Raw genomic sequence first — 57671 nt, 5'->3', positions numbered from 1 at the left:
TCCGATGCGGGAGGCGCCGAGGATGCCGACCGTGAGGCCGTCGGCGCCGGACCGGGCGTCGAAATCGGGCCAGCCGTCTTGATAGCGCGCTGCCATGGACAGAGTCCTCCGGGCGGCGAGCGCGATCAGTGCAACGGCGTAGGAAACGACGGGTCCAGCGTTGGCGTCGGCAGCCGAAGACACGGCGATGCCACGCTCCCAGACGACATCGCTGACCAGGGACTTGACCGTGCCTGCTGCATGCATCACGGCTCGCAGCCGGGGGGCTCGCGCCAGCACCTCGGCGGTAAGGGCGGGGCACCCCCAGCCGCTGATCAAGATGTCCGCGTCGGCCAGTGCCGCTGGGAAGTCGGCCTCGCGGTCGAGGACGACGGGGTCGGCGGCGAGCCGGACCGACGCGGACAGTCGGTCCCGCAGCTCCTGAGGAAGGATCCGCGAGGCGACGGCGGGATCCATCACGCACACGGCGTTCGGGCGCGTGACGCGCCCCTCACGGGCTGTCATGAACAGAAACCTCTCTCGGTGCGGGCGGGATGGGACGTACGGGTCGGTCAGGAACGTGTCACGCGGAGCGTCACGATCTCGAACGGGCGGAGGTCGAGCACGAAGCCGTCCTCGGTGCGGACGGGCAGTTCGGCGTCGGCGAGGGGGCGCTCCAGCAGGTCCGCGGGGACTACCCCGCCGGTGGTGGCACCCTCCACCCGCAAGGTGACGTGCGCCCGGCCGCCGTGCGCCTCGTACAGGCGGACCACCAGGTCGCCACTGCGGTCGTCGGCCAGCTTGACCGCGCTGACCACGACACCCTCGTGGTCGACGGCGACCAGCGGGACGACCTCGGTGACGGCGCCGGCGACCCGCCGCTCGGGCAGGTTGACACGGTAGCCCTCACGGACGGCATCGCCGATGCTGGCGCCGGGCACGAGCGCGTGCCGGAAGCGGTGCACGCCCTGGTCGGTCTCCGGGTCGGGGTAACGGGGGGCGCGCAGCAGGGAGGCGCGGACCGTGGTCGTCGTACCGGAATCGTTGCGGACGCTGCGGGTCACGTCGTGGCCGTACGTGGAGTCGTTGACGACCGCGGCGCCCCAGCCTGGCTCGTCGACGTGCACGAACCGGTGGTTGCACGCCTCGAACTTCGCCCACTCCCAGCTGGTGTTCTGGTGGGTGGGCCGGTAGACGTGGCCGAACTGGGTCTCCGAGGCGTACCGGTCGGCCTTGACGTCGAGCGGGAAGGCCAGCTTCAGCAGGCGCTCGGTCTCGTGCCAGTCGACCTCGGTGCGGATGTCGAGCCGCTTGGCGTCGGTCGGCACCGAGAGCAGCTGGGTGACCCGCGAGGAGCCGAAGGCGCGTTCGACGCGGACGGCGGTCCCCTGGGCGGTGAGGCCGGTGACGTCGGTGAGGTCACTGCCGGTGTTGCGGTAGAAGGCGTCGACGTCCCAAGCGTCCCACTCGTTGGGCAGGTCAGGGTGGAGCTGGAGCAGGTTGGCGGCCTGTCCCGGCGCGATGGACTCGCGGCCCGCGGCGATGTCGTATGCGGAGACCACCAGGCCGCGTGCGTCGATGACCACCCGCAGCTGGCCGTTGTCCAGGACGTAACCGCCCTTCTCACGTGGCTCGGGAACGACCGCCTGGTCCGCCGTGGACTGCGCGCAGGCGCCACCAGCCGGTACGCCGGCACGGCTGTGCGGGGCCGGGTTGAAAACCAGTTCGGTGCCGCCGGAGGCGTCCCCCGCCAGAGCGCGCTGCGCGGCGCCGATGATGTCGTTCAGTTCTGCGGCCAGCCGCGCGTAGGTCTCCCGGGCCTCGCGGTGCACCCAGGCGATCGAGGAGCCGGGCAGGATGTCGTGGAACTGGTGCAGCAGCACCGTCTTCCAGATCCGGTCCAGGTCCTCGTACGGGTAGGGGTGGCCGGTACGCAGCGCGGCGGTCGCGGCCCACAGCTCGGCCTCGGTGAGCAGGGACTCGCTGTGGCGGTTGCCTCGCTTGGTCTGCGCCTGGGTGGTGAGGGTGGCGCGGTGCAGCTCGAGGTACAGCTCGCCGACCCAGACCGCCGGGTCGGGGTACTCGGCCTGGGCCTTGGCGAAGAACGCCGCCGGGGTCTCCCACTCGACGGTGGGCGAGCCGTTGAGGTCACGCAGCCGGGCGGCCTTGGCGACCATCTCGCGGGTGGTGCCGCCGCCGCCGTCGCCGAAGCCGGTGGGCGCGAGGGAGCGGGTGGCGACGCCCTTCTCCTTGAAGTTGCGGGCGGCGTGCTGGACCTGCTGTCCGAGCATCTCGCAGTTGTACGTGTCGACGGGCGGAAAGTGGGTGAAGATCCGGGAGCCGTCGATGCCCTCCCACCAGAAGGTGTGGTGGGGAAAGCTGTTGGTGCGGCTCCAGGAAATCTTCTGGGTGAGCAGCCGGGAAGCGCCCGCGGCCTTGATGATCTGGGGCAGACCGGCCGCGAAGCCGAAGGTGTCGGGCAGCCAGACCTCGTCGTCCTCAATGCCGAATTCGTCCAGGAAGAACCGCTTGCCGTGGACGAACTGACGAGCCATGGCCTCGGAGCCGGGCATGTTGGTGTCGGACTCGACCCACATGCCGCCCACTGGCACGAACCTGCCGTCGGCGACGGCCTTGCGGACCCGGGCGTAGACCTCGGGGCGGTGCTCCTTGATCCACGCGAACTGCTGGGCCTGCGACATGGCGAACACGAAGTCGGGGTCGTCGTCGAGCAGGGCGGTCATATTCGACGCGGTGCGGGCGACCTTGCGGACCGTCTCGCGCAGCGGCCACAGCCAGGCGGAGTCGATGTGCGCGTGGCCGACGGCGCTGATGTGGTGTGCGGCGGGGTCGGCGGGCGCAGCGAGCATGCCGGTCAATTCGTCGCGAGCGGCCTGGGCGGTGCCGGCGATGTCCTGGAGGTCGAGCGCGTCGAGGGCGCGGCTGACGGAGCGCAGGACCTCCCAGCGGCGGGCGCCCTCCAGGGGGAGTTCGGCCATCAGCTCGCCGAGCACCTCGAAGTCCAGGACGAGATTCCACACGGTCTCGTCGAGGATGGCGAGCCGCATCTCGCCGAGGAGGTACTGGGGTGCTTCGCCCGCCGTCGCCAAGTCGCCCTTGGTGGTGGGCTGAAAGGGAGCGTCGCCAGAGTGGATGTCGGGGTTGGAGGCGGCCTCTATGTGCCAGTGGACCTGCTCGCCGCCGGCCGCAGGCGAGCCGACGCGGACGTAGGTGTTGCGCGGGTGGACGCCCTTGACCGGGGTGCCGTCGGGCCGGTAGACGAGGCCCTCGCACTGGAAGCCGGGGGTGCGCGGGGTGAAGCCGAGGTCGAGGACGGCCTCGACGGTGCGGCCCGCCCACTCGGCTGGCACAGCGCCGGTGACCTTGAACCAGCTGGTGCCCCAAGGGGCGCCCCAGGGGGTGCCGGGGGTGATCGGCTGGGTGGGGGCGGCCAGGCCTTCGGCCACGGGCACGGGTTCGCCGGGGGCGGACCAGATCTCCACGGTCAGGGGTGTGCTGACGGGGTGGACAGCCGGCCGGAGGCGTTCCCTCAGGACGCGTTCCAGGCGGGCTTCGACCAGGTTCCGGTCGTCGTGCATGAAGGGGTCTCCTGTTGGTGCGAGGGGGTGTGGGCGGGGGCAGCGCGTGCCGCGGCGATATCTCTGCGAGTGGTGCGGAGGGGCCATGCCGCGTTGCAGGTCGAGCAGGTCGCGGGCGGCGCCGAGATCGGTGCCGAAGGCCAGCCGGAGCGATCCGAGGTCCCCGTCGAATTCGCTGTCCTCGCCCGAACCGGGCCGGTCGAGGCCGACGATGCCGGCCGTCACGGAGCGCGGCGCGGAGTCGGACACGTCGATGTTCTGGCTGCGGCTGTTGGTGACGGTGACGCCCCAGTGGACGGTGCGGGCCCCGTAGCGCGGTCCGGCGTCGGCTGCGCCCCCGGCGTGTCCGGTGTTGTCGAGGGTGATGTCGGTCCGCAGGTTCTCGAAAGGCATCTGGCGGTGTGAGTCGAAGGTCCCGGCACGCAGGGTGCCCCGGCGGTAGACGTTGCCGCTGGAGAGACCTTCGAGGTTGATCCCATGGACCACGGTGTCGGGAGCCGGGGCGACGGTGAACTCTTCCAGCAGGAAGTCCTCGACGAGGTTGTCGTGGGACTGTGCCCGGCAGGCTACGAAGTGGTGCAGGGCTCGTCCCCGGTGGGATATGGCGGTCAGAGTGCACGACTTCGCCGAGGTCAGCACGTATGCACAGTCCGCGTTGACCACACGGACGTTGCGGGCCCAGCAGTCCTGGACGGCCTGGAAGCACACCCCGTTGGAGCCGGGGTGCCGGTTGTGGCGAGTCTGCGGCAGCAACCTGTTCTCGATGGTCAGGTGCTCGACGCCGCTGTCGTGGACGGTCGGGCCGAGGGCGCGCAATCGTGCTGGGGTGCCGGGCCTGATGGTCAGCCGGAGCGGTTGTTCTGTGCGCACGGTGCGGGAGTTGAGGATCTCGGTGACGACGACGGGCCACCGCCAGGTGCGGTAGTCGGCGAGTTCCACCGGGGCGGCGATGCGCGCCGCGCGGCGGCCCCATTCGTAGGTGCCGGCGCCTGGGACGCCGCCCGCGATCTCCCGGAGCAGGACGCGGTCGGGGAGGTTGTCGAGCTCAAGCAGGGCCATGGCACCGGGAGTGAGGGACGCGGTGGAGTCCACGAGGAGTATCTGGGTGCCCCGGCTGGCGGGTGAGACGTGTGCCTGGAGGGGGCCCGGCAGCCAGCCCTCTGGGGTGCGGGTGATGTCCCAGCACGCCTGCCGTGACGTGGCGAGGCGCTCGCGGGAGATGAGGAAGATCTGCCCGCCGGTCCAGGACCAGGCGCTCTGGCCGCTGTCCTCTTCGATGACCGGCCCCAGGGTCTCGGCGAGCGGTCGGGGGAAGAAGAGGGTGGTCTCGTCGGTTCCGGCGCCGCGCAGAACGGTGTGGGAGTCGTGGATGAAGAGCGGGTGGTCGAGAACGTAGCGGCCCGCGCCGAGCAACAGCACCCCGCCGCCACGGGCGCCGAGGTCGTCCAGCTCCCGTTGCAACGCGGCGCTGGTGTCCTGACCGGTGTCAGGCAGGATCCCGTGGTCGGACGCCGCGATGACGGGGCCCGCGGGGTCGGTCGGCAAGTCGGCGCCGCGTCGGTATCCGGCCCGGCGCCAGTCCCCCAGCAGGGGGTGTGCGCCGGGGAGTCGGGCCCACTCGTGCACCAGTTCGACGATGGCGGGGAGGGGTTCTCCGCCGAGTACGGGTTCAACCATGTGCTGTGGTCGGGCAGTGGGGGGCATGCCTCTCCTGTCTTCCTTGTGCGGGCGCAACGGTGCCGCGCGATGTGCTCAGGCGTGTCGCGTATGTCCCGCCCGGTCTGCGGCTCGCGGCGACGCCGGACCATGCCACCGGGAGCCGCTTGGGCAGATCCCGTGCGTGGTCTCCCCCTGGCCGCAACGTGCCGAACCGGGCGCCGGATCCGCCAGCGGGGATGACGGGGCGCGGTGCGCGGCACTGCTCAGGCCGACACCTGGGGGCGATGCAGCCTCAACGTACGGACCTGGAAGGGGCGCATGGCGAAGGACGCGGCCACGCCCTCGGTCAGCGGAAGTTCCTGCTCAGGGTTCTCCAGTAGGTCACAGTCGCTGACTGCTGTGACCGGGAAGTCGGCGGTGAGGGTGGCCTTGGCCCCGCCGCCGCAGGCCTCGTAGAGCCGGACCACGACGTCGCCGCTGCGGTCGTCGGCCAGTTTCACCGCCTCCACGACGACGTCCGTGGTGTCCAGGGCGACGAGCGGGCGGGCCACCGCGGCGGTCGGCCGCAGGGGCAGGTTGAGGGCGTAGCCGCCCGACACCGCCTCCTCGATCCCGGCGCCGACGACCAGCGCGTAGGTGAAGGTGTGCCGGCCGCGATCGGCTTGTGGGTCCGGGCTGTGCGGGGAACGCAGCAGGGACAGCCGCAGGGTCGTGGTGGTGCCGCCGTCCTCGCGGGTGTCACGGGCGATGTCGTGGCCGTAGGTCGAGTCATTGAGTACGGCGGCTCCCCAATGCCGTTCGCCGACGTGCACCCAGCGGTGCGCCCAGAGTTCGAAGCGGGCCGCGTCCCAACTGGTGTTCTGGTGCGTGGGGCGCCGCACATGCCCGAACTGGATCTCCGCGCTCTCGTGCTCGGCGTGCACGTCCAGCGGCCACGCCGCCTTCAGTACGGTGTCGCGTTCCTGCCAGTCGATGTCCGTGCGCACAGTGAGCTGCTTGCTCTCGGCGGCCAGTTCGAGGTGCTGCACGAGGATCGACGAGCCGAACCGGCGCTCGACACGGACCGATGCGAGCAGCGGACCTTCCTCGACGAGGGTGACCGAGTGAGCCTCACGCAGATCGCGCACGGTGTCACGGTAATAGGGGTCGATGTTCCAGGCCGACCAGACGTTCGGGTCATCGGGGTGCAGTTGGAGGAGGTTGCCGACAGTTCCGGGGGCGATGGCATCGCGTCCGGCGTCGTGGTCGTAGGCTCGGCTGACCAGGCCATCGGCGTCGATCGTGATGGTCAGGGTCCCGTTGTCGAGGACGAAGCCGGCGTGCTCGGCTCGCACGGTGACGGGCGTAGTGGGGGCGTCCACGACGCCGCCGGTGCCGAGCGCGGCGACATCGGCCAGGACGGCGGTCCGGCCGTCGGAGAGCCGCTGGCCGTGCGGGGCAGAGGCGGTGCCGTCGGTCCGTGCGGGCAGGACGGAAACCTCGCGGCGGTCGTAGGGGCCGGCGTTCAGGAAGCCCGTGGTGTGGTCGCCGCCGAGCCGGCCTGCGGCCGTGTCGATGACCGCTTCTAGATCCTGGCGCAGTTCGCCGTAGACCTGCTCTGCCTGCTCGTGTACCCAGGCGATGGAGGTGCCTGGCAGGATGTCGTGGAACTGGTTGAGCAACACTCGGCGCCAGATGGCCTCCAACTCCTCGTACGGGTACGGGGCGTCGGCGCGTACGGCGGCGGTGGCAGCCCACAACTCCGCCTCCCGAAGCAGAGCCTCGGAGCGGCGGTTTCCTCGCTTGGTACGGGCCTGGCTGGTGTACGTGCCGCGGTGGTTCTCCAGGTACAACTCACCTCGCCACACGGGGAGTTGCTTGTACTCGGCACGAGCTGTGTCGAAGAAGGCGTTCGGATGGTCAACCTCGACACGGGGCGATCCCTCCAGGTCGCGGAGGCGGCGAGCACGCTCCAGCATGGACCGGGTGGGGCCGCCGCCGCCGTCGCCGTAGCCGAACGGGGCGAGCGAACGGGTGGCCGGGCCCTTGTCCGCGAAGTTCCGCTCGGCGTGGGCGAGTTCGGCGGCCGAGAGTTCGGCGCTGTAGGTGTCCACGGGCGGGAAGTGGGTGAAGATGCGGGTGCCGTCGATGCCCTCCCAGTCGAAGGTGTGGTGCGGCAGCCGGTTGGTCTCGTTCCAGGAGAGCTTCTGGGTGAGGAACCAGCGGGCTCCGGCGAGCTTGGCGAGCTGTGGGTAGGCGGCGGTGTAGCCGAACGAGTCGGGCAGCCAGACGCCCTGCTGCTCGATGCCGAACTCCTCGGCGAAGAAGCGGCGGCCGTAGACGAGTTGGCGGGCCAGGGCCTCGCCGCCGGGAAGGTTGCCGTCGGCCTCGACCCACATACCCCCCACCGGGACCCAGTTGCCCGCGGTGACGCCCTTCTTGATCCGCTCGAAGACCTCGGGCTGGCGCTCCTTGATCCAGGCGTACTGCTGCGCGGAGGAGCAGGCGAAGACGAGCTCGGGGTATTCGGCAGCAAGGGTGGTCATGTTGGTGAAGGTGCGCGCGCACTTGCGCATGGTCTCGCGGACCGGCCACAGCCAGGCGGAGTCGATGTGCGCGTGGCCGACCACCGTCACCGTGTGCGCGGAGCCGTGGGCAGGGCGGGCAAGTACGTCGACAAGCTGGGCGCGCGCGGCGGGTGCGGTGCCACTGACATCATGCGCGACCAGTGCGTCGGCGCAGCGGCGCAGCGCGTACAGGATCTCGTGGCGACGCGAGGCGCCCTCGGGCAGCTCGTGCATGAGCTGATCGAGGACCTCGATGTCGTGGATGAGGTGCCACACCTCCTCGTCGCGGACGGCGAGTTCGGCCTGCTTGAGCTGGTAGAGGTGCTTGTCGCCGGCGGTGCGCAGGGATCCGTAGTGGGTTCCCTTGGCCTGGCTGCCGGAGATGTCGGGGTTGGCGGCGAGTTCCACCATGAGGTCGATGTCCTCGCCGCCGGCGGCGTCGGCCGTGAGCAGGACGCTGCGGCTGTAGGGGTGCAGGCCCTGGACGGGGGAACCGGACTGGTACACCAGCCCCTCCGCCTGGCCTCCAGGGCCGCGACTGAGGTCGAAGCCCAGGTCGAAGACTGCCTCCACTCGGCAGCCTTGCCATTCGGCCGGGATCTCCCCGGTCGCCTTGAGCCAGGTCGTGGCCCAGGGCCTGCCCCAGGTGTCCCCCAGTGCCATCGGCTCGTAGGACGCGCGCCGGGCGTCGGCGAAGGGCACCGGTTCGCCCTCGACGTGCCAGGCTTCGAGAGCGAGCGGACGGGCGGCACTGTACAGCGCGGGGCGGATGACCCTCTCCAGTAGTTTCCGTACGCGTGCCTCGGTGATCCGTCGTTCGTCGTGCACAGTGCGAGATCCTTTGCGTGGTGGTTCAGATGTGGCTGGGCGGACGACCGCCTATTTGTGCAGACCGGCCCAGGACTGCTCGAATTCGGCACGCATCTTGTCGCCCGCGTCCTTGCGCCAGCCCTTCACCGCGTCGGCGATGTCGTTCCAGCTCGAGGTTCCGCGCATGTACCCCTTGAGAGGGCCCTCGATGATGTTCTGCTGGATAGTGGTGCCGGCCGTGGTGCTGGTCTCCGAGTAGAGGCCATAGGACGGGTCGGTCACGAGGATGTCGACTGCGCGCTCCTGGAAGGCATGCTGTCGCCTTACCGGCTCGGTGCTCTGCGGGTAGTAGATGCTCTGCGGCGCGTCCGTGACGAACCCGGTCGGCAGGCCGGTGTCCGTGACGCCGATGGGGTTCTGGATCGGGTCCGACTTCTTGAAGGTGAAGTCGTGGCCCTTGGCCCCGTACTTGCGCAGCAGGTAGTTGTCTGTGCCGAACGGCGCGGCGAGCAAGTTGTACGCGCGCAGTTGCTGCTCGATCCGCTCGCGCGGCGCCTTCTTGAGGCTGAGCATGGCGAAGGACGTGTGACCGGCCCAGTGGGTTCCCTTACCGCCGTCGTAGCCCGGCGCGACCATCGCGTCGACGTCGAACTTCGGGTCGGTGGCCCCGTAGGTGAGGAGGTACTGGTTCCAGGCGGAGAGGCCGTCGTAGTTCATGGCGATCTGGCCGTTGCCGAACCAGTCCTTGAACTTTCCCACGGTGGTGAAGCCGTCGGGGTGGATGGTCTGCGCCTTGACCAGCTGGCGCATGCCGTCGAGGGCCTCGCGCAGGATGTCGGTCTGCTCGAGCCACCAGGTGAACTCGCCGTTCTGCTGGGTCCAGGTGTTGGCGCCACCCAGCATCTCCAGGAGGAAGTAGAGCGTCACTGTGGGGTCGCCATTGGCGTACTTGGCGTTCTTGGGCTCGGCGACGTCCTTGCAGAGCTGGAGGTAGTCCTTGAAGGACTTCGGTGCGGGGTCGACGCCCTTTTTCTTGAAGATGTCCGCCCGGTAGAACATGGCCGAACCGCTGTTGGCGCGGGGTTGCGGGAGGCCGTAGAGGCCGCCCGCGATGACCATGGGGCTCCAGGACGCGGTGGGCAGGTTGGCGAGGAACGGGTACTTGCGTACGCCGCTGCCGGACAGATACGGCGACAGATCCTCGAACAATGCGTTGAGCATGGCGGGCTGGCGCGGGGTTGCGGGCAGGATCAGCATGGCGTCGGGCAGGTCGCCGCCGGCCACGGTCAGGGCGGTCTTGACCGGGTAGTTGGCGACCGGCACGTTCTCGAAGTTCAGCGAAGTGCCGAGCGCCTTGTTGAGCTGCTGCCACATCGGGTTTCTGCCCACCGGCGGTGGAACTGCGCTGTACGTCAGCGTCATGACGTTGATGGACGGACCCGTGGCCGGCGGACCGTCGGGGGCGGCGGTGACCGGGTGTTCTGGGTAGTGGTAATAGCCGTTGAGGACACCGGCTTTGGTTCCGAGCAGGTCCGGTCGAATTTCCTGATAGGGGATGTAGTCCGGAAGCCGTACGTCGGCGTTGTCCGCGACCGACGGCGTGGGGCCGCCGTCGCCGCAGGCGGCCAGCGCGGGAGCGGCCGCAGCGGCGAGTCCTGTCAGCAGGACGTTTCTCCGGGTGAGGTGCGCACCCATGGGTGGGTCATCCCTTCTTCCGTGCAGTCGATGCGGGGGGTCGCCCCGAGGACGACGACTTGACGGCCGTCCGCGTGCATGTCGCTCAGCCCTTGACCGCGCCGATCATCACGCCCTTGGTCAGATGCCTCTGCAGGAAGGGATAGATGATGATGATGGGAACGATCGACAGGATGAGGATGGCCGCCTGGAGCGCGACCGTGGGCGGCAGCGCGGCAGCGGGATCCGACGTCTGGCCCTGCCCGATGGCGGCGTTGTTCACCACGTAGGTCTGGAGCACCAGTTGGAGCGGCCATTTCACCGACTGGTTGATGTAGATGAGCGCGTTGAAGAAGGCGTTCCAGTAGGAGACCGCGTAGAAGAGACCGATCACCGCGATCGACGCCTTCGACAACGGCATCACAATCCGGGTCAGGATGCGCCACTCGCTCGCGCCGTCGATGCGTGCCGCATCGATCAGTTCTCTGGGCAGGCTGCTGAAGAACGAGCGCAGCACGATCACGTTGAACGCGTTGACGGCGGTGGGCAGGATCAGCGCCCAGTAGCTGTTGATCAGCCCGAGTTGCTTGACCAGCAGGTAGCTGGGGATCACGCCGGGCACGAAGAGCAGCGAGAACACCAGGAGCAGCAAAATCGTCTTCTGGCCGTACGCGCCGGAACGACTGAGCCCGTAGGCGAGGGTGATCGACGCGGCGAGGCTGATCGCGGTGCCGACGACGGTGATGCCGACGCTGACCAGCATCGCGCGGGAGACGAGGCCACCGCCGAGCAGGGCTTTGTAGGAGTCGAGGGTCGGGTGGTCGGGCCAGAGCACGAACCCGCCGGTCTGGTTGATCTGTGCGGCATCCGCGAGCGAAGTGGAGAGCACAGCGAGGAACGGGATGGCGACAAGGAACACGCAGACGAGAAGGATCAGCGACTTGAGGGTGCGCCAGGCGGGCGAGCCCCCGGACTGGCCCGGTACTGCGCTGTAGGTGCGCGCGGGCCTGCGGCCCGTTGGGGACAGTATGGTCATTTGCGGTAGATGCCTTCCTCGCCGAGAAGATGGGCGATTTTGTTCGCGCCCAGCACCAGAACCACGCCGACCAGCCCCTTGATCAGGCCCACGGCGGCGCTGACGCCCCATTGCCCGGCGACGAGGCCGTTGTTGTAGACGTAGGTGTCCAGCACCTCGGTGGTGTTCTTGTCCATGCCGGTCTGCTGGAGCACGATCTGCTCGAAGCCGACGCTCAGCGCGTCACCGAGGCGCAGGATCAGCAGCAGGATCACCAGGCCGCGCAGCGCAGGCAGGGTCACGTGCCAGGTCTGCCTCAGTCGGCTGGCACCGTCGACAGCAGCCGCCTCGTAGAGATCGGTGTCGACCCGGGAGAGCGCCGCGAGGAACAGGATGGTCGCCCATCCCGTGTCCTTCCAGATGACCTGGGAAGTCAGCAGAGTCTTGAACAGCTCCGGGTTGCCGATGATGTTCCATGTACCCATGCTGTGCGCCTGGAGGAAGACGTTCAGCAGGCCGCCGGATCCCAGCATCTGCTGGAAGATGGCGACCACGACGACCCAGGACAGGAAGTGCGGCAGGTACAGCACGTTCTGGATGGCACGCTTGACTCGCTCACTGACGAGGCTGTTGAGCAGCAGCGCCAGCAGAATGGGCAGCGGAAAGACGAACACGACCTGGATGACGGTCAGTTCAAGGGTGTTGACCAGAGCGTGCAGGAACGCAGGATCCCCATTGAAAATGATCTTAAAGTTGTCGAAGCCGCTCCACCTGCTATGCATGATCCCGGTGAACGGCTGATAGTCCTGGAACGCGATCACATTGCCGAGCAGCGGCACGTACTGGAACAGCAGTAGCAGGGCCGTACCCGGGACCGCGAACCAGAAGAGCGCCATGTTGCGCCGAGAGGCTGCGGGAGGCCTTCCCCGGCGGGGCGCTTTGGCAGTATCCGGCCGGTCGAGCGGCCGATCAACCGTTGTCATGTCGTGTGATCCCTTCCCCGAGATACGGACGTCCCTTTCCGCATCTGGACTGGCGCGCTCATGTAAGTCCCATGGATTGCTTGACGTCAATGCCGTGGACAGGGAAGCGGAGTCGGCCGTATGTTGCAAGGCGACTCCGAAAGGTGCGCTGGTGGCGATAGTCGGACTGCGTTGCCGCAGGTGATCCCCGTTCTGACTGACCGGGCACAAGCGCGAACCAGGGCCACGCGGCAACGCAGTAAATGGCCACTAAATACTTTTACACAGCAGACGTGAGATGAGTCATGCACAAATCAAATCCGTGGTCGTTGACCGAACAGGAAATCGCCGATCTGCATGCTTGGGCTGACGGCAGGCAGGATCGCGCCGTCCGCCTGCGAATCGTCGAGGACGCGATGGCCGGTCTGTCGGTTTCCCGGAGCGCCCAGGCACTGGGGATCTCCCGCCCTACGGTCACCGCTTGGCGGCAGCGGTACGCGGCCCATGGCCTCGCCGGCCTGGAACACCGTCCGCGCAGCGGCCGCCCTGTACGCATCGACGAGGCGGACGTCATTGCCGCCACGTTGGCTGGCCCCCCACCGCCGCAGCATGCCTGGTCGGCCCGGGGCCTGGGCGATCACCTGGGACTGTCGCACACCGCCCTCGTCAAGGTGTGGCAACGCTGGCAGATCAAGCCCGGGGCCACCGAACCCACGATCGTGCTGCCGGTCCATCCACCCCTGAGCTGCCACCGCTCGGAACTCCTCGCCGCAGGCGCACACGCAGACGGCAGGGCCTTCGTGGTGATCGCCGAGGCCGTGCCCTCCGGGCAGGGCAGAGCCGGCGCCGCAACGGCTGAGGAACGACAGATGCGTTATGCCGCGCTGACGGCGGTGATGCGACAGGCGCATCCGGAGGGCTTGGAGCACGACGCCCGCCACAGCAGTTCGTCCCCTGAGTCGGAGCCATCGCACCGGGCTTCCGGTGCCTCCCGTCCGGAAGCGGCCACGAACACCCCCTCTCCCCCACCCCCCTTCGCGGGTCGATGGTCAGGGCGCCGGATCCATGTCGTCACCTGGGGGGACGGCGGCGCCGGCCTCTCGGGGGGAGCCCAATTGCACAAAGCACCTGCCTCCATGAGCTGGGCGGCCACCGTCTGTCTGTTGGCTCAGCTCGAATTGCACCATCAGCCACAACGCGCACGGGTCGCTCTGGACACCCTCGCCGACGCGGCTCGCGGTCTGTCCCAGGCACCGACAGGCACGCCGTTTCGTTGGCTGCGCGCGGTCCGGGGGGAGACGCCACCGCGCCGCCGCGCGATGCATCGCGCCTTCGACCAGATGGAGTTGGGCTCGTTCAACGAGAAGCTGGTGATCGAGGCTGTGCGCGTTGCCGGCACACTCAGCCGGGTCGAGATCGCACAGCGCACCGGGCTGACGCCGCAGGCAGTCTCCAGGATCACCCGCAATCTGCTCACCACGGGCTTTCTGGCTGAGGACGAACGCCGTTCAACGGGCAAGGGCAAGCCCCGGGTGCCACTGAAGTTGCGCCCGACTGCCGCCTGCGCCATCGGGATTCACGTCGATCCGGAGAAGATCACCCATGTTCTGGTCGACCTGTGTGGCAACGTACGAGAAAGGCGGTATCTCGCCGTCACCCCGGAGAGTGATCCGCAGTCGTGTCTGGAGTGGATGACCCGGACGACGACAGAGGCTGTCCACGCCGCAGGCTCCCTCGGGACCAAGCTCCTCGGTGTGGGAGTGGCTGCGCCCGGTCCGCTCGACATGAACGAGGGGGTCCTGCTCAACCCTCCTCTGTGGTCGAAGTGGGGGGATTTTCCACTGCGAGCGGAGCTGAGCCGCATGCTGGGGCTTCCGACTCTGCTGGAGAAGGACGCCACCGCAGCAGCGATCGGTGAACATTGGCTCGGCTCCGGCGAGAGCAGCACAGACTTCGTATACCTGTACCTGGGGGCCGGGGCAGGCAGCGGAGCCTTCCTCAACGGTGACGTGTACCGCGGGACCTCGGGCAATGCCGGCGAGTTCGGTGAATTGACCGCCTACGCCATCGGTCAGTTGACGCCCGAAGGCGGTCCTTCCATGGTGCCGGAGTGTGCTCCCATATCCGCCGTGGTCGCCCGAGCCGGGCAGGCAGGCTTCCTGGTCCCCGACGGCGGCCTCGCCTACGACGCCGTGTGCGCGGCGGCGGCCGCGGGAGATCAACGCGCGGTGAGCGCGATCCGTGCGGTCGCACGCACTGTGTCCCGGGGCGCAGTTGCCATGACGGATCTGTACGACATTGACCTGATGATCGTCGGTGGGCCGGCGGTCCTCCCCGAAGTCGCGGAGCTGTTCCTCGCGGAGATCTCGACAGCGGTGAACCGCTTTCCGATGGCCCGCCGGGCCCGCACGGTACGCGTCACGTGCTCCACGCTGAGCGCATCCGCCGCGGCGGTGGGCGCCGCGGCGGGAGTCTTCAACATGACCTTCGCCCCGCGCCTGCGCACCCATAACGGCGGCGGCGTTTGACGGAAACGGCAGTTGCCGCCCCCCAACCCACTCCCTCGACCACCGCAGCCCAGCCCTCACCCACCCAGGAAGGGACACGATGACGTCGCCGCAGCCCGATCCTGCCTCCACCCCGCAGAGAGAGGAGCGAGTCGACACGGGATACCCGCAGCTCACCCAGCTGTTCCCTTCGTCTCTCATCACCCACCAAATGCCGGCAATCGGTCGGTGGAGCCCGGTGCCCCCGCTGAGGGACCGCGATCCTTGGGAATCCGTCGATCCGGACGCTCGGGACGGCATCCTGGAGACCGCCTCCGCCTCGCTCGGTCTGCCCTGGCCAGGCCTAACGGCTTCGTCGTTCGCCCGTTTCGCCCGCGACGGTGATCGCTGGGGCCATCAGGAGCCTGTATTCGCACGCAGAGCCCGGCTCGGCCACGCAGTGCTGGCGACAGGCCTGTCATTCGGCACGACACGCGGCATCGACGCGTTTATGAACGACGTAATGGACGGCGTATGGGCGCTGTGCGAAGAGACGACCTGGTGTTGGCCCGCCCACGACTTCCGGGTCCTGGGCCCCGAACGCGGTCTGCTCGCCGACCCCGATCACCCCACGCTGGATCTCGGTGCGTCCGGCACCGCCGTGCTCCTCGCTCTCACCGACGTCCTCGTGGGCGACGAACTGGACCGGCGCGATCCGCTGATTCGCCGGCGACTGCGCCGGAAAGTGTCCAACCGCGTCCTGACCCCCTATCTGCAGCGGAACGAATGGGGCTGGTATGACGGCTCGACAGCAAAGCTGAACAACTGGAACCCGTGGATTCACTCCGAGTTGCTGCTCACCACGGCCTTGACGGAAGAATCCGGCGACCGCCGTACCGCCCTGGTAAGCCGCATTCTTGAAGGGCTGGAGAACTACCTGCGGGCACACTCGCGGGACGGGGGCTGCGACGAGGGTCCGCACTATTGGTGGCGCGCAGGCGCCAGCTTGTTCGAGTGCCTGGAGACGATCACGTCGCTGCTTGGTGCGGACCGAGGCGTCTTCGACCATCCACTCGTCAGTGCCATGGCCCGATACCCCATGACCACCTGGATCGGCGACGGCTGGGCCGTCAACTTTGCCGACGGCCCAGCTCGCCCGCGCGAGACCGCGCCCGCGCTGCTCCACCGCTACGGGCACCGCACCAAACAGCCGGCGGTCAGTGATCACGCGCGAGCACTGCGCGAGCACGCCGGCGGCGCCGTCTGGCAACCAGGCGGGCCCTTCGACCTGCGCCGGGCGCTCGACGCGCTGCTCGACCAGGAATGGCGCGCTGCGCCACCGGCCGAGTTCCCGCTGCCGGCGCGCACTTGGCTGCCTGACACAGAGGTGATGGTGTCCCGCACACATGAGGGATCCGGCAACGGCCTGCTCGTCGCGGCCAAGGGGGGCCACAACGACGAGAGCCACAACCACAACGACGTCGGAACCTTCATCGTCGCTGTCGACAGCCGTCCCCTGATCATCGACGCGGGAGTGGGAACTTACCGCAGGGAGACGTTCAACGAGGATCGCTACAGCATCTGGTCCATGACCAGCGAGTTCCACAACGTGCCCGTCGTGAACGGCTTCGGGCAGCTGCCGGGACACAGCTTCCGGGCCACTTCGGTGCGGGCCCGCCACGACGCCGACGTTGACGAGCTGACCTTTGACATGGCGCAGGCCTATCCACCGCAGGCCGACCTGGAGTCGTGGTTCCGGACCGTGCGTCTGGTACGCGGCCCCGACGAGCGCGTCGAGGTCGCCGACGTCTGGCGATCCCGGACCGCCCCACCAACTCTGGCTCTGCATCTGCTCCTTGGCGGGGAACTGGCGATCCAGTCTGAGGGATCGGCAACCGTCACCCCACCGGCGGGGCGCGGTCTGCTGCTGAACTGGGATGCTGTCGGATTCGACGCCGAAGCGGAGACGGTGCCGCTCACGGATCCCGCCTTCACTCGCATATGGGGTCCTGCGGTCGCTCGCTTGGTGCTCAGCGCTCGCCGCCCCCTCTCCGGCGGCAGGCACACCCTGATAGCGAGGCCGCTGAACGTCTCTAACATTGCGTGATCACTCCCGTCCAGTGTGTGGCCCTGGTACGCCTCCGGGAAGGTGTCCGGCCGGGTCAGCAAAAGTATTTACGCTCCATGGTCAGCCGACATCAAGGTCACAGCGAATGCAAAGCAAGGCGTAACGAGGGCAATCACCGCCAGTTCACGCCGCCGAAACCTGGTGGGCACCGGAAGGCAACAACGTTTCCACGCGACAGTTCGCCGCACTGGAGCTTGCCATCGGTATTGACGTGGGCCAGTCCAATGAATTTCCTGGCACTGGCCACGTTCGCTCGTCCGCGAGCGGTGAACCAGCGCGTGCCCCTGTCCCACTCTTCTCAGCTTTCTCTTCCCGAAGGAATTCTCCATGCCTGCTCCTGTGTCGAGACGGACGGCGATCCTCGGTGGATCCCTTGCGGCCGCCGGAATCCTCCTGGGGAGTGCGTCCGCGTCGGCGGCGGTCCCCGGCCAGTCCAACGGCGGCGTACGGATCATGCCGCTCGGCGATTCCATAACCGACGGATACACGCCCTACCCGGGCGGGTACCGGGTGAAGCTGTGGCAACTCCTTACCGCAGGGGGATACACCGTCGATTTCGTCGGCTCGCAGACCAACGGTCCTGCCGAACTCGGCGACCGCGACCACGAAGGCCACCCCGGCTGGCGCATCGACCAGCTAGACGCGAACATCGGGACCTGGTTGGGACAGAGCGACCCGCGGACCATCATGCTCCTCATCGGCACCAACGACCTGAATCAGAACTACGACATCGCGAATGCCCCCACCCGCCTTTCAGGACTGATCGACCATATTCGGGCGATCAAACCGCAGAGCATCATTTTCGTGGCGACCATTCCTCCGCAGTCGAATGCCACCCTGGAGTCGCGCGTCAGGGCATACAACGCCGCGATTCCGTCAATCATTGCACAGAAGGACTCCCGGGTCCGCCTGGTGAAAATGTACGACTCGCTGACCACGGCTGATCTCGCAGACGGCATTCACCCCACGAAAGCCGGCTACGAGAAAATGGCTCCGGTCTGGTACAACGCACTCCGTTCGGTCCGCTCCTCGCTCGTACCGCTTCACGCCGCGAACGGCCTTGCTGCGGCCCGTACCTGACAGCGCCCGTGTCCGGCGGTCTCCGATCCGGCCCGCGTCACGGCAGTTGCCCCGTTCGTGCTGACCGTCCCTCCACGAGTCCCCACCTCTCCCCCAATGCTCAAGCAGAGGACCCCACCATGACCGATCACAAACCATCCCGGCGAACTGTCCTGCGCGGTGCGGGTGGCGCCCTCGGCGCAGGGGCAGCGGCATGGGCCGGGCTCGGCAGCCTCTCCGCGGCCAACGCGGCCACCAGCAGCACGACCAACCAGCCGTCGCCGCAGACGGACGTCGCCGCCGCGACACCCGGCGTAAAGGGCAGGACGTACGTCGGCTACCAGGGCTGGTTCGCCGCCGCCGGGGACGGCTCACCGATCAACGCCTGGACCCACTGGGCCAGCGGCACCCCGGCTCCGGGGAACCAGACCTTCGAGCTCTACCCGGACATCTCCCTCTACCCCTCCGCAGGCCTATACCAGACGGGATACGCCAACCTCGGCAACGGCCAGCCCGCCAAGCTCTTCAGCTCGTACGCAACAACAGTGGTCGACCAGCATTTCAAGTGGATGCAGCAGTACGGCATCGATGGCGCAGCCCTTCAGCGCTTCGGTAGTGACATCGTTGCCGTGGGCCAGCCCCGCCTCAAACAGCGCAACGACATCCAGTCCAAGGCTCGTGACGCCGCCCAGAAGTACGGTCGCGGCTTCTACATCGAGTACGACATCAGCGGGCTCACCGACGCCAACCTCGTGACGACGATCCAGAACGACTGGACGAACACGATCAAGGGCTCGCTGAACCTGACCTCCTCGACTGCTTACGCACGCGAGGGCGGAAAGCCCGTCGTGGAACTGTGGGGCATCGGCGTGACCAACCGAGCCGGTACCGCGGCGGGCTGTCTACAGCTCATCAATTGGTTCAAGAGCCAGGGCTGCTATGTCATCGGCGGTGTTCCTCGCGGCTGGCGCACGGACTCCAACGCCAAGCCGGGCTTCGCCTCCGTGTATGCCGCACTCAACATGGTCTCGCCGTGGAACGTCGGCAACCCCAACGTCGACCAGCAGTTGTTCAACGACGACATGGCGAAACTCAAGGCAGGTGGCCAGGACTATCAGCCCGTCCTCTACCCCGGCTTCGCATGGTCCAACTGGCATGCCGGCTCACCGAGGAACGAAATTCCGCGCAAGGCCGGGCAGTTCATGTGGAATCAAGCCGTGGCCGCGGCGCGCTGCGGGACCAAATCCGCCTTCATCGCCATGTTCGACGAGTACGACGAGGCCACAGCCATCGCACCTGCCGCCACCGACAAGTCGCAGATACCGACGAACCAGTACTTCCTCACGCTCGACGCCGACGGGACCCATCTGTCGTCCAACTTCTACATGCGTCTCGCAGGAGCGGCCACGAAGATGATCAATGGCTCCGCGCCGATCAGCACGACCATTCCGATTCCACCCGTCGGATGATGTCCCGAAGGCAGCCCTGATCGACCCGGTCGACTCGGGTGGCGGACCTGCTCCGCCACCCGAAGGGCTCCTGAACAGATCGTTCCCGCCGGTCATCCGCAGGATGACCGGACAATTTGATGTGAAGGCAGTTGTCGATGTCTCAGTTCGACCTTCCCCTCCGTGAACTCCGCTCCTACCGCAGTACGTCCACCGAGCCCGATGATTTCGACGCCTTCTGGCAGAAGACTCTCGAAGAGTGCCGCACGCATGAACTGGACGTACGTTTCGAGGCGGTGGACACCGGCCTGTCCACGGTCAAGGTGTACGACGTGACGTTCGCCGGCTTCGGTGGTCATCCGGTGAAGGGCTGGCTGCGGCTGCCTGCCGATACGTCCAGGCCCCTCCCCCTTATCGTGGAGTTCGTCGGCTACGGCAACGGGCGTGGCCTGTCCCACGAGCATCTGCTGTGGGCTTCGACCGGGCGGGCACACTTCGTCATGGACACCCGTGGCCAGGGCAGCGCTTTCGGCGGCGGAGGCGCCACGGCGGACCCGGTCGGATCCGCGCCGGCGTACCCGGGGTTCATGACGCGAGGCATCGACGCACCGGAGAACTACTACTACCGCCGGGTGATCACCGACGCGGTCCGTGCCGTGGAAGCGGCCCGCAGTCACCCACTGGCCGACGCAACACGGACCGTTGCGACAGGCCACAGCCAAGGCGGCGGGCTCGCCCTGGCCGTTGGAGGGCTGGTGTCCGACCTGGTCGCCGTCGCACCGGACGTCCCGTTCCTGTGCGACTTCCCACGTGCGGTCGGACTGACGGACCGCCACCCGTACCGGGAGATCGGCCAGTTCCTCAAAACTCACCGCGGACAGTCAACCGAGGTGCTGCGCACACTGTCCTACTTCGACGGAGTGCACTTCGCGGCCAGAGGACGCGCCCCGGCCTTGTTCTCCACTGCGCTGGAAGACCAGACGTGCCCGCCATCGACCGTGTTCGCGGCGTACAACGCCTGGGCGCACAAGGACAGGGCCATCGAGGTCTACGGTTTCAACGACCACGAGGGCGGCGGCCCCTACCAGGAGGCGGCGAAGGTTCGGTGGCTCAACTCGTACGCCTGAACCATGCGCTGTCAGCCAGGGATCTATGAATGCCTTAGCAGATTCAGCAGGGCTTCCCAGTGCCGATCGTCCGCCTCCATGTCGTAGGCGTCGGTGTCTGCCTGGGTGAAGCCGTGTCGGGCTCCTTGGTAGATCTCGCTTCGATGCCGTACTCCCCCGGCCGTGAGCGCTTGGTCCAAGCGCCGGATCTGCTCCGGCGGGAGCGCGGGATCGGCGTCGGCGTGACCGAAGTAGACCGGTGCGGTGATCCGGGACGCCACCAGGTGCGGGCTGTCTGCGTCCTCGGTGGCCAGCCTTCCACCATGGAACCCAGCAGCCGCCGCGATCCGGTCCGGATAGGTGCCTGCCGTGAGCAGTGCCAGGCGGGCCCCCACGCAGTAGCCGACCAGCGCCGTCTCTCCTGCGGCCGCCTGAGGGCATTCCGCCAACCAGTCGAGATACGCACCCGCGTCCCGGAGCGCCGCCGCTGTCGTGAAGGAGCGAAGAAGGGGTCTGAGGACTTTCCAGACTTCGCCGCGAGTCCGGTGGTCGATGACGTCGGGCAACGCCACCACCGGCGCCCGTCCATGCCGGTAAAGGAAGTTGGGCACCAGAACGGTGCGGTCGGCCGCCTCGGCGAGACGGTCGGCCATGGACCGCACATGAGGTCGCGGTCCGAAGGCATCGGAGAAGATCAGGACGGCCGGTCGCGGCAGACCATGAGCCGGATGGGCGAGGTATGCGTCGGCGACACCGTCCGGTGTCCCGATGTTGACGGTCGTTCCTCGTGCGGACGTCATGCGTTGTCCTCTCATACGTCCCGGCCACTCGTGGCCGCCCCGGTCATGTCGGCGACGCCCACCGTCCCGGGCGCGAGAGACTTCCGTACGCCGAGCGTCAGGCCCGGAAGGGCGACCAAGAAGGCGAACGCGGCGAGAGCGGCGGCACACAGCAGGCCGGAACGTGCGGCTGCGGGGAAATCCCGGTGGGTGGCGATGAGTTGGCTGAAGTAGAAGGAACTCGCGAGTGCTGTGCCCAGCGAGGTGCCGATCTTCATGCCGGTCTGGTAGACGCCCGCGGCCGTGCTGCCCTCCCGGCGGGGGACGGCGTGCAGGGCGAGAGTCTGATTCGCGGCGATGACCAGTCCGGCGCCGCACCCTGCCACGAGCAGCGGGAAGCCGACAAGGGCCATGATGTTGTCACCCGGTCGGATGCCGCCTACCAGTTGGGCAGTGAGGGCCAGCCCCATCGCGGTGAGGGCGGTGCCCACGATCACCAGCAGCCGACCCGCCCGGTGGACGAGGCGACCGCTGACCACTCCGCAGACGGCGGAGCCTACGGTGAACAACACGGTGCACAGGGAAGCCTTGAACGGCGAGTAGCCCATGCCCTGTTGCAGGAACTGAGCCAGCACGATGAAGATGCCGGTGAAACCGCCATACAGTGCGCCAGCGACGAGGACACCGACCCAGTAGGCGCGTTCCTTGAACAGACCCACGTCCACGAGGGGACGACGCCCCCGGCGCATCACCGTGCGTTCCCACAGCATGAATACGGCCAGCAGGGCGAAACCGACCCAGGTCAGCCACCAGCGACGGGCGCCCCACGGGCCAGTCTGCAGCAGCGGCAGCATGAGCGCGGCGACAGCGATGCCCAGGGTGAAGGCGCCCACGAGATCGAGACCGCTGGGTCGCGTCGCGCGCCGGCTCTCGGGCAACAGACGATGTGCCAGTGGCAGTACGGCGAGGTCGAAGGGGATGAACAGGAAAAAGATCCAGCGCCAGCCCTCGGTCGTTCCGAAACCTTGCAGGATGGCGCCGCCCCACAGGGGGCCGATGGCGGTGGAAAGGCTCACGGCCGCGCCGTAGTAGCCAAAGGCGCGGCCTCGTTCGCCCGGCCGGTACATCTGATGGATCAGACCCACCACCTGGGGCGCTACCAGACCGGCGGCCACCCCTCGGGCCAGCCGTGCGGCCACGAGCCATACGGCGCTGGAGGCGAACCCACACAGCACGCCCGTGATGGTGAAGAGCGTCATTCCGACGAGGAAGACCCGTCGGCGCCCGAACTCGTCGCCGAGCCGTCCGCCGGGTATCAGCGCGAGCCCGAAGGTCAGGGTGTAACCCGCCACCGACCAGGTCGCCTCGGCGGACGACATGGCCAGGTGATGCTCCATGGAGGGCAACGCCACGGTCACTATGCTCACGTCGAGCAGGGTCAGGAAAGCGGCGGCGACGCACACGGCGAACGTCCGGGTGCGCTGTCGACCTGTCAGAGCAGAGTCCGCGGAGTGGGTGGAGTCCTGTGCTCCGCCATCGCTGGTGTCGGGTATTGCGTTGAGGTCTTCCGGCGTCGTTGCCATGGCGTACCTCTGTTTCCCATCGGCTGTTCGTAGGGGTGGAGCGGTACCGTCCGGGACGGGGTGTCTGCCACAGGCCCCTGGGGAATGCGGCTCGTCCTGTGGAGCTGTATCCGTTTCGGCCGAGGCCGGAGCCGCCGTGAGGTGGTTCCGGCCGTGCAGCGCCGCAGCTTCAGCCGACGTCGGCGACGAGTCCGGCCTTCTGGACGCCGAACACGGCGACGGCCTCGTCGTTGTCGGGCCGGTCACCGCTGACGCCGACCGCACCGATCAGGTCACCCGACTCGTCGCGAATCAGCACCCCTCCTTTGGACGAGGCGATCCGGCCTTCGGAGATCGCTGCGAGCGCGGCGAAGAACGCCGGATCGCGGGTGGCGTGCCGAGCCCCGGCGGCACCGCCCTGACCAGTTCCGAGGGAGCCCCACGCTTTGGCATGGGCGATCTGGGGACGCAAAATGCCGGCCTTCTCTTCGCGCTTGACAACCAGCGGATGGCCTCCGGGGTCAAGGACGGTGACGGTCAGCGGGCGGAGCCCGAGTTCGTGGGCGTGGCTGAGAGCGGCGTCGACGATCTCGGACGCCTGAGCGAGTGTCAGTCCACTCATGGCTGCAGTTCCTCTTCTTTTGTGTTGGTGTTCTTGCGTGGCGGGGGGATCGTGCTCGCCGCCTCGTGGTCACTGACCCGGGTCGCGGCGCAGAGAGCGAGCAGGTTCACCGCGGCCAGGGTGAGAAAGGCGGCGCGGTATGCGGAGGCGCCGACCGTGGGAGTGGACCCCGCCGCTACCAAGACCGAGGTGGCGGTTGCCACCCCAGCGGCTCCCCCGAGTCGGCGGCCCACGTTGAACAGGGTCGAAGCCCGGCCCGCGGAAGCGCTGGACACGGTGGCGAACGAGGCTGACTGGGTGCCCACGAAGACCTGTCCGACGGCGAGCCCCATGCTGTACAGCACGGGGATCATGAGCCAAAGGCTGGTGTCCGGCGACAGCAGCAGCGCCATCGCCGCGATGACCAGGCTGGTCCCGCCCGCGCCGATGATCAGGTGTCGGCGCGGGCGGAGTTTGCGATAGAGCAGACGGCTGGCGAGTTGTGAACCTGTGACCACTCCGAGGGCCTCGGGGAAGGTGGTGAGACCTGCTTGGACGGGGGTCATGCCCCGTTCGTCCTGGAGGTAAAGGGTCACAGTGAACAGTGCGCCGAGGAAGGTCACCGACTCGAGGGTCATCACCGCCGTGCCTGAGGAGAACAGCCGGTTCCCGAGGAGCCGGATGTCGATCATCGGCGCGCGTACACGGCACTCGACGGCGACCAAAACGGCGATCAGTGCTGCTCCGCTGGCCAACGCAATGACTACGGGCGTGGCTGCCCAGCCCTGTTGCGGGCCTTCGGAAACTCCGTACATCACCAGTCCGAAGCCTGATGCTGCCAGCAGGAAGCCTGCCACATCGAAACTTTCGGCGGGCCGTGCAGGCTGGTCTTGCAGGAACAGCGCTCCGAAGACGACGGCGAAGATTCCCACCGGGACGTTGACGAAGAAGATGGCCCGCCATGAGACCTGGCTGACCAGCACACCGCCGAGCACCGGACCCAGAGTGGGAGCCAGACCGTTGGCGATGCTGAGGATCCCCGAAGCCCGTACCCTCTCGTGCGGTGCGAAGGTCCGCAGCAGCATCGCCATGCCGACGGAAGCGAGCATCCCGCCACCCGTGCCCTGGAGCACACGAAACAGGTCGAGTTGAATCAGGCTAGTCGCCATGCCGCACAGGGCGGAGCCGGCAGTGAACACGGCGACTGCGGCGAGCAGGGTGCGCCTGCCGCCGAAACGGTCGCCGAGCCAGCCCGAGGCCGTCACGGAGACAGCGAGACTGACCAGATAGGAGATCGACACGGTGTCCACGGCCGTGGCGGGGACGTCGAAGGCCCGTCCGATGGTGGGCAGTGCGACGTTGACGATCGTCATGTCGAGGGTGCTCAGGAACAATCCGGCCACGTAGACGACGCAGACGGCCACCTTTTGACTGACGACGCGCCCGCCCTCGGGTGCCACCTTGGCGGGCTCTGTGACCTGGGACGCCCTCATACGGCGATGGATGTCCGTGCGGCTGCGGTTGCTTCGGTGATCCGCAAGAGGCCATCGAGTACGCCGACGGCGCTCTGCTCAAGTCCTGCAGCAGCCTCGAACCTTCCCGAGGTGGTGAACGAACGTCGTACGTAAGGGATGTGCACGGATCCGGCGACAGGCAGCATCCCGAGCGCAGTGACGACCGGCAGCAGCCCTTGTATGGCCCTGGCGCCGGCGGCGAGCCCGCCGTACCCCACGAAGGCGACAGGCTTCCCGGCCCATTCCCCGGCGAGGTAGTCGAGAGCATTCTTAGTGGCTGCGTTGAAGCTGTGGTTGTATTCCGGCACCACGAACACATAGGCGTCGGCCACGCTGACGATCTCGCTCCAGCGACGCGTGTGGTCGTGCTCGTACTTGCCATGCTGGGGTGGTCGCGGTTCGTCGAGCAACGGCAGTGCGACCTCGGCGAGGTCGACGAGTTCGCAGTCGAAGCCTGCGTGTTCCCGCGCTCGGGCGAGGAACCAGTCGGCGACTGCGGGCCCGCGACGTCCGGGGCGAGTGCTGCCGACGATGATCTGCAATCTGGGGTGACGCATTGGGGTGACCTCCAGTCGGTCAGTCGTCGAGGACGACCTTGTTCTCGACGACTCCAAGCCCTTCGACTTCGCCGCGGACCACGTCGCCGGGCCGCACGGCCCCATGACCGGCCGGAGTGCCTGTGGACAGCACATCGCCGGGAGCGAGGGTGAGGGCCGCGGTGAGCCAGGCCAGCTGCTCGGGAATCGAGTGCACCATCTCGGCGGTGGTGGCGTCCTGGCGCGCCGTGCCGTTGACCCACTGGCGAATACGCAGGCTGTGGGGGTCCGGTATCTCGTCTGCCGTTACAAACCAGGGTCCGCAGATGCCGTAGGTGTCGAACCCCTTGCCGCGGTCCATCCGGTTGTTGTCCCGCTCGGAGACGTCCCGGGAGCCGACGTCACAAAAGCCGATGTAGCCGGCCACAGCTCGCATGGCAGTCTCCGGGGCGAGACGGCGGGCGCGGCGCCCGATGACGACAGCGAGCTCCATCTCCGGATCGACCTTCTCGCTGATCGAGGGATGCTGCAGCTCGTCATGCGGACCAGCCAGGGAGCCCGACGCCTTGAGACACCCCTGCAGTGCGGGCGGACGGAGTGGCCCCTCGTCGGACGCGGACCGCCGACGTGGGTAGTTCGCGAGCATGCACCAGATGGTGCGCGGCCTTCCGATCGGTGGCCCCAACAGTCTGGGGCGGTCGGGCCACAGACAGTCCTCGTCGAGTACGCCGGTCTCCGTGTGCTCGACGGACCACTCGAACAGACTCCGGGTGGATTCGAGCTCCGGGTCCCTGCGGAGCAGGCCGGGAAGGTCTTGGGCAATGGCTCGTGCGGAATGCTCCACAGCGTCCAGCCGTCGGACGCCGTCGTGTTCCTGCCTTCGTACGTGGGCGGCTTGTACGTCGATGAGGTGATGCGGGACCACGTCGGCGAAGCAGAGTCGGTCACCGATGGGGGTCCGCCGGGAAGCGATTTTCACGGTGTGCAAGGACTTTCCGTGCGGGCGAGTGGGGAGGGGCCGCGGCAGCCCGGGAGGACAATGCCGTCCCGAGCAAGCGGACCGGTCTCGGCAGGCTCAGCGTTGGTCGGCGTCCCTGGGGTTCTCGAAGCGGATGCCGCCGTCGGTGACGACAGTGACGAACTTGTCGTCGTCAGGTTCCACCGGGCGCTGAATCGGCGGCAGCCCGACGGTGAACAACACCAACTCGTCGGTCGCGGAATAGCGAGCCTTCTCACCAGGCTCGGCCTCCACCGCAGCGAGCTTGCCGACTTCACTGCCCTCCGCTGTGCCGGCGCCGGACAACACCACCGTCAACCGCTTGGCGTGGTCGCTTTCCGAGACCCACTCCATCCCTGCGTCGATCTTGACGAACTCGATCCAGAACTGCCGCTCCGTGTAGGTGCCGATGTGTCGCCGCTTCACTCCCGGCCATCCGGCCACCGGCAGCCAGTTGAAGTGGTCGGGATTGCTGATGACGACCCCGTTGTAGCGGGGCTTGGGAAACCGCTGTTCCCGGCGCGCGCGGCGCTCGGCCTGGGCCTCCTTGTTGTCGGGGCCGCGGCCCCGCCCGGCGCCCATGCCGAGTGCGGAAGCACCGCCGAACTGGAGCACCAACTGCAGCTGCCTCGGTTCCGTGAGTTTGTCGTCCTGGGGACCGTAGGTCTGGCCTTCCGGGAAGTAGCCGACCTCGCCCTCGCGAAGGATCCCTTGCTCTCCGAGGTTCATGTCCCCTACGAGGGGCAGCCGGATCTGTTCGAAGGTGTGGCAGTGCCGGGGCATGGAGAAGTCTGCTTCCTGACGGCCCAGGATGTAGCGGTAGTTCTCCAGCGGCTTCTCACGGTCTCCCATGAGCAGGTAGTTGAACGAGACCGTTCCCCTGGGGTGGTCCATTTTGTACGCGTTCTCTTCGAACGGCGCGATCTTCATCGCAGTCCTCCGTAGTCAGCTTCTCGATCCGCAACCACTGAACCTTCCTAGTAGGTTGAAGGTCAAGCCGACTTACGTGTTCTCATCAGAATCAAAGAATCGGGACGTAAACGGGACCTAGCAGGCCCATTGAGGCGTGGGATACCTCCTTGCCTCGACCTACCAAGTAGGTTACTTTCAACGTGAATGAAATTCCGCACCTCGCCCCGGAACCTGCTCAGGAGTGACATGTCCGCGCCTCAGACCCGCTCGGCTATCCAACGTGAACGGGTAGCCGATCAGATCGTCGAGGACCTCCGCTCGCAGATCCTCAGCGGTGCCATGCCCGATGGCTCACGTCTGCCGTCAGAACGGGACCTCGCGACGTACTACGACGTCAGCGGCCCCACCGTCCGAGAAGCGGTCCGCGTTCTGACCGCCGTGGGGCTGGTCAACGCCCGCAACGGCAGCCGGTCGACCGTCACCGCACAGGGCGACACCCTGCTCGCCATGTCCATCGCCTCGGTCGTACAGGTCGAAAGGGTCGGGGCCCGCGAGGTGCTCGGTCTGCTCGGCGCCCTCAACGGGTATGCCGCCGAACTGGCCGCCGAACGCGCCGACGACGACGAGATCGCCCGACTGCGGGAGGCAGCAAGTGCTGTCCCGCAAGCGAACGGCGTCGAGCGGTCCGCTGCCGCACTGCGGGACTTCTTCGCAGTACTGTCCGAAATCTCCCACAACCCGCTGCTCGCGGCGTTGTGCCGGTTCATCACGGAGATACAGATCGGACTGGCCGTAAGACTGTCCGGCGGAGAAGCCGGCTGCTTCGGGCGAATCGCGGGGCCACTGAATACGGAACGGATGAGGATCGTGGCAGCGGTAGCCGCCAGAGACTCACGGCACGCCTCTGCCGTCGTGCGTGACTACCACTGCCAGGTGCTGGAACGGATTGCTGAGATCCGCGAGATCGACAGCCGGCCCCCCGCGCAGGACAGCGCTCTGACCGAAGCGCTCATCACGTGGCTACGGTCCAACGTCACCATGGGAGGACAGACCACCATGACCCGAAGCACCCTGTCATGACGACTTCGCTCGCCGGAGCCGTCTCCGTCCGCGACGCCGCGTACGACGTCCTCCGTCGGCACGGCCTAACAACCGTCTTCTCCAATCCGGGCTCGACCGAGGTCGCGTTTCTGACCGACCTGCCTGAGGATTTCGCATTCGTGCTGGGCCTCCACGAGGGCGTCGTGGTGGGCGCCGCCACCGGGTGGGCACTGGCCCACGACACGCCAGCATTGGTGGTGGTGCACACCACCGCCGGACTCGGCAACGCGGTGGGGGCGCTTGCCACCGCACGGGTCAACCGGGCACCCGTCGTGGTTCTTGTCGGCCAGCAGGACCGTCGACACCTGGCTTGTCAGCCTTTCCTGACCGGGCGGCTGGAGGGACTCGCCGGTGACATCCCGGTGCAGGTGGAGTCGCCGGTCCGGCCCGCAGACGTTCCCGGCGCCATCGCCCGGGCAGCACACGCCGCCGCCGAGAGCCGAGGGCCGGCTCTGGTCATCGTCCCGATGGACGATTGGGAGCATGCCGCCGACACCCTTCCCCTGCCAGCGCCTACCTCCGTACGGCACTCCGCCGCAGCGGCCCCACGGGATGTTGCCGACGTAGCCGCGCTGGTGTCCCGTGCGGCCTCGCCCGTCCTGATCGTGGGTTCCGGAGCCGACCGCACAGACACATGGACCGCTCTCACCTCACTGGCCGAGCGACTCGGCTGCCCGGTGTGGCAGGAACCCTACGGCGCCCGCGCCGGCTTTCCCCAGGATCACCCCTCTTTCGCGGGCCACCTGCCCGCGAACCGGACACGGCTGCGCATCCTGCTGGACCAGCACGATCTCGTCCTGTGCGTAGGCGCCCCATTCCTCCGGCAGTACCCTTACGCGCCGGGCCCCCTGACGGATACCCGGGTCGTGGTTGTCACGGACGATCCCGCGGAGGCCCGCCACTCCCAGGCCGAAGTGGCTGTCGTCGCGCCTCTGTCCGACTTCTGTGACCGCCTGGCGCGCCGCCTGCCTGTCAGGACTGAGAGGCCGCAGCTCGAGGCCCATCGCGCAACCCGCCCCGGGCCGCCCCCCGAGGACGGTCCGTTGACGCCGACACAGGTCTTGGCTGCCCTGGGAGAACGGCTGCCGTCCGACACGGTGGTAGTCGAGGAGACGCCTTCCTCCCGTCCGGACCTGCACGCCTTGCTCCCCGCGCGGGCCCCGCTCGGTTTCCTCAGTGCCGCCATGGGCGGTCTGGGCTTCGCCCTCCCCGCCGCGATCGGGGTACGCATGGCACTGCCGCGCCGGCCGGTTGTCGCAGTAGTGGGCGACGGATCCTCGCTCTACCAGATCCAGGCTCTGTGGACAGCCGCGCACTACGGCGTCGGCGCTGTTTTCGTTGTTCTCGCCAACGGTCGCTACGCCATCATGGACCAGCTCGCCACGCAACATGGCGGCAAGCCCCCTTGGCCTGCCTTCGGAGAGATCAGCGTCAGCGGGCTTGCCGAGTCACTCGGCTGTTCGGCCCGCCGCATCAGCGATCACGCCGATCTGTGCGCCACGCTCGACACGGTCTGTCAGAGCCTGGCAGACCGTGTCGAACCCCTCCTCCTTGAAGTAGCCGTCACAACCGACGGCCATTTCCAGCCCTGACTCCCGGCTTCCCTCCGCCCCGTGCGGCCCCCTCGACCTCCGGAGGTCACCATGGCCCTGCTGGATTCCACCCACTGGTCCGGAAAGGCTGTCATCGGACAGTGGACGACAACTGCCGGAGGCACCCGCCCAGTTGTGGAGCCCGCTACTGGCGACATACTTGAGTCCATCGGCCTGGCAACGGCCGAGGACGTAGCGACCGCAGCCGAACTCGCCGCCCGCGCCCAGCAAGCCTGGGCGCGCGGCCCGTACACCGATCGCGCCGCCGTGCTGCGCCGCGCGGGTGACCTCTTCACCCGCCATGCAGAGGAGATCCAGCGGTGGATCGTGCGGGAGTCCGGAAGCGTCCCGGGCAAGGCCGAATTCGAGACGACCATCGCCGCTCAGGAGTGCTACGAAGCAGCGGCCCTGGTCACCCGTCCCCTGGGCGAGGTGCTGCCCTCGGCGGAACCAAGGCTCAGCCTGACGAACCGGGTACCAGCCGGAGTCGTCGGTGTGATCGCGCCGTTCAACGTACCTCTCGTCCTGGGTATCCGCTCCGTAGCGCCTGCTCTGGCTCTCGGCAACGCGGTCCTCCTGAAGCCCGACCTGCGTACCGCCGTGTCCGGCGGGGTGGCGATCATGCGGATCTTCCAGGAGGCGGGACTGCCCGACAACGTCCTTCATTTGCTGCCTGGTGGCGCCGACACCGGAGCGACGCTGGTGGCCACGCCCCAGGTCCGGGTGATCTCCTTCACCGGATCCACGGCCGCCGGCCGCAAGGTCGGCGCGGCTGCCGCCCAGCATCTCAAGCGAGCCCACCTCGAACTCGGCGGCAACTCAGCGCTGATCGTCCTGCCCGACGCCGATCTGGAGCGCGCGGCCTCAACCGCCGCGTGGGGCTCCTTCTTCCACCAGGGGCAAGTCTGCATGACGACCGGTCGACACCTGGTGCACGCCGACGTGGCCCAGGAATACGTCGAACGGCTCGCACACAAGGCCGAACATTTGACCGTGGGCAACCCGGCGAAGGAGGAAGTTGCGCTCGGCCCCATCATCGACTCGGAGCAGTTGAACAAGGTCCATGGCCTGGTCACGGCAAGTGTCGAAAGCGGTGCCCTTCTGGCCGCTGGCGGAACATACCGGGACCTTTTCTACCGCCCCACGGTCATCACCAATGTCACGGATTCCTCCCCCGCGTATACGGAGGAGGTGTTCGGCCCCGTGGCCCCGGTTCGCGTCTTCTCCGACCTGGAGGAAGCGGTCGCCCTTGCCACCGCGACTCCGTACGGGCTGTCGCTGGGTATCTTGACAGCGGATGTCATGCGCGGCCTGGAACTCGCCGAACGCGTCCCGACAGGTCTCGTCCACATCAACGACCAGACCGTCAACGATGAGGCCGTCGCCCCCTTCGGCGGTCTGGCCGCGTCCGGGACCGGCGCCCGTTTCGGAGGCTCGGCGAACATCGAGGCCTTCACCGAGACGCGATGGACCACTATCCGCTCGGCGCAGGCGGTTTACCCGTTCTGACGCTTGATCAGGGGTTCCGGTGAAGCCGCGCTGGGCCGTTGCGGGCAGAGTCCGCTCAAGCGAGCTCCGCGGCGTGGAGCAACGGATCGCGTGGAGGAGTCACCCTCACCCGGTCGAGCAGTTCGCGGGCGCCAGTCGTCAGCCGCACGGCCTGGTCCCGGTAGACCGCGTCGGCCAGTGACTCACGGGGCGGGAAGTGCCGGTAGAGCGTGGCGATGCCGACCCCGGCCTCGCGGGGTGGGCGTGTCTCCGACGCATCGCCGGCCCACCGCTGCCGAGCCGCATCTGCCGCCCTGCCAGTGGCTGGGCCCGCCCACTCCGCCCCGCTACCGCGAGCCAGCTCGCCCCCTGCACCAACTGACCGATGCAGGCATCCGCTTCGAATTCACAAGAGCTCGAAGTAGCCGTCGTCCGCAAGCAGATGACGGGGGCCGTCCGGCTTTGTCGCGGCCAGGTGTTCGATACGACCGAGATACTCACGGTCTTGATTGTCCCCCACCAGAACCGAGAAGTCGTCTGCCGCCCAAGCCGGCAGAGCGGCGAACCGATGGCTGGTCTGCGACTCCAGGTACCAGACGATGTTCACCACTGTGCCGACCTCCTCGTACCACGACGTGAGCTCGATACCCGGAGCGATGCGGTGGTAGTGGAGCGGCTGCACGGCGTGGCGGCCGGCGTGGGGCCCGCTGGCAACGGTGTAGTCGATGGCGTCCGGGCCCACCCGTACGGGGCTGAACACCCACCCGTTGGGCTGGTGCCATGTAAATGTCGATCCGAGAATGGTGTGCAACATACTTTCCCCTTCTTTCCACTCATTTCGAGTAAATATGACATATGTGACATTTAATTCAGTGGGTGACGCCCTCTACTCGGAGCGCTCCGCCGCGTCTGCCACACGTTCGGAACGGCCGATGCGCGGCAGCGCCCACTGCAGAGCAAGCGCGAGCACTGCTACGACGATCACAAAAGTGGCGTAACCGTCCACCACCGCACCGAGGCCGAGTAGAGGTACGAGCCAGCCCGCGATCATCGCCGGGACGCCAAGAGCGATGTAGCTGACGAGATACACCGTGGACAGGAGCCCCGCCCTGCCGTTCGCGGGTGCCTTGGCAAGCAGGAGGCGAAGACCTCCTTGGAAGGCCGCTCCGAAGCCCACTCCGGCAACAGGGGCGCTGGCGAAGAACCCCCAGACCGAATGCTGTGACAGCGCGATCACGCTGAGGACTGGGCCGATGATGAGCGCGGCCGCCCCCACCAGCATCGTGGTCCTTGCATCCCTGTGACGGCCGACGATGCCGGTCAAGGCTCCGCTCCCGGTGACTGTCGCCACCGCGGCCCCCGCGACCACGTGGCTGGAGACGCCGAGAACCCCGACCATGATGGTGGGGGCCATGCCTAGATAGAGTCCCGCCAGCGCCCAGCTGGAGACCATGCAGCCGACGACGGCGCCGAAGATCCGCCTCGTCTCGCGCGGTACCGCCAGCCGCGGGATGAAGAGGCTCGGTGTGGCGACGCCGCGGGGGCCCCGTTCACTGATGAAGACGACCATGACAGCCATGACTGCCAGCAGCACGCCGAAGACGACATAGACAGTCACCGTCGGTGCCGGTGCGTCCTGAACCAGGAAGCCGCTGGCCAGTGCGCCGACGGCCAGTCCAGCCGGCGGGAGTGCGCCGTTGAGCACAGCGGCCAGACGAGCTCCGTGCACAGGCTCCAGGTCGATCATGGCCGCGCCGATCGCCCCCATGCCGGCTCCTACGGCCACGCCCTGCAGTGCCCGGGCAACGAGGAGAACACTCAGACTTCCGGCACCGGCGAAAACCAGGAGGGAGACGACAGACAGGAGTGCGGAGGCAAGGATGACAGGACGGCGGCCCACATAGTCCGACAGTGATCCAACTGTGAGCAGCGACAGCAGCAGCCCGCAGATGTAGATGGAGAAGATCGCTGTGGTGGCAGCGGACGCGAGATGCAGTTCTTGCTGATAGACCGGGTACAGCGGGGACGGCGCCCCCGACTGGGCCAGGAGCAGAAAGAGGGTCGCGGAAGCGATCCAGAAGCCCGCGGATCCGTGGGAGCGATCGGTTGTCTCCTCGCGGGCGCGTAGGTGGTTTCGGAGCGAAGACTCCATCTGGTGAGTGTTCATGTTCCGGTGCTTTCTGAAGTTGCGCCTGGTGGATCACGTCGGCGTCGCCGCGGAGCGCTCCTCCTCCCGCGACAGCTCACGTGCGTTCGATGAGCATGGCCATCCCCTGGCCGACTCCGACGCACAAGGACGCCAGGCCTCGCCTGCCCCCGTCGCGTTCGAGGCGCCGCATGAGGGTGAGGAGTATGCGGGCGCCCGAGCAGCCGAGCGGATGCCCGAGAGCGATCGCCCCGCCGTCGGCATTGACCTTTGTCTCGTCGAGCTCGAGGCGGCGGATCACCGCGATCGTCTGGGCGGCGAAGGCTTCGTTGATCTCGACGGCGTCCAGATCGCCGGTCCGCCAGCGGACGCGGGCCAGAGCCTTGCGAGCTGCGGGGACCGGTCCAAGGCCCATCAGATTGGGCTGGACGCCCGCAGCCGCCGAGGTCACGATGCGGGCTCGTGGAGTGAGCGAGTGACGCGCGACTGCTGCTTCGCTCGCGATGACGAGCGCCGCGGCGCCGTCGGAGAGGGGCGATGACGAGCCTGCGGTCACGATCCCTTCCGGCCGGAAGGCGGCGGGTAGCTGGGCGAGCCGGGCGAGGCTGGTCGTGGGGCGTGGGCCTTCGTCGCGTTTCACCTCTCCGTCCCGTGTCCGTACCTCGACGATGTCGCGGGCGAAGTGACCTGCGTTCTGCGCGGCGACGGCCTTCCGGTGGCTGCCTAGCGCGAACGTGTCGGATTCTTCACGGGTAATGCCGTCGAGCGCCGCAACCTCTTCAGCCGTCTCTCCCATCGAGAGGGTGACCTTCATCATTTCGGGGCCCGCGTCGGCCGGCGTGCCCCGGTCCATGGCTTGGAAATGGGGATTGACCAGACGCCAGCCGAGGGCGGTGTCATGGACGGCACCCGGCTTCGCCCAGGGGGTGCCTGGTTTGCTCATCACCCACGGGGCACGGGTCATTGATTCGACGCCGCCCGCGACGACCAGATCGGCCTCGCCCGCCCGAATGGCCTGGGCGGCGGAGGCCACGGCGGTCAGACCGGATGCACACAGACGATTGACGGTGTAGCCGGGGACGGTGTGAGGAAGTCCCGCGAGCATCACGGCCATCCGCGCCACGTTGCGATTGTCCTCGCCCGCCTGGTTCGCGGCACCGAGGATCACCTCGTCCACGGCCTGGGCCGGCACACCACTGCGCACGACGGCCTCCGACACCACCAAAGCGGCCAGGTCGTCCGGGCGGACGGAGGCAAGAGCACCGCCATAGCGCCCTTGCGGCGTGCGAGCGCCGTCGATCAGATATACGTCGGTAGACATCGGTGTCGTCCTGTCAGTGCCAGAAGTGCTGGGGGTCGGGCCGACGGCGGCCCGCAAAGGAAGCGCTCATCTCGTGGGCTTCCTGCGTGGCGAGATAGGCCGTCAGGTACTGGTCGTGCGCCATGCGTGCCTGGCCGGAGACACCGTTGTGGCGCGCGGAGAACGCCGCCTTCAACCCTCCGATCGCCAAGGGGCTGCGGCTCGCGATCTCCTGAGCGATCTCCGCGGCGTGCCGCCTCAGTTCGGCGGCGGGCACTACGTCGTTCACGAGCCCCATCGCCAGGGCATCCGACGCGGAGTACTTGCGGTTGAGGTACCACATCTCCTTGGCGCGCTTGCGTCCGATCGTCTCCTCCAGATACCAACTGCCGTAACCGGCGTCGAAACTGCCCACCATGGGCCCGACCTGGCGGAAGACCGCATGATCGGCCGCGACGGTCAGATCGCACACCGTGTGCAGGACGTTCCCGCCACCGACGGCGAAGCCGTTGACCGCGGCGACGACCGGCTTGGGGATCGTGTCGATGGCCTGGTACACGTCGATGATGGGCAGGACCTGGGACTGGTCGAGGAACGGCATGTCCTCGTGTTCACCGCCGATGCAGAAGAACTTCTCTCCGGCTCCGGTGAGGACTGCCGAACGCAGCTCACGGTCCAGCCGGAACCTCTGCAAGGCGTCGAGCAGTTCGAGACAGGTCTGCGGCCGGAACTTGTTCCCGGCGTCCGGACGGTTGATCGTGAGAGTGAGGACCGGCCCGTCCCGGTCGACGACTATGTCCTCGTAGTGGGTGCTGGTGGTGCTGGTCATCGGGATTCCTCCTCGGAGGTACGGAATCCGCGTCCGTTCTTCGCGCCCAGGCGGCCCGCGGCCACCATTTGGGCGAGCAACGGCGGCGGGGCGAATCGGGGATCGAGGGTCTCCTGATACGCGGCGAGGGTGGCGTGCCGGTGCACGTCGAGACCGATCAGGTCGAGCAGTTCCAGCGGGCCGAGACGGTGCCCCAGGCCGAGGCGCACGGCTGTGTCGATGTCCTCGGCGCCGGCGAGTTCCTCGTCGTATGCCTGGACGACGTCGTTGAGGTAGGGCATCAACAGCCGGTTGACCAGGAATCCGGGTCGGTCCTTGACCACGACCGGGTCCTTGCCTATCTCGGTGGCGAACACAGCGAGTTGCCGTACCACCTCCGGGTCGGTCTGCAGGGCTCGAACCACCTCGACGACTCTCATGAGCGGCGCGGGGTTGAAGAAGTGCAGGCCGGCGAAACGCGCGGGGTTGGACACACAGGTGGCGAGCGCGGTGACCGACAGCGCGGAGGTGTTGGAGACGATGACGGCGTTCTCACGGACGGCGTTGGAGACATCACTGAGCAACGCGCGTTTGATGTCCGGGCGTTCCGTGACCGCCTCGATGACCAGGTCGCTGTTCGCGAGCCGGTCCGTGTCGGTGGTGCCGTGCACCCGGGCGAGGACGTCCTCACGCTGCTCGGCGGTGACCTTGCCACGCCGTACTCCCTCAGTGAGGAAGTCGGACATCGCCTTCAGACCTGCGTCGGCCCGTTCCTGGTCCTGTTCCAGGACGGTGACCAGGCGCCCGGACTGCGCCACTACCTGGGCGATGCCACCGCCCATCGTGCCGAAGCCCAGTACAGCGACACGGGGATAGACAGGCATGGAGGCTCCTTCACTGTTGTAAACCGGCGACGCACTCATGATCCGAACAGCCTGTTGTCGTCATAGGTGTAGAAACCCGCCCCGGTCTTGCGTCCCAGGTCGCCTGCGGCGATCATCCGGTCGACGAGGGGTGGGGGGAAGAACCTCGGGTCGCGCAGCTGCTCGTACAGGCGCAGGGCGACTTGGCGGTGAATGTCGAGACCGACGATGTCCAGGAGTTCGAAGGGACCCATCGGATGCCCCAGGGCACCCTTCACCGCGGTGTCGATGGACTCCACGGTTCCGAGGCCCGATTCCAGGGCATCGATACAGCTGTTCTCCCAGGGGATGAGAAAGCGGTTGAGGATGAAGCCGGGCCGGTCCTTGGTGACGATGGTGGTCTTGTCGAGCGAGGCCAGGAAATCCAACGTGGCGTCGTGCGCCCACCTGGCCGTGTGCCGTCCGTCCGCGACCTCCACCAACTTCATGAGCGGGGCGGGGTTGCAGTAGTGGGTGCCGACCACGCGCTCGGGCCTGACGGAGCCCGCTGCTATCGCCGTCACGGACAGCGTCGAGGTATTGGTGTGCAAGAGCGTGCGGTCGGACACGATGCCGTCGACCCGCCGAAACAGGTCCTGCTTCACGGCGGGATCCTCAACGACGGCCTCGATCACGACGTCGGCGTCGGCGAGATCGGCGAGATCGACTGTGCCTCGGGTCCTGGCCCTGACCGCGGCGCTCGCCTCAGCGTCGAGCTTGCCCAGTGCCACGCTCCGGTCGAGGAAGTTTGCGACTCGCTCCAGACCGTGCTTCACCCTGGCGTCGTCCAGGTCGTACAGGACGGTGCGATGGCCGGCTCGGGCGCTGACGACGGCGATGCCGGAGCCCATCGTGCCCGAGCCGAGCACAGCTACGGTGCGCTGGTGGAATGTCACGTCGATTCCCTTCTGAGGTGTGGCTTCACTGCCGCAGGCAACCCGTCAAAGTCCGGGACGCGGCGGCTGCGAAACGCGTCTATGCCTTCGGTGGCCTCGGGCCCGCCCACAGCGATCGCGGCCAGGGCGGCTTCCAGGGCCAGTCCCGTGTCCAGCGGCGCGTCCTGGCCTTCCCGTACGGACTGCAGGATGGAGCGACAGGCTTGTGGACCGCGACGGGAGATCTCCTCCGCAACGGACACGGCTGCCGGGACCAGCTCGTCCGGCACGGCCGGCGGTAGCACCGACAAGCCGATCTGGTGGGCTCGCCAGGCGTCGACGGACCGGCCTGTGAGCATGAGGTAGCGGGCGACAGCCGGTCCGACCGCCCGTACCAGGCGCTGGGTGCCGCCGAAGCCTGGTATCAGCCCGAGGCCGGCTTCGGGCAGTCCCAACGAGGCGGTCTCGGACAGCATGGAGAAACTGCAGGCGAGCGCGAGTTCGAAACCTCCGCCCAGCGCGACTCCGTTGACTGCGGCGATCACCGGGATGCCGCTGTGCTCCACCTGCCGCAGCGCGTGCTGCCCGGCCCTCAGAAAACCGTGAGCCTGGCGTGTGTCCATCGTGGCGAGTGTCTCCAGGTCCGCTCCTGCGCTGAATGCCTTGGCGCCGGTTCCCGTGACAACGACGGCTCGAGTACTGCCGTCCGAACTCAACCTTGCGATGGTGTCGCCCAGTTGTGCCAGCACCTGCTCGTTCAGGGCGTTGTGGACTTCGGGCCGGTTGATACGCAGGACACGGACTGTGCCGTGGGTCTCCTCCTCGATCAGTGCTCCGCTCATCACCGCGCTCCGTGTTGTTCGGCGGCTTCGACCGCTCCGCTCTGGATGAGCTCCTCGATCTCCGCATCGCTGAATCCGTGCTCGCTGAGAATCTCCGTCGTGTGCGCTGCCAGATCGGGGCTCGGAGAGTTGCGTGCCTTCGGCATCGAAGCCAACCGGAACGGGCTGTGCACCGTGTGCATCCGCCCGTCGGTGCCTGGTACGGGAAGCAGCGAGCCCCGGGCGATGACCTGCGCGTCAGCGACCACTTCCGACAGTCCTTGCACCACGGAACAGGGCACCTGCGCAGCGGCGAGCACACTGATCCAGTCGGCTGCGGAGCGCGTCCGCAGACGCGCGTCGACCTCACACACGATGGCGCTGCGGTTTCGACGACGTCCCTCGTTGTCGGCGAGCGCCGGGTCTGCCGCGAGATGAGGCAGTCCGACGGCGCCACAAAAACGTGCCCACATGGCGTCGTTTCCGATCGCGACCACCAGTTCCCGGTCTGCTGCCGAGAACGTCTGGTAGACGGCGAGCACCGAGTCGGTTCCGCCGCTGGGCGCCGGCTCCGGCGCCCCGGCGAGATACGCCGCGATGCGGGGCGCCATGAGTGCGAGGTCGCAGTCCAAGAGGGACATGTCGATCAGGTCCCCGGTGCCCTGCTCACGCTGGCGCACCGCCGCCGCGCTGATGGCGAGTGCCGCGCACATCCCGGTGACGATGTCGGACAGAGCCGTCGAAACTCGCTGCGGAGTGCCGCCTTCCGCGCCCGTCACGGACATCAGCCCGGAACGGGCCTGGGCGACCAGATCGTAACCCGGTAGTGCGATATCGGGACCGCTGAGCCCGAACCCGGAGATCGCGCAGTAGATGAGGTGTGGGAAGTCCTGACGAAGACGGTCGGGGCCGATCCCGGCGGCACGTAGCTTCGCGGGGTTGAGGTTCTCGATGAACACGTCCGCCGTGGCGATCAGTCTGCGCAGTGCCGCCAGGCCGCCCGGGTGCCGCAGATCTATGGCCAGCGACCTCTTGTTCCGGTTGGCAGAGGCGAACCACGCCGATCGGGAGTCGACGAAGGGCGGCCCCCACCAGCGGGCATCGTCTCCGCTTCGCGGCCGTTCCACCTTGATGACGTCGGCGCCGAGGTCGGCCAGGTACATGGCGGCCGTCGGTCCCGCGTAGGACGTGGTGAGGTCGATGACCTTGAGACCGGACAGAGGGCCCCGACCGGACTCGTGTTCGCGTGGCATGGACATATCTCCGCCCGTTCTTCTCAACCGGCGGCGGGTCGGTATTCGACCACGCCTTCTGCGATCAACTTGCCGATCTGTTGATCGCCGAGACCAAGGCCTTGGGCAAGGACTTCGGTGGTGTGCTGACCCAGCCGTGGAGCAGCGTCACCGACCACCGGCGGGGTGGCGGACATCCGCAGCGCAGAGGTGACGACCGGGTAGGTGCCGAACAACGGATGCTCGACATCGGCCACTTGGTCGAGGTGCTGGACCTGCGGATCCTTGAACACCGCGTCCATGCGGTTGATCGGTGCGACCGGTGCGCCCGTGCGCGACAGAATGTCCACCCAGTGCGCGGACGTGTTCCGTACCGTGACAGCGGCGATGATCGGGACCAGCTCGTCACGGTGCACGACGCGGGCCTCGTTGGTACGGAACCGGGGATCGTCCTGCCATTCGGGGTGCCCGAGAGCAGCAGCCATCACTCCGAACAGCTTGTCGTTCGGCGAGCCCAGCAGCACATGCCCGTCCAGCGTGGGAAAGGCCTGGTAGGGGGCCACATTGGCATGGGCGGAACCCTGCGGATCGGCGACGCTGCCGCCGATGAGGTACTGACTGGCAGCGTTGATCAGAATGGCCAGTTCGGTGCTGAGCAGCGAGACATCGACGCGTTGTCCTTGCCCCGTGGCGTCGCGATGGTGAAGGGCTCCGAGCACGCCCAGCGCCGCATACAGTCCCGTGCACACGTCTATCAGCGCGACGCCGGTCTTCACCGGCTCGCCACCGGGGGTGCCCGTGATACTCATCAGGCCACCGAGGGCGGAGACCATCAGGTCGTATCCGGGGCGGTCCTTGTAGGGGCCGTCCTGCCCGAAGGCGGAGATGGCGCAGTAGATGAGGCCCGGGTGGTTTTCGCGGAGACTCTCGTAGTCCAGTCCGAGCCGTTGCATCACGCCGGGCCGGAAGCTCTCGATGACGACATCGGCGCCGGCCACGAGTTCGCGGGCGAGGGCGACGCCGTCCTCGGTCGACAGATCGATGGCGATGCTCTTCTTGTTGCGGTTCAGACCCAGGAAGTAGGTGCTGACCTCGCCGCGGGAGGGCGGCCCCCAACTGCGGCTGTCGTCCCCCTTGCCAGGTCGCTCGACCTTGATGACCTCCGCGCCCAGGTCACCGAGCAGCATCGTGGAGTACGGGCCCGCCACCACACGGGAGAAGTCGATGACCCGCAGGCCCTGAAGTGCTGTCCGCTGCATCGCGTCAAACCTTTCGCCGCGTGGAAGTGATCGTTCGGCGTGCGGGGCTTCGCCGAGCCGCACGCAGTTCGCCGGTACCGTCGACGACGTGTCTGAGGGTCCACAGTTCGTCCGCCGTCGGGGGCTCGGTCCTGGGCCAGGGTGGATGGGCCCGCAGATCGAATCCGGTACAAGCGATTACCTGTTCGTCGGAGACGCCGCTGTGCACACTGCGCACCCGCATGCGGTGGTCTTCGTCGAAGTCGAAGGTCACCAAGGGGGTGACGCAGACAACCGGCCCCGCCGTGGTGATCCCCGCCTCCGCGCGGCTGGTGCCGCCCTCGAGGTGACCGGCGGCAGTGAGGTAGTCAACCCGGTCGACGAAAGTGCGGGTCGTGTGGGAGGAACTGAACAGAATGATCCGCCCGGAGACCACCGCGAACGAGGTGTTCGCCAGACCGGGCCCACGGAACGCTGGCCCGGGCCCCTGACCAAGTCCTGTTGCAGTCAGGTTCACGTTTCCGTATTTGTCGATCTGGACGCCGCCGTAGAACATGACGTCCAGGCGCCCGTTCTCGGACATCTCGAAGAGGTCGTAGCCGCTACCGACCGCTTCCGCTCCCGGCACCCAGCGGCCGTCGGAGGCCGACCGGTAGAGCCGGCCGGCCCGTGGATTGACCACTCCGGACGGCAGGATCAGTGTCAGGTCCGGCGCATGCATCTGCTGGGCCAGCAGGCACGCGGCGACCGGGACGAGGGAACTGGCCCCGGTGACCGCCATCTCGCCGTTTCGCAGTTCACGTGCGATCAGGACGGTCATCAACTCGTCATCGGTGGGAATGGCGTTCATGCGACATCACCCTCGAGACCCGCGATTCGCTCGGCGCCCCCGACGGCGGCGAGATACGCCTCCTGTGTACGGGGAGTAAGTACGTAGGGTTCGAGGTACTCAACGCGCCAGTCGTCAGCCGAACGACCAGCTGCTATGTACGCGGTCAAACGCTTTTCGTCATGCACGTATCGGCCCTGGCTGGCGCAGGGGTGGGAACCGTACGGCGTCTCCACGACGGCGTCGACGAGGTAACCGGGGATCACCGTGCGGTGCGGTGCGCGGCGGATCTCTTCATTACCGACGATGCGATCCACGCACACGATCACCTTCCCTGACGCCTTGGCAAGGAGCGGATCGCAGAACGGCGTGCCGTCGTATCGGACGTTGCCGTAGCTGTCGGCCTCCTGGGCGTGCAACAGGCAGACGTCAGGTCGCATGGCCGCGGGAGCGGCAACAGCGCTCATCCCCGAGAGGCTGGCCTTACCCGCAAGGCGGGAGCTGCGCAGAAGGTCCGTGCCCTTCACCGAGTGGACGGGGTGCTCCGGCAGGGCCTCCAGCGTGGCCATCAGTCCGCCCAGGATGAGCGCCTCGTCACCGTCGATGATCTCCACCGACCCGGTCTCTGCGGCGCGGCGGAAGTTGGGGGCCATGCCGAGGTGGTCGAACGAGACATGGGCGAGGTATGCGGTGCGTACAGCACCCGCTCCGATCAGCAGGTCCACCGCGTAGCTCGCGGGCGGAGCGGCCACGATCGTCAGCTCGCCCGTCCCTTGGCGTATCAGCTCGTGCACAGCAGCCGACGGGTTGTTCTGGAACCAGAGACCGCCCAGGGCGACAAAGGCGCCGGACGGCACCAGGGCCATCGCCTCGGACAGCGCCAGTTGCTTGGAAGAGCGCGTCGGCGGGATGACGGGCCGCGCTTTCGTCTGGACCACCGTGACCACCTCCTAGAGTCACTATATGACTATCAGGTTCACATTATGGCTCCCGCGTCGACTGGAGTGTCAAGTGATCAACTCTCCGCAGTCACTTCGTCGCTAAGTGGATACGGATATGGGCGCAAGTTGCCCAAATAGGGACTCCCGCCGAGCCGCGCACCACTTGAACCAACCAAGGGGTTGACAGCCGCCCAGTGCGACAGGACCATTTCGAGCACATTACATGGCTCAAAGATGGCCGTTTAGGCCACTACATGGTTCCCAGTGAGGAAAATTGCGTCCCTGAAGGCGCGAGGTACCGCTGAAACGCCGCATACCTCCGGTACTGAGACGCCCGGTATGAGCCACCCTTGATCTAGGAGGCCTCGATGCAAACGCTTCCAGCGTCCGACGTTCCCCGCGCCCAGTCCCCACGCAGACTCATCGCGTCCGCAGGCATAGGCAACTTCGCAGAGTGGTACGACTTCGCGGTCTACGGAGTGGTCGCGTCCATCCTCGCGAAGCAGTTCTTTCCCTCCGGCAACCCCGCTGCAGCCCTGATCAGCGCCTATGCCCTCTTCGGTCTCACCTACGTGAGCCGTCCCGCCGGCGGGTTGCTGGCCGGGTGGCTCGGAGACACTCTCGGACGTCGCCGAGCTCTCTCCTTCACCGTCCTTCTGATGTGCACCGGAACGGCATTCATCGGCTTCATCCCGACCTACTCGAAGATCGGCATCGCCGCCCCGGTGCTGCTGGCGCTCTGCCGACTGGTACAAGGCCTGGGCACGGGTGGTGAGTACAGCTCAGCCATCGCGTTCATCTACGAGCACAGCGATGCTCGCCTCCGTCCGGTCCGCATCAGCTACCTGGTGACGATGACCTTCCTGGGGATCACCGCTTCTGTTCTGGCGGCCAGTCTGTGCACGGCGATCGTCGGGGAGTCGGCGTTCGAGAACTGGGCGTGGCGCATCCTGTTCCTGCTCTCCGCCCCCCTGGGTATCGCCGGGGTCTATCTGCGCAACCGGGTGGCAGAGACACCGGAGTTCGCACGCGTCACCGCAGCGGCAAAGACGGAGTACACCAAAGCCACTCCGATCAGGGGCGCCTTCCGCACCCAGGCCGGGGCCATGGTGCTGTTCTTCTGCGTCGTCTCCGCCTACGCACTGATCACACCGGTGCTGTCCTCGTACTTCATCACCTTCATGCAGGACTCCGGCGGCATCAGTCATGGCGTTTCCTACTGGATCTCCGTCGTCATCAACCTGGTGATGATCGGTGCGACACTCGTCGCGGGGCGGCTCATGGCCAGCCGAGGACTCCAACGCACCTTCGTCGTCGGCGGATTGTTCATTGCCGTCGTCAGCGTGCCCGCCTTCGCCCTGGCGACTCATGGTGTGATCGGAGCCCTGGTCGGCGGATCACTTCTGGCCGTCGGCAAGGGTGTCGTCGCTGTGGCGGGCGCCATGGCCATGTCCTACATGTTCCCCGCGCAGGTGCGAGTGACGGCCGGCGCCTTCGCCTACAACGCCTGCACCGTCGTCTTCGGCGCCGCGGGCCCTGCCATCGGACTGTGGCTCAACGACTCCACAGGGACCAACACGGCCTTCAGTGTCTACCTGGCAGCGGTGGGCGCATTGTCGGTCGTCGCCGCATTCGTCGGAAGAAAGCGGCTGAGCAGCGCGGCGTCGTCAAGTCCCGCTGCCGAGCAGCTCGTGAGCACCAACACTGATTGAGGAGACTACGTGCGTACCCTGAGCGTCCTCGTGGAGGACTTCCCGATCCGGGGCGTGTTCCGGATCAGCCGTGGAGCAAAGACGGTCGCGCGGGTCGTCACCGTGACGATCAGCCAGAACGGCGTCACGGGCCGCGGGGAGGGCGTTCCCTACGCTCGATATGGAGAGAGTGTCGCGAGTGTCTGCGCGCAAATCGAGCAGACCCGCGGGTTGGTGGAGGCCGGCATGGATGTCAAAGAGCTCCAGTTGGCACTTCCTGCAGGTGCGGCACGCAACGCGTTGGACTGCGCGCTGTGGGACCTCGCCGCCCGCTGCACGGGACGGGGTATCGCTGCTTCCGTGGGCCTCACGGCTCCACTGCTGCCCGTCGTGACGGCCTACACATTGAGTCTGGACACCCCGGAGCGCATGGAAGCCATGGCCCGCCGCCACGCTGAACTGCCGATGTTGAAGGTGAAACTCGGCGGCGTCGGGGACCTGGAGCGCGTGGAGGCGGTGCGAGCCGCCGCTCCCTCCGCCCGCCTCATCGCAGACGCCAACGAATCGTGGACACCCGAGCAACTGCGTGAGCTAGCTCCACCCTTGCGGGAACTGGGTGTCGAGTTGATCGAGCAACCGTTGCCAGCTGCTGCTGACGGCTTCCTCGCCTCGTACAAGAGCCCTGTCCCACTCGCTGCGGACGAGTCCTGCCGAGATGTGACGACACTGAAGGATGTTGTGGGCAAGTACGCATTCGCCACCATCAAGCTGGACAAGACAGGTGGCCTGACCGAGGCGCTCCGGTTGGAGTCGGCGGCACGGAGGGCGGGTCTGAAAACAATGACGGGGTGCATGGTCGCGACATCTCTGTCGATGGCGCCCGGAGTCGTACTCGCGCAACGCACCGATGTCGTCCATCTCGACGGACCACTTCTACTGGCCCGGGACCGCGACCCCTCACTGCGCTACGTGGGTGCCGTTGCGAACCCCGCTGATGGAGGGGTTTGGGCGCGGTAGGCTGAGGCTGCAGTCGCGGTCCGCCAGGCGGCGCGGGCTGTCGCGCCTCACCCAATGGCGTCTCTCTCATGTGCGAAATCCGCGAGAGTATAGGCGGCCGCTATCCGCAGCACTTTGAGCGACTAATTCTGCCGGCCGGTACGACCTCGGTAGTTACCCAGTGCACGCGACACTTCCTCCGCGGCCGCCACCACCGCCTCGGTCAGTTCCCTGGCCCGGTCGTCCTGTACCACGCGCGCCTTCAACACCGGCACGTTCACCGCGGCAACAACACGTCCCGAATGATCACGTACCGGAGCCGCCACCGCCCACACATCGCGCTCCGTCTCCTCGTCATTCACCGCGTAGCCCTGTTCCCGTACCACGGCCAGCCGTGCCAAAAACTCCGTCGGGTCTTCTGCCGCGTTGGGTCCCGAACCCCGCTGCCACTCTTCCGCTCCCGGCAGCAGCCCCTCCATCTCGTCTGCCGGCAACCACGCCATCAACGCCTTCCCCGATGCCCGGCCGTCCCACGCCGGAGACCGAAATCCGATCGGACTGAAAATTCTGATCACGCTCTGCGACTCTCTGCGATCTACGAACACCACCTCGCCCCCTGACAACACCGTCAGCTGACACGCCTCACCCGTCCGCTCCCGCAGTCCGTCCAACACACCGCCCGCCGCTGCGAGAAGGTCATTCCCCTCCACCGCAACAGCGGCCAAGCGCACCACCTGAAAATCCGGCGCGAACTTTCCACTTTGCGCGCTGTACCGCACGAACCCATGTGCTTCCAGCACGTTCAACAAGCGCCGTACCGTGCTGGTGGCCAGGTTCAGGCCCGCGCTGACCTCAGCTACGGACAACGCCGGCCGGTCAAAGGAGAACATCTCCAATACAGCCAGCATTCGCTCCGCAGAGCGCACCGGCTGCCCCGTGGACTGCTTCGGCATCCCCACCCCTTCGCTATATCAAGCAACACACACGATTATGTCGGATACCACATACACCAGTTGAGAGGGGCTCTGTCGGCCCTCAACCAGTTGGCTCATCGGGAGTAACGCCCCGACCCCTTGGGCACTGAGGACGCCGGCATGTTCCAGATCATCCCCATCGCGGGGACGACGTCGTATCCGCGGATGATCTCAGCTGCCCGCGCAGGGCGGGCCACGGATGTGCCTGGCAAGCCTGCCCCTCGCTCGGTGTGCTTCCGGGCACGGACCTGCGTCACGGGGTGCGGACGTCGGCGGGTTCCCGTTGGAGCGTGGGACGGTGGGCGGCGCGCCACCGGCCGGGCGGGAGGCCGTGCGTGCGGCGGAAGGCGGTGGCGAAGGCGAACTCGTTGGTGTAGCCGACGTCGGCCGAGATGGTGGCCAGGGTGGCGTCGGTACGCAGGAGTGCGTCTTCGGCGTGTCCCATGCGTAGGCGGGTCAGATAGCTGCCGGGGCTCTGCCCGATGACTTCTTTGAAGGCGGCGGAGAAGCCGGCCCGTGACATCTCCGCGGTGTGGGCCATGGTGTCGAGCGTCCAGGTGCGCTCGGGGTGTTCGTGGATCGCATGGATCACTCGTGCGAGTCGCGGGTCGGCCAGTGCCCGAAACCAACCGGGCGCCTGCTGCTGCTCCTGCCGCCACCAAGTGCGCAGCGCGTAGACCAGGTTGAGGTCCAGCAGCCGGTCGAGCAGGACCTGCTGCCCGGTCTCTGTTCCTTCTGCCTCCGCGGCCAGCAGGCTGATCGCGTCGCGATGCCGGGGGCTCTGCGCTTGTGCTGGGATACGGGCGAATCGGGGCAGCGATTCCAGCAGGCTCTTCCCGACGCTCCCTTCGACGATGTAGGCACCGCAAAGAATGTGGGACGCCGGTCCCGGCCCGTGGTCGCTGCCGCGGCGGCGGGCGTCCGTGATCGTCTCGGTGCCCGCGCCGACATCACTGACGAGCTGGTACGGGTCTCCGGGGGTGGAGAGGACGACATCGCCGGCGGTGAACCGGACCGGCTCTTCCCCGTGAGCGGTGAGCCAGCCTGCGCCGTCGAGGAGGATATGCGCGGTCAGGGGCCGCAGCCCGCTGAATTCCAGCCCCCAGGGCGCCACGCGGCGCAGAGTGGAGAACACCGCACCACGTGCCCGTGCACGAGTGAGCTGGAAGCTGAGTACGTCCATTTCCCCAGCGTAGACGAATACAAATGTTTTCTGGCTGATCGCCTATCCATCATCCGCCAGCGACTCCGTACCGTCGACGGCATGGCAAAGTTCGTTCTCCTTGGCGGCAGTGGAAAAACCGGGCGGCGTCTCAACGAGGCGCTGCAAGAGCAGGGACATCACGCGGTCGCGGCCAGCCGGAATTCCCCGGCGCGCTTCGACTGGCACGACCCCTCCACCTGGCAGCCCGTGGCTGCGGGCGCGGACGGGGTGTTCATCGTCGGCCCCGGCTCTGCGCGGGACTGGAGCGGTCAGCTGGACGCGTTCCTGAAGGTTGCGGCCGCGGTGGGCGTGCGGCACGCGGTCCTGCTCTCTTCACGCGCGGTGGAGTTCCTTCCCGGCGGCGCAGTCGATCTCGCCGAGCAGGCACTTGCAGCGGGGCCGGTCCCTTGGACAGTGCTGCGCCCTACGCACTTCGACCAGAACTTCACCGAGGCGATGTTCGTGCCCGTCGACGGGCTGATCACCGCGCCTGTGGGCACAGGGACCGAGCCGTTCGTCGACGTGGGTGACATCGCCGAGGTTGCCGCGAAGGTCCTCACCGAGCGGGCGTTCGTCGGCGAGCGGCTCTCCCTGTCGGGCCCTGCTGCGCTTACGTTCGATGAGGCGGCGGGAGTCCTCTCGGCGGCTTCCGGCGCCACGGTCCGCTTCAAGCCCGAGGATCCGGCCGCCCACGTGGCCCGCCTGCGGGCGACCGGCACACCGCAGGAGTACGTGCGGTGGCGGATGGCGATGCTGGAGGCGATTCGCAGCGGCGCCGATGCGTACATCTCCGACGCGGTACAGCGGGTCCTGGGCCGCGAGGCCACCGGGTTCGCAGACTGGGCCGCACGAGAAGTTCCCGACGCGTCGTGGGCCGTCGCCGGAGGCCTGCACCGCTGAGGCACTGGCAAGTCGAACGCCCAGGCAGACAGGCTTCAAGACCCGTCGCAGATGTGGCCGGTAGTACCTACTCACCAGGCAGTTCGAAGATGTCGGCGCTGGTTTGGCGCAGCAGATCCGCCAAGACGTCACCTTCTACAAAGCGGGAAATGGCGCCTGCCGCCGCATCGCTGGGTTCCTGAATGTGACCGGGATCCACATCAACGAACTCATACTGCGTGCCCGTGGCTCTCCTTTTGGCTCGAAGCCGTCCCACGTCACTGGTCGCGGGACCGATCTGCCACAAGATCCTCGGCCACACGTTCAGGAGAAGCGAGCGATCGCAGGGCGAGAGTCACCCACCTCTCTCGCTCCTTCCGAGATGTGTGGGCGGTGGGCGCGTGGGTCAGCAGCAGTTCCACGTCGCTCATAGTGACGTCGGCGCGGAGGTCGCCGTCGCGGTGTGCTGCGGCGATCAGGTAGTTCATTGCCGACTCCGCCTGAAGCTGGACTTCGGGCGGGAGACACGGGCCACCGGCCGGGCCCAGTTCGCGGAGTAGACGCTCCTCGTTGGCGTCCACCACCGCCCGGCGGAACAACGCCGCGAGTTCCGCGTATCCGGCACTGCGCCCCGCTTCGACCCTGCTCACGGCCTCGGCGTGCGTGCCCTCGATCTCGGCGCCCAGTTCGGCGAGCACAGCCTCCATCAGGTTGTTCTTCGCGGGAAAGTGGCGATACACGGTGCCCACCGCGACCCCGGCCTCGCGGGCGATCTCGTCCATCTCCACGGCGAGCCCCCGGGTCACTATCAGCGACCGTGCGGCCTGCGTGATGCGCGCTCGGTTGCGAACCGCGTCTGACCTCAACCGTGCCCCACCGCTTGCGCTCGCCATGCCGACAGCGTACCCGCCACTTGCACAAGGTGAACCAATGGTTCACTATCTAACCTGAATCAATGGTTCATGTTAGGAGCGCGCAATGGCAACCTGGAACACGTCGAACATCCCCGCCCTGAAGGGCCGCACGGCCGTGGTGACGGGCGGGAATACGGGGATCGGCTTCGAGACCGCCCGGGCTTTGGCGAAACACGGCGCCCAGGTGGTTCTGGCCTCACGGAATGTGGAGAAGACCAAGTCTGCCGCCGCTCGCATCGCCGATGAACTGCCCGGCACCAGGCTCGGCGTCGTCGGGCTGGACCTGAGCGATCTGTCGTCCGTGCATGCCGCCGCCGAACAGATCAAGGCCGAATTCGGCAACCTGGACCTGCTGATCAACAACGCGGGCGTAAACAAGGCCGCCGGCGAAACCCGCGATGGGATCGAGGGACAGTTCAGCATCAACCACCTCGGCACCTTTGCCCTGACCGGCCTTCTGATCGAGCGACTGCTGCCGGTCCCCGGATCACGCATCGTGACGGTCAGCAGCATGGTGCACCGAATGGGACGTCTGGACCTGTCGGACCTCACTTCCACGGGCAACGACAACAAGGACTACGCCCGCTCCAAGCTGGCCAACCTGCTCTTCACCTACGAACTCTCCCGTCGGCTGGCGTCCGTCGGCGCTCCCACCCTGGCGGTCGCGGCGCATCCGGGTATCGCCAGCACCGACCTGTCCCGCAAGCAGGCTGCCCCCGGACTCGACGCATTCGCCAACAAAGTGCTGGGCCGAACCGCCGCGCGGGGAGCGCTCCCGACTCTTCGAGCAGCGACGGACCCCACCACGGAGGCCGCAGCCTTCTACGGGCCGGGCGGCTTCCTCGGCGTCTTCGGCGACCCCGCCAAGATCCACTCTGCCGGCGCTTCCCACGACAGGGATCTTCAGCGCGGCCTGTGGGACTTGTCCGAACGCCTCACCGAGGTGACCTATCCCCTTCCGGCCCTCTGACCAAGCTTGCCCCTGCATCCGGTCCTCACGTTCGAACGGTCCCGCGCTCAGTCCATGTTCACCGGGCTCCGTTGGCCGGACCTCCGCACTGCCCGGGATCCCTCGAGCCGGCCCACTGAGCTGCGTCAGTCCCCCGACGACACAGCCGTAAGGACCTTCCTCAGCACCGCGGACAGTTCAACCGGGGCAGACAAAAACGGGGAGTGGCCGGACGCCAAGCGCTCGACGTTCGCCGCATGGGCCGACATCGACTCCTGGAGGGCAGGCGGGATCGCCCCATCCCTCTCGCACACGACGTAGGTGGAGGGAATCGTCCTCCACGCGGCCCGGCTCACCGGCTGCGCGAAAGACCGCAGACTCTGGTCGACCAGTTGGCCGAGGGCGGCTTCCGCAGCCGCGTCCGGCAGATCGCCGTACAGGGACGTACGCGGATCATCGATCAGTGGGAAGACCCCGCTCAGGTCCTCGGGCGCGGGCAGCCCATGGATGTCGTACATGGACTCGTTCTCGGCAGGCATGTACGCCGCGAGATAGATGAGATGTACGACATTGGCATGGTCGCCGGCCTCTTGCGTGACCGGGATGCCGCCGTAGGAGTGAGCGAGAACGGCCACCGGCCCCTCAATGCTGCGGAGTTGCTCACCGATGGCGGCCGCGTCCTCGTAGACGCCGGCGGTCGGGATGCCTTGCTTGCCGGTGCTGGGGAGGTCCACCGTCCGGCTGTCCCATCCCTCGGCAGTGAGTACCGCCTGCAGTTCCGCCCAACAAGAGGCGCGGTGCCATGCCCCGTGCACCAGCAGCAGAGTGGGGCGCCCGTCATACGTCTTTTCCACGGATGTCTTCCTCGTTCGTCGTGAGTACCGCGTGCCACGTGTGCCTCTGACAGCGAGCAACCGCTCCCCGGACGACGACCAAGTCGCCGCTCCGCAGATCCGGTACCCGCGTGTCGTTCACGCAGAAGTCCCCGATGCCACACGCTCTGGGATGAGGACCAGTCTCTGTCCGGTCGCCAGTTGCCGGTTCCAGGCCTCCTTCACCTCGGACAGCGGAACGGCAACGGCCTGCGTGCCAACGTCCACTTGAGGCAGAAGCGCGATCAGCGACCTCAGTGCGGCATCCACCCGGTCCGGAAAGGCTGATCCGGCGCCGCTTCCCCGGATGTCGACGTTGATTCTGCGCAGGACATCCGACTGCAGAGCGACAGACGGCCCAGCCATGGACCCGACAGCCACCCACCGCAGCAACCGGGTGGGATCTGGACGTCCGTCGGCGACAGCGGCCAGAGCCACCTCGGCCGGCTGCCCCCAGAGGTAGTCGATCACGGCATCGACGTCGCCGGCGACGTCACGGAGGGACGCAGCGACCTCCTCGTCGCTCGCGTCGAGGGACACCGTGTGGTGAGCCCCCATTCGGGAGAGCTCACCCAGCGCTTCTGCATTGCGCCCGACGGCCACCACTTTGTCGGCGCCGCGCAGCAACGCGAGTTGTACGGCTGCGCGGCCCGCGTTGCCCGTGGCGCCAAGGACCAGTACCGCTCCCCCAGTCTGCAGTCCGGCCCGTTCGTACAGGGCCAGCCATGCCGAGATCATCGGGTTCACCAGGGCCGCCGCTGTCGCCGGGTCGAGCCCGTCGGGCAGTGGAATGAGCGAGGACCGCGGTGCCACGGCCCTCTCGGCCATGCTCCCCTGGGGCGGCACGAGCCCCGAGAAATAGACCAACACTCCCGACTCAGTGCGTCCCACGCCGTCGTATCCGGGAACGAGTGGCAGTCGGTCTCCACTCGTGGGGTGCTTGCCCGCCGCGACAGCACGCACCAGAGGGTGCAGCCCAGCCGCAAGAACATCCACGACGACTTCCCCGGGCGCTGCTTCAGGATCGGGGAGGGATTCATAGCGGGGTGAATCGCCGAAGGCGTGGACGACGGCAGCGTACATGCACGTTCTCCTTAGGTGCAGGCCGGACGACGGCGGTTGTCTGCGAGGACTGGATCCCCGGCGACCAGCCAAACCTGACTGGTCGTCATGGACCAGCGCCCAAGGTAGGACCGACCCGTACGCGACAGGACGTCACCAGGCACCGCCGGCTGGACCACCGCTCAGACGGTGGACACGATCTCGTCGTAGTCGAGGCGCGGCAGGCGCGGGTGGTAGGAATCCTCCTGCGGGAAACCCAGGGCGATCACGGTGAGGGCCGTGTGGTCCCCCTCGGGGAAGAAGTCCTTGTTGATGCCGACGGCGTCGTAACCGGTCATCGGCCCGGCGGCGAGCCCAGCAGCGCGCACACCGACGATGAAGTACGCGACCTGCAACGCAGCGTTGAACTCGGCGGACGCCTCACGAAATTCTCGGGCCGCGAAGATCGTGTCCTTGGCATCCGGGAAGTGCGGCACAAGGCGAGGCAGCTCCTCGTGGAACTCGTAGTCCGCAGCGAGGATCGCGATCACCGGCGCATTGAGTGTCTTCTCCCTGTTCGGCTCGAACATGTGCGAGACCAGGCGCTCGCGTGCCTCGCGGGAGCGTACGAGCACGATTCGCAGAGGTTGCTGATTGAACGAGGTCGGGCCGTACTTCACCAGCTCATGGATGGCACGCAAGGTGCTGTCGGGCACCTCCTCACCACTGAATGAGTCGGCCGTGTGCGCCTGACGGAACAACTGGTCCTGTGCTGCGGAATCAAGTGTCAAAGCATTGGGGGTGGTCATGGTGCACCTCGATTGATCGATTGCGCGACGGGGCGTAGCTCGCCGAGTGAACGGCAGGGCCGGATCCCAGCGAGGGCGGCGCCTTCTCCGCAAGATAATGAACAAGCGGTCATTAGACCCTAACGCCATCCTCCGCTAATGACCACTTGGTCACGAAGGCGGTGGGTCACCTACTGTGAGCCCATGGACAAGCCGACGAGTCCCGCACCCGCACCGACACGGAAACGTGTCCGGGATCCCGAGGCCCATCGAGCAGCGATCCTGGACGCGGCCCGGGACGCTTTCACCGAACACGGATACGCACGGGCCACCATCCGGGAGATCGCCCGTCGGGCCGGTGTCACGCACGGGCTCGTGATGCGCCACTTCCAGTCGAAGGAGAACCTCTTCGTCGCTGCGGTCCCAGGCGCGCGGGATGTGGAGCAACTGGTGCAGGGGGACCCCGACACCCTGCCGGCACGTATCGCCCAGGGCTACGTGGCCCGCATGGAGGAGGGCGCCGCCGGGGACCCCTTCGTGGCCCTCATTCGCAGCGCCGCTTCCAACGAGGAGACTGCGGTCAGGCTCTACAACGCCATGCACGAGCGCAGCATGGCCGGCTACCTGCAGGCCGTCACGACACCCGACGCGGAGATCCGGATCGAGCTCCTCGCCGCAGAGCTCATCGGCGTCACGTTCAGCCGCTACGTCATCCGCCGTGGACCCCTCCGGGACCTTTCGACCGATCAACTCATCAGTCACCTCACTCGCGTCATCCGCGCAATCCTGACCGGCTGAAGACTGCCCCCCGAGACGGGTCGGGGGCGCCACCTTCCCATCCAATGGATCCATTCAGGTATACAGAGTCAGGCCAGCATGGCACAAGGCCTGGAATTCAGGTTACGTGACTCTTATCTATGGATCCATACTCTGTAGAGTGTCAGGCACCGCAGGCCGGAGTCCTGCCGAGCCGTCGCGGCCTGCATCGCGCCCCCGCCACCTTCTGCCCCGTCGTTTGGCTGAGGTGGTCATGAGCCGCACCACGTGGCCTGCCCCGAGCAGGGCGTCACAGCCCTCCCACCACCTGGCATCAGGACAGCGTCGCCATTGGGCTCGGAGCGGCACAGCAGAGTCACTGAACCAAGAGGAGACAAGATGACAACGTCAGCTCAGCCGGCACCCTCAGAAGCCGGCCCAGCGGAGACCGCCTCCGCAGAAGTCATCGGCACAGCCCTCTACCAGGGCAACACCTATCGTCTGATTCACGAGGTGGCGCGCGATCTGATCTGGCTCGACCACACGACCGACTACCTCGACTGGGCGGACGGCGTTGCCTGGGCAAAGAGCCTCAATGTGGGCGGTGTCCTCGCCTACCAGCTGGAGCCTGGCGTCCACGTCGAGTGGGACGGCGACTGGCGTCTGCCCGCTACACCGCACTCCGCGTACGAGTTCGGCTACGACGGCGAGTCCACCGCCGGCTTCAACGTGACCAGCAGCGACCTGGGCCACCTCTACTACACGACGCTGGGCAACAAGGGGAACCAAGGCACCGACGGCGCCTTCCCCCAGCCGGATGCCGGACTGAAGAACACCGGGCCGTTCGAGAACCTGAAGATCGACTTCTATTGGCAGAACGAGTATGCCGAGCATCCGTCTCTCGCCTGGTTCTTCGGCACCCACATCGGCTACCAGGGTGACGACGAGAAGGACTGGCCGTTCAACTATGCGATCGCCGTCCGCGGCGGGCGAGTTACCCGCACCTCGCTCGAATCGGTCGGCACCGTTGCCTACGAGGGCAGTGAGTACAAGTTGATCTGGGACGAGGCGCAGAAGCTCGTCTGGCTGGACTACACCTCGGGATTCAACAACTGGTACAAGCAGACCGAGTGGGCCGCGGGGCTGAACTCCGACGCCGTACTGACGTACAGCCTGGACCCCGCCTACGAGATCTCGTGGACGAGCGACTGGCGTCTGCCGGCGACCGAGGACGGCCCCGCCCACTACGGGTTCGATGGCACCACTCTCTGCGGGTACAACACGCAGAACAGTGAGTGGACCCGGCTGTACTACAACGCCCTGGGCAACAAGGGCCTCCAAGGCTTCGACGGCAGCATGCCGGATTTGCCGTCTCCCTCCGACCAGCCCGTGGACGAGAACGGCGCCTTCGACTTCGCGGCGGCCTTCGGCCAGATCTTCTCGAACCAGGATCTGTTCGAGAACCTGAAGGCGGAGCACTACTGGTCCAGCACCGAGTACGGCAGCTATCCGGCCAAGGCTTGGTACGTCATCACCGGCGTGGGTTATCTGGGCGCCATCAACAAGCAGTTCCACTTCAGCTTCGCCATGGCGGTGCGCTCGGCGGAGATCCGGCGTAAGACGGTGTGACGCCGGCGGCTGCCCGGCTCGCCCGGGCAGCCGTCACGGGTTGAGGTCGGTTCCAGGGGGCAGCTGCGGGTCCACCGCTATCGCGGGTCAGACCTCGTTGTTCCACATGCGGAACACGGTGCAGCGGCCGTTCTTGTCGAACGTCACGGTCCAGAGGTTGGCGAAGGTGCCGAGCTCTTTGTAGCGGCCGGTACCTTCTATGGCTGCGGTGTCTCCGTTGAGGGCGAGCAGGGACCAGTCGAATTCCCAGCCCCCTTCTTGCCAGGGTGCTCGGCTCCGCCAGCCGGCGACGATGGCATCGCGGCCGATCCAGTCGGTTTCGTAGGGCCACTCGTGATACTCGGCCCGCGGGGTGAACAGAGCGGCGATGTCCTTCTTGCCGTTGCTCGCCCAGGCCCGCACATACCCCTCAACCCAGTTACGCACCTGATCCTCGGTCACCATGAGCGCGGCTGCCCTTCTGTGACGGGAGGCCTGTGGCTCAGCCCGGGGCGTCCAGGCGGACGACGCGGTGGTTGACGTCGGCCTCGGAGGCCTGAGAACTGGCGAGTGGCCGGGTGCGTCATGCTCATTCCTTCGGCAGCTCGGCGGCCTCGTGAGTGGACCGTCCGATTGCGTCAGCATGGACTCGATCCAGCACAAGCGGCAGGGGGGCTCGTCCTGGGTGCCCCACTCCCAGGAACCAAGGTCGCGGTGCTGGCGGATGTCAGTGACTGCTTCCTACGTCCGCCCGGGACATGGCCGCGAACGCCACTCCTCCGGCCAGGCCATCGACGTCCTCGCCCGTGCCTTGCACCTGGTGATCGACGTCTGTTGGCGTCCTTGGATGCTGCCGGCGTGGCAGTTTCGGATCATTGAGGCCAGCATCCTTCGATTCGCAAGGTGGGGGCGTACGGTCTGTCCTCCCCGCGACAGGGGCCCGCCGCCTCACTCCCCCGGGAGCGGCGGGTCTGGGGTGCCCCCACCGCGTCCTGCGATGAGGGGGCACCACGCCACTGCTGGGCCGTGGGCGGTCACGACGGCACCAGACACCACAGGGAAAAAGCTGCGCCGGCCAACACACGCGTTCGCGCTCCCCGACCCGAACCCGCCCTGGAAATAGAGCCATTTGGCGAACAGAAGGTGGAACCGGAACCAGCCGAAACTACAGCCCTGCGCCACTTCAGCGCCCAGCCGACGAGTGGGTCACCAGAGCGCCGGGGGAGTCACCGGATTCCCTGAGCCGGGTCCGCCTCCCGCGACAGACCCGGCAGAGCACCTAGCGGGACTTCTCCACCTGATCCAGGAATTCGAGGAGGCGGGGCAGGACCACGTCCGGGACTTCCAGGATGGGGCTGTGGCCGATCTTCTCGAGCCGCCACAGGGTGGCGTTCGGCAGGTGCTCGACCATTTCGTCCTGCCACGGGACAGGACGGGGCTTGTCCTCCTCGCCGGAGACGATGAAGACGGGAGCGCTTATCTGCGGGAGCAGGTGCACAGCGGTGCCGCGCTCGATGACACCCGCCATGGCGGGTCGCAGCGTCTTGGGTACCTCGGCGATCCGCGACTCCCACAGTTTGACGATGTCCTGCTTGGCAGGGTCGCTGCGGGTGGTGGCGCCGAACATGATCTCCAGGGTCTCCTGCAGCACGTCGCCGACGAAGCCCTGACGGCCGACGTTGTCGACCCACTCGCGGAAGACCACCAGCTGATCAGCGGGCTCGGCACAGGCGGACGACCCGAGGACGACCATCGACTTGATCAGCCCAGGCCGGGCCACGGCCAGCCGGAAGCCCACATCGCCGCCCATGGACTGCACGAGCAGGTGCACCTGCTCAAGGTTCAGTTCCTCGGCCAGAGCGATGACGTCAGCAGTGACCGTGTCCAGATGAATGAAGTCACCTTCGGCCGCCGCGCTCCTGCCCTGACCGCGAAAGTCAGGGCGGATGACTCGGTACTTGCCGGCAGCGGCTTCTTTGAAGCCCTCGAACATGCGGCCGTCGAGGAACAGGGAATGGAGGGCCAGAACGACGGGGAGGTGCTCCTCCCCGGTGTCACGGACGAACAGCTCCGTTCCGTTGACCTTGACCTTCTTCTCGTTTTCGGTGCTGCTCATGGGATGCCTCTCACAACGGCGGGAAAGGAAATGGTCTCTGCAGCTAGGGCAGTTGGGCGGCGAGGAAGGCGACAGCGGACTCAAGGGCGGCGTCGGCATCCTTGAGGTCCTCCGAGAACAGGTGCCACACATGCGGCATACCGGGCCACACCTCAAGGTTCACCCGCACCTGAGCTGTGGCCAGGTGCTCCGCCAGACGAACGGCGTCGCTGAGCATGATCTCGCGCTCACCGATCTG

The 57671-nt window shown here is 67.1% G+C and carries 47 protein-coding genes and 1 pseudogene (2 of these 48 only partly in view); 14 read left to right on the top strand and 34 right to left on the bottom strand.

The window, feature by feature from the left end; genetic code table 11:
* The 6 genes from ACIP6U_RS42450 to ACIP6U_RS42425 all read right to left on the bottom strand — a co-directional run.
* On the bottom strand, positions 1–504 hold the 5' portion of the coding sequence (locus ACIP6U_RS42450) for a hydroxyacid dehydrogenase (protein WP_401728248.1). The gene continues 513 nt to the left of window position 1, outside the view; only the first 504 of its 1017 coding nucleotides appear in the window; the start codon lies at positions 502–504; its stop codon lies off the left edge, out of view.
* Between the two features lie 47 nt (positions 505–551).
* Positions 552–3578, bottom strand: a complete 3027-nt coding sequence (locus tag ACIP6U_RS42445; protein WP_401728332.1) for an alpha-mannosidase — start codon at positions 3576–3578, stop codon at positions 552–554.
* Between the two features lie 1922 nt (positions 3579–5500).
* Positions 5501–8611, bottom strand: coding sequence for an alpha-mannosidase (locus ACIP6U_RS42440; RefSeq protein ID WP_401728246.1), 3111 nt, complete (start codon positions 8609–8611; stop codon positions 5501–5503).
* Positions 8612–8662: 51 nt separating this feature from the next.
* Positions 8663–10288 carry an ABC transporter substrate-binding protein gene (locus ACIP6U_RS42435; RefSeq protein WP_401728244.1) on the bottom strand — a complete coding sequence of 542 codons (1626 nt, stop codon included), beginning with the start codon at positions 10286–10288 and terminating at the stop codon, positions 8663–8665.
* Positions 10289–10373: 85 nt separating this feature from the next.
* The gene (locus tag ACIP6U_RS42430) at positions 10374–11303 is read right to left on the bottom strand and encodes a carbohydrate ABC transporter permease (RefSeq protein ID WP_401728243.1); all 930 of its coding nucleotides are present in this window, start codon (positions 11301–11303) and stop codon (positions 10374–10376) included.
* A complete protein-coding gene (locus ACIP6U_RS42425) occupies positions 11300–12178 on the bottom strand; it encodes an ABC transporter permease subunit (protein WP_401728242.1) in 879 nt (292 codons plus the stop codon). The genes ACIP6U_RS42430 and ACIP6U_RS42425 overlap by 4 nt, the downstream gene beginning before the upstream one ends.
* A 395-nt stretch (positions 12179–12573) precedes the next feature.
* On the opposite strand from ACIP6U_RS42425, the gene ACIP6U_RS42420 reads away from it, so the two are divergent.
* From ACIP6U_RS42420 to ACIP6U_RS42400, 5 genes are all read left to right on the top strand, one after another.
* Positions 12574–14772, top strand: coding sequence for an ROK family protein (locus tag ACIP6U_RS42420; protein ID WP_401728240.1), 2199 nt, complete (start codon positions 12574–12576; stop codon positions 14770–14772).
* A gap of 79 nt (positions 14773–14851) precedes the next feature.
* Positions 14852–16837, top strand: coding sequence for a heparinase II/III family protein (locus ACIP6U_RS42415; RefSeq protein ID WP_401728238.1), 1986 nt, complete (start codon positions 14852–14854; stop codon positions 16835–16837).
* A 348-nt stretch (positions 16838–17185) separates the two neighbouring features.
* Positions 17186–17938, top strand: a complete 753-nt coding sequence (locus tag ACIP6U_RS42410) for an SGNH/GDSL hydrolase family protein (RefSeq protein WP_401728236.1) — start codon at positions 17186–17188, stop codon at positions 17936–17938.
* Positions 17939–18057: 119 nt separating this feature from the next.
* Positions 18058–19386, top strand: a complete 1329-nt coding sequence (locus ACIP6U_RS42405; RefSeq protein WP_401728234.1) for a glycoside hydrolase family 71/99-like protein — start codon at positions 18058–18060, stop codon at positions 19384–19386.
* A gap of 137 nt (positions 19387–19523) precedes the next feature.
* The gene (locus ACIP6U_RS42400; protein ID WP_401728233.1) at positions 19524–20492 is read left to right on the top strand and encodes an acetylxylan esterase; all 969 of its coding nucleotides are present in this window, start codon (positions 19524–19526) and stop codon (positions 20490–20492) included.
* Positions 20493–20515: 23 nt separating this feature from the next.
* Here the strand turns inward: ACIP6U_RS42400 and ACIP6U_RS42395 are convergent, their stop codons facing one another.
* From ACIP6U_RS42395 to ACIP6U_RS42365, 7 genes are all read right to left on the bottom strand, one after another.
* Positions 20516–21271 carry a dienelactone hydrolase family protein gene (locus ACIP6U_RS42395; protein ID WP_401728231.1) on the bottom strand — a complete coding sequence of 252 codons (756 nt, stop codon included), beginning with the start codon at positions 21269–21271 and terminating at the stop codon, positions 20516–20518.
* Between the two features lie 11 nt (positions 21272–21282).
* Positions 21283–22833 carry an MFS transporter gene (locus tag ACIP6U_RS42390; RefSeq protein WP_401728229.1) on the bottom strand — a complete coding sequence of 517 codons (1551 nt, stop codon included), beginning with the start codon at positions 22831–22833 and terminating at the stop codon, positions 21283–21285.
* 169 nt (positions 22834–23002) lie between these two features.
* Complete coding sequence (locus ACIP6U_RS42385) at positions 23003–23434, bottom strand: heme-binding protein (protein ID WP_401728228.1); 432 nt, start codon at positions 23432–23434, stop codon at positions 23003–23005.
* Positions 23431–24873: a DHA2 family efflux MFS transporter permease subunit gene (locus ACIP6U_RS42380; protein WP_401728227.1), complete on the bottom strand. Its 1443-nt coding sequence runs from the start codon at positions 24871–24873 to the stop codon at positions 23431–23433. The genes ACIP6U_RS42385 and ACIP6U_RS42380 overlap by 4 nt, the downstream gene beginning before the upstream one ends.
* Before the next feature lie 29 nt (positions 24874–24902).
* Entirely contained in the window at positions 24903–25469 is a 567-nt protein-coding gene (locus ACIP6U_RS42375) for an NADPH-dependent FMN reductase (protein ID WP_401728225.1), read from the bottom strand.
* Between the two features lie 34 nt (positions 25470–25503).
* Positions 25504–26109 carry a fumarylacetoacetate hydrolase family protein gene (locus ACIP6U_RS42370; protein ID WP_401728224.1) on the bottom strand — a complete coding sequence of 202 codons (606 nt, stop codon included), beginning with the start codon at positions 26107–26109 and terminating at the stop codon, positions 25504–25506.
* 429 nt (positions 26110–26538) lie between these two features.
* Positions 26539–27390 carry a hypothetical protein gene (locus tag ACIP6U_RS42365; RefSeq protein WP_401728222.1) on the bottom strand — a complete coding sequence of 284 codons (852 nt, stop codon included), beginning with the start codon at positions 27388–27390 and terminating at the stop codon, positions 26539–26541.
* A gap of 228 nt (positions 27391–27618) precedes the next feature.
* On the opposite strand from ACIP6U_RS42365, the gene ACIP6U_RS42360 reads away from it, so the two are divergent.
* From ACIP6U_RS42360 to ACIP6U_RS42350, 3 genes are read left to right on the top strand one after another with little or no spacing between them, the layout of a single operon-like run.
* Positions 27619–28452, top strand: a complete 834-nt coding sequence (locus ACIP6U_RS42360; protein ID WP_401728220.1) for a FadR/GntR family transcriptional regulator — start codon at positions 27619–27621, stop codon at positions 28450–28452.
* The gene (locus ACIP6U_RS42355) at positions 28449–30065 is read left to right on the top strand and encodes a thiamine pyrophosphate-dependent enzyme (RefSeq protein ID WP_401728219.1); all 1617 of its coding nucleotides are present in this window, start codon (positions 28449–28451) and stop codon (positions 30063–30065) included. The genes ACIP6U_RS42360 and ACIP6U_RS42355 overlap by 4 nt, the downstream gene beginning before the upstream one ends.
* 51 nt (positions 30066–30116) lie before the next feature.
* Positions 30117–31574 carry a benzaldehyde dehydrogenase gene (locus tag ACIP6U_RS42350; RefSeq protein WP_401728217.1) on the top strand — a complete coding sequence of 486 codons (1458 nt, stop codon included), beginning with the start codon at positions 30117–30119 and terminating at the stop codon, positions 31572–31574.
* 106 nt (positions 31575–31680) lie between these two features.
* Here the strand turns inward: ACIP6U_RS42350 and ACIP6U_RS42345 are convergent.
* The 12 genes and pseudogenes from ACIP6U_RS42345 to ACIP6U_RS42290 form a co-directional block, all read right to left on the bottom strand.
* Positions 31681–31914 (bottom strand): annotated as a pseudogene (locus ACIP6U_RS42345) (hypothetical protein); the annotation flags it as partial.
* A gap of 45 nt (positions 31915–31959) precedes the next feature.
* On the bottom strand, positions 31960–32367 hold the full coding sequence (locus tag ACIP6U_RS42340) for a phenolic acid decarboxylase (RefSeq protein ID WP_401728216.1): 408 nt from the start codon (positions 32365–32367) through the stop codon (positions 31960–31962).
* Between the two features lie 72 nt (positions 32368–32439).
* Entirely contained in the window at positions 32440–33705 is a 1266-nt protein-coding gene (locus ACIP6U_RS42335; protein ID WP_401728215.1) for an MFS transporter, read from the bottom strand.
* Between the two features lie 91 nt (positions 33706–33796).
* The gene (locus ACIP6U_RS42330) at positions 33797–35020 is read right to left on the bottom strand and encodes a thiolase family protein (RefSeq protein ID WP_401728214.1); all 1224 of its coding nucleotides are present in this window, start codon (positions 35018–35020) and stop codon (positions 33797–33799) included.
* A gap of 13 nt (positions 35021–35033) precedes the next feature.
* Positions 35034–35828: an enoyl-CoA hydratase-related protein gene (locus ACIP6U_RS42325; RefSeq protein ID WP_401728213.1), complete on the bottom strand. Its 795-nt coding sequence runs from the start codon at positions 35826–35828 to the stop codon at positions 35034–35036.
* Positions 35825–36691 carry a 3-hydroxyacyl-CoA dehydrogenase family protein gene (locus ACIP6U_RS42320; RefSeq protein WP_401728212.1) on the bottom strand — a complete coding sequence of 289 codons (867 nt, stop codon included), beginning with the start codon at positions 36689–36691 and terminating at the stop codon, positions 35825–35827. The genes ACIP6U_RS42325 and ACIP6U_RS42320 overlap by 4 nt, the downstream gene beginning before the upstream one ends.
* Before the next feature lie 35 nt (positions 36692–36726).
* Positions 36727–37605, bottom strand: a complete 879-nt coding sequence (locus tag ACIP6U_RS42315) for a 3-hydroxyacyl-CoA dehydrogenase family protein (protein ID WP_401728210.1) — start codon at positions 37603–37605, stop codon at positions 36727–36729.
* Positions 37602–38426 carry an enoyl-CoA hydratase/isomerase family protein gene (locus tag ACIP6U_RS42310; RefSeq protein WP_401728209.1) on the bottom strand — a complete coding sequence of 275 codons (825 nt, stop codon included), beginning with the start codon at positions 38424–38426 and terminating at the stop codon, positions 37602–37604. Before ACIP6U_RS42310 ends, ACIP6U_RS42315 begins: the two co-directional genes overlap by 4 nt.
* The gene (locus ACIP6U_RS42305; RefSeq protein ID WP_401728208.1) at positions 38426–39658 is read right to left on the bottom strand and encodes a CaiB/BaiF CoA transferase family protein; all 1233 of its coding nucleotides are present in this window, start codon (positions 39656–39658) and stop codon (positions 38426–38428) included. Before ACIP6U_RS42305 ends, ACIP6U_RS42310 begins: the two co-directional genes overlap by 1 nt.
* A 23-nt stretch (positions 39659–39681) precedes the next feature.
* The gene (locus ACIP6U_RS42300; RefSeq protein ID WP_401728207.1) at positions 39682–40959 is read right to left on the bottom strand and encodes a CaiB/BaiF CoA transferase family protein; all 1278 of its coding nucleotides are present in this window, start codon (positions 40957–40959) and stop codon (positions 39682–39684) included.
* Positions 40901–41695, bottom strand: a complete 795-nt coding sequence (locus ACIP6U_RS42295) for a CoA-transferase subunit beta (protein ID WP_401728206.1) — start codon at positions 41693–41695, stop codon at positions 40901–40903. The genes ACIP6U_RS42300 and ACIP6U_RS42295 overlap by 59 nt, the downstream gene beginning before the upstream one ends.
* 26 nt (positions 41696–41721) lie before the next feature.
* On the bottom strand, positions 41722–42642 hold the full coding sequence (locus ACIP6U_RS42290; RefSeq protein ID WP_401728205.1) for a CoA transferase subunit A: 921 nt from the start codon (positions 42640–42642) through the stop codon (positions 41722–41724).
* Positions 42643–43013: 371 nt separating this feature from the next.
* Here ACIP6U_RS42290 and ACIP6U_RS42285 point away from each other — a divergent pair, with 371 nt between their 5' ends.
* Both ACIP6U_RS42285 and dgcA read left to right on the top strand, forming a co-directional pair.
* Complete coding sequence (locus ACIP6U_RS42285) at positions 43014–44357, top strand: MFS transporter (RefSeq protein ID WP_401728204.1); 1344 nt, start codon at positions 43014–43016, stop codon at positions 44355–44357.
* 9 nt (positions 44358–44366) lie between these two features.
* Positions 44367–45353: an N-acetyl-D-Glu racemase DgcA gene (gene dgcA, locus ACIP6U_RS42280; RefSeq protein WP_401728202.1), complete on the top strand. Its 987-nt coding sequence runs from the start codon at positions 44367–44369 to the stop codon at positions 45351–45353.
* Positions 45354–45475: 122 nt separating this feature from the next.
* On the opposite strand, the gene ACIP6U_RS42275 is transcribed toward dgcA, so the two are convergent.
* Together ACIP6U_RS42275 and ACIP6U_RS42270 are read right to left on the bottom strand one after the other, a co-directional pair.
* Positions 45476–46285 carry an IclR family transcriptional regulator gene (locus tag ACIP6U_RS42275; protein ID WP_401728201.1) on the bottom strand — a complete coding sequence of 270 codons (810 nt, stop codon included), beginning with the start codon at positions 46283–46285 and terminating at the stop codon, positions 45476–45478.
* Between the two features lie 274 nt (positions 46286–46559).
* The gene (locus tag ACIP6U_RS42270; RefSeq protein WP_401728200.1) at positions 46560–47489 is read right to left on the bottom strand and encodes a cupin domain-containing protein; all 930 of its coding nucleotides are present in this window, start codon (positions 47487–47489) and stop codon (positions 46560–46562) included.
* An 81-nt stretch (positions 47490–47570) separates the two neighbouring features.
* On the opposite strand from ACIP6U_RS42270, the gene ACIP6U_RS42265 reads away from it, so the two are divergent.
* Positions 47571–48410, top strand: coding sequence for an NAD(P)H-binding protein (locus ACIP6U_RS42265; protein WP_401728199.1), 840 nt, complete (start codon positions 47571–47573; stop codon positions 48408–48410).
* 257 nt (positions 48411–48667) lie between these two features.
* On the opposite strand, the gene ACIP6U_RS42260 is transcribed toward ACIP6U_RS42265, so the two are convergent.
* Positions 48668–49282, bottom strand: a complete 615-nt coding sequence (locus ACIP6U_RS42260) for a helix-turn-helix domain-containing protein (RefSeq protein ID WP_401728198.1) — start codon at positions 49280–49282, stop codon at positions 48668–48670.
* An 85-nt stretch (positions 49283–49367) separates the two neighbouring features.
* Between ACIP6U_RS42260 and ACIP6U_RS42255 the strand changes: the two genes are divergently transcribed.
* Positions 49368–50273, top strand: coding sequence for an oxidoreductase (locus ACIP6U_RS42255; RefSeq protein ID WP_401728197.1), 906 nt, complete (start codon positions 49368–49370; stop codon positions 50271–50273).
* A gap of 125 nt (positions 50274–50398) precedes the next feature.
* Here ACIP6U_RS42255 and ACIP6U_RS42250 read toward each other — a convergent pair whose 3' ends face one another.
* From ACIP6U_RS42250 to ACIP6U_RS42240, 3 genes are all read right to left on the bottom strand, one after another.
* Complete coding sequence (locus ACIP6U_RS42250) at positions 50399–51106, bottom strand: alpha/beta hydrolase (protein ID WP_401728196.1); 708 nt, start codon at positions 51104–51106, stop codon at positions 50399–50401.
* A 117-nt stretch (positions 51107–51223) separates the two neighbouring features.
* Positions 51224–52207 carry a zinc-binding alcohol dehydrogenase family protein gene (locus tag ACIP6U_RS42245; RefSeq protein WP_401728195.1) on the bottom strand — a complete coding sequence of 328 codons (984 nt, stop codon included), beginning with the start codon at positions 52205–52207 and terminating at the stop codon, positions 51224–51226.
* A 161-nt stretch (positions 52208–52368) separates the two neighbouring features.
* Positions 52369–52974: a malonic semialdehyde reductase gene (locus ACIP6U_RS42240; protein ID WP_401728194.1), complete on the bottom strand. Its 606-nt coding sequence runs from the start codon at positions 52972–52974 to the stop codon at positions 52369–52371.
* A gap of 183 nt (positions 52975–53157) precedes the next feature.
* Here ACIP6U_RS42240 and ACIP6U_RS42235 point away from each other — a divergent pair, with 183 nt between their 5' ends.
* Positions 53158–53751, top strand: coding sequence for a TetR family transcriptional regulator (locus ACIP6U_RS42235; RefSeq protein ID WP_401728193.1), 594 nt, complete (start codon positions 53158–53160; stop codon positions 53749–53751).
* Positions 53752–54108: 357 nt separating this feature from the next.
* Positions 54109–55338 carry a hypothetical protein gene (locus ACIP6U_RS42230; RefSeq protein WP_401728191.1) on the top strand — a complete coding sequence of 410 codons (1230 nt, stop codon included), beginning with the start codon at positions 54109–54111 and terminating at the stop codon, positions 55336–55338.
* An 87-nt stretch (positions 55339–55425) separates the two neighbouring features.
* Here ACIP6U_RS42230 and ACIP6U_RS42225 read toward each other — a convergent pair whose 3' ends face one another.
* The 3 genes from ACIP6U_RS42225 to ACIP6U_RS42215 all read right to left on the bottom strand — a co-directional run.
* Positions 55426–55782 carry a nuclear transport factor 2 family protein gene (locus ACIP6U_RS42225; RefSeq protein WP_401728190.1) on the bottom strand — a complete coding sequence of 119 codons (357 nt, stop codon included), beginning with the start codon at positions 55780–55782 and terminating at the stop codon, positions 55426–55428.
* A gap of 814 nt (positions 55783–56596) precedes the next feature.
* A complete protein-coding gene (locus ACIP6U_RS42220) occupies positions 56597–57433 on the bottom strand; it encodes an alpha/beta fold hydrolase (RefSeq protein WP_401728189.1) in 837 nt (278 codons plus the stop codon).
* A 43-nt stretch (positions 57434–57476) separates the two neighbouring features.
* Positions 57477–57671, bottom strand: the 3' portion of a protein-coding gene (locus ACIP6U_RS42215) for an alpha/beta hydrolase (RefSeq protein ID WP_401728187.1). 744 nt of this gene lie beyond the right edge of the window; 195 of the gene's 939 nt are visible here — the last part of the coding sequence; the start codon falls outside the window, past its right edge; its stop codon occupies positions 57477–57479.

The sequence above is a fragment of the Streptomyces sp. NPDC088794 genome (genome assembly GCF_044750545.1).
Taxonomy (GTDB): Bacteria; Actinomycetota; Actinomycetes; order Streptomycetales; family Streptomycetaceae; genus Streptomyces.
This window is presented reverse-complemented; position numbering and strand designations above follow the sequence as displayed.

Excerpts from the sequence above, each read along its gene's own strand:
- ACIP6U_RS42445 (WP_401728332.1), bottom strand. The coding sequence starts at position 3,578 with ATGCACGACGACCGGAACCTGGTCGAAGCCCGCCTGGAACGCGTCCTG.
- ACIP6U_RS42435 (WP_401728244.1), bottom strand. The coding sequence starts at position 10,288 with ATGGGTGCGCACCTCACCCGGAGAAACGTCCTGCTGACAGGACTCGCC.
- ACIP6U_RS42430 (WP_401728243.1), bottom strand. The coding sequence starts at position 11,303 with ATGACCATACTGTCCCCAACGGGCCGCAGGCCCGCGCGCACCTACAGC.
- ACIP6U_RS42425 (WP_401728242.1), bottom strand. The coding sequence starts at position 12,178 with ATGGCGCTCTTCTGGTTCGCGGTCCCGGGTACGGCCCTGCTACTGCTG.
- ACIP6U_RS42415 (WP_401728238.1), top strand. The coding sequence starts at position 14,852 with ATGACGTCGCCGCAGCCCGATCCTGCCTCCACCCCGCAGAGAGAGGAG.
- ACIP6U_RS42410 (WP_401728236.1), top strand. The coding sequence starts at position 17,186 with ATGCCTGCTCCTGTGTCGAGACGGACGGCGATCCTCGGTGGATCCCTT.
- ACIP6U_RS42405 (WP_401728234.1), top strand. The coding sequence starts at position 18,058 with ATGACCGATCACAAACCATCCCGGCGAACTGTCCTGCGCGGTGCGGGT.
- ACIP6U_RS42400 (WP_401728233.1), top strand. The coding sequence starts at position 19,524 with ATGTCTCAGTTCGACCTTCCCCTCCGTGAACTCCGCTCCTACCGCAGT.
- ACIP6U_RS42395 (WP_401728231.1), bottom strand. The coding sequence starts at position 21,271 with ATGACGTCCGCACGAGGAACGACCGTCAACATCGGGACACCGGACGGT.
- ACIP6U_RS42390 (WP_401728229.1), bottom strand. The coding sequence starts at position 22,833 with ATGGCAACGACGCCGGAAGACCTCAACGCAATACCCGACACCAGCGAT.
- ACIP6U_RS42385 (WP_401728228.1), bottom strand. The coding sequence starts at position 23,434 with ATGAGTGGACTGACACTCGCTCAGGCGTCCGAGATCGTCGACGCCGCT.
- ACIP6U_RS42370 (WP_401728224.1), bottom strand. The coding sequence starts at position 26,109 with ATGCTCGCGAACTACCCACGTCGGCGGTCCGCGTCCGACGAGGGGCCA.
- ACIP6U_RS42365 (WP_401728222.1), bottom strand. The coding sequence starts at position 27,390 with ATGAAGATCGCGCCGTTCGAAGAGAACGCGTACAAAATGGACCACCCC.
- ACIP6U_RS42360 (WP_401728220.1), top strand. The coding sequence starts at position 27,619 with ATGTCCGCGCCTCAGACCCGCTCGGCTATCCAACGTGAACGGGTAGCC.
- ACIP6U_RS42355 (WP_401728219.1), top strand. The coding sequence starts at position 28,449 with ATGACGACTTCGCTCGCCGGAGCCGTCTCCGTCCGCGACGCCGCGTAC.
- ACIP6U_RS42350 (WP_401728217.1), top strand. The coding sequence starts at position 30,117 with ATGGCCCTGCTGGATTCCACCCACTGGTCCGGAAAGGCTGTCATCGGA.
- ACIP6U_RS42340 (WP_401728216.1), bottom strand. The coding sequence starts at position 32,367 with ATGTTGCACACCATTCTCGGATCGACATTTACATGGCACCAGCCCAAC.
- ACIP6U_RS42335 (WP_401728215.1), bottom strand. The coding sequence starts at position 33,705 with ATGGAGTCTTCGCTCCGAAACCACCTACGCGCCCGCGAGGAGACAACC.
- ACIP6U_RS42330 (WP_401728214.1), bottom strand. The coding sequence starts at position 35,020 with ATGTCTACCGACGTATATCTGATCGACGGCGCTCGCACGCCGCAAGGG.
- ACIP6U_RS42325 (WP_401728213.1), bottom strand. The coding sequence starts at position 35,828 with ATGACCAGCACCACCAGCACCCACTACGAGGACATAGTCGTCGACCGG.
- ACIP6U_RS42320 (WP_401728212.1), bottom strand. The coding sequence starts at position 36,691 with ATGCCTGTCTATCCCCGTGTCGCTGTACTGGGCTTCGGCACGATGGGC.
- ACIP6U_RS42310 (WP_401728209.1), bottom strand. The coding sequence starts at position 38,426 with ATGAGCGGAGCACTGATCGAGGAGGAGACCCACGGCACAGTCCGTGTC.
- ACIP6U_RS42305 (WP_401728208.1), bottom strand. The coding sequence starts at position 39,658 with ATGCCACGCGAACACGAGTCCGGTCGGGGCCCTCTGTCCGGTCTCAAG.
- ACIP6U_RS42295 (WP_401728206.1), bottom strand. The coding sequence starts at position 41,695 with ATGACCGTCCTGATCGCACGTGAACTGCGAAACGGCGAGATGGCGGTC.
- ACIP6U_RS42285 (WP_401728204.1), top strand. The coding sequence starts at position 43,014 with ATGCAAACGCTTCCAGCGTCCGACGTTCCCCGCGCCCAGTCCCCACGC.
- ACIP6U_RS42275 (WP_401728201.1), bottom strand. The coding sequence starts at position 46,285 with ATGCCGAAGCAGTCCACGGGGCAGCCGGTGCGCTCTGCGGAGCGAATG.
- ACIP6U_RS42270 (WP_401728200.1), bottom strand. The coding sequence starts at position 47,489 with ATGGACGTACTCAGCTTCCAGCTCACTCGTGCACGGGCACGTGGTGCG.
- ACIP6U_RS42265 (WP_401728199.1), top strand. The coding sequence starts at position 47,571 with ATGGCAAAGTTCGTTCTCCTTGGCGGCAGTGGAAAAACCGGGCGGCGT.
- ACIP6U_RS42260 (WP_401728198.1), bottom strand. The coding sequence starts at position 49,282 with ATGGCGAGCGCAAGCGGTGGGGCACGGTTGAGGTCAGACGCGGTTCGC.
- ACIP6U_RS42255 (WP_401728197.1), top strand. The coding sequence starts at position 49,368 with ATGGCAACCTGGAACACGTCGAACATCCCCGCCCTGAAGGGCCGCACG.
- ACIP6U_RS42245 (WP_401728195.1), bottom strand. The coding sequence starts at position 52,207 with ATGTACGCTGCCGTCGTCCACGCCTTCGGCGATTCACCCCGCTATGAA.
- ACIP6U_RS42240 (WP_401728194.1), bottom strand. The coding sequence starts at position 52,974 with ATGACCACCCCCAATGCTTTGACACTTGATTCCGCAGCACAGGACCAG.
- ACIP6U_RS42235 (WP_401728193.1), top strand. The coding sequence starts at position 53,158 with ATGGACAAGCCGACGAGTCCCGCACCCGCACCGACACGGAAACGTGTC.
- ACIP6U_RS42230 (WP_401728191.1), top strand. The coding sequence starts at position 54,109 with ATGACAACGTCAGCTCAGCCGGCACCCTCAGAAGCCGGCCCAGCGGAG.
- ACIP6U_RS42225 (WP_401728190.1), bottom strand. The coding sequence starts at position 55,782 with ATGGTGACCGAGGATCAGGTGCGTAACTGGGTTGAGGGGTATGTGCGG.
- ACIP6U_RS42220 (WP_401728189.1), bottom strand. The coding sequence starts at position 57,433 with ATGAGCAGCACCGAAAACGAGAAGAAGGTCAAGGTCAACGGAACGGAG.